Source organism: Paenibacillus barengoltzii NBRC 101215 (assembly GCF_004000745.1).
GTDB lineage: Bacteria > Bacillota > Bacilli > Paenibacillales > Paenibacillaceae > Fontibacillus > Fontibacillus barengoltzii.
Genome location: NZ_BILV01000026.1, coordinates 1 through 57,671, shown reverse-complemented (window position 1 = coordinate 57,671; position 57,671 = coordinate 1). Strand labels below are relative to the sequence as shown.

The window sequence follows — 57,671 nt, the reverse complement described above, 5'->3', positions numbered from 1 at the left end:
TATCGCGGATTCCATTTACTCGGTTCTGGACTTAGCTGGAATCCAACTTGATGAGGTTAAGGCGATTGGCCTTGGCTGCCCGGGAATCTTGGATCAGCAAAAGGGAGAAGTGATTTACTCCAACAATATTGCCTGGGAGCATGTCCCGCTAGTCAAAACGCTGCAGAGCTATGTACCCAAGGAAGTTTATATCGACAACGACGCCAATTGCGCTGCATTGGGCGAGTATCTCTGTGGAGCATCCCAAGGAACAAGCTCCTCGGTTACCGTGACGCTGGGCACTGGAGTTGGCGGGGGGATTATCCTTGGCGGGCAAATTCACAGCGGTTTTAATTCAGCGGCTAATGCGATTGGACACAAGGTCATTGTATCCGGGGGCGTACCATGCACCTGCGGGCGACGTGGTTGCTGGGAATCCTACGCTTCGATCACGGCGCTGATTCGGATGGCAGAGGAGATGGCGGCGCAATTTCCGGAGTCCCTACTGGCCGAAGTGAAGAGGCGTTCCGGGCAATTCAACGGGAAGAACATCTTTGATACAGCCAGACTCAACGACTCAGCAGCCTTAAAGCTGCTGGATCAATACTTCTATTATGTGTCAGAGGGGATTATCGACATCATTAATATTTTTCAGCCTGAGATGATTGTGATTGGCGGTGGAATTAGCAGTGAAGGCGACTATCTGTTACAGCCCATCCTTGCTTATGTCAAAAAAGGGGTGTACTGCAAACAAGTTCCGCTGCCGCAAATTACGATTGCCAAACTAAACAATGATGCCGGACTTATTGGCGCAGCTTACTTGCATGGGTATCAGGCAACAGTGGTGAAGCAAGGAATTCAACGCGTTTAGTCTACAAACCCGCTTGATGCACATCGTGCCGCGGGGTCATTGTATAGATCAAACCAAGGGGAGGATAAAACGATGTCTGGCAAAAAAATGATGTCCTTATTTCTTACCATGTTCCTTATGACGGGGATCCTTGCAGCATGTGGTGGCGGGAACGCCGCCGATAACACCTCTGGAAATCCTTCTGGAAACACTTCCGGAAATACCGGAGATACAACTGCTTCCGAGAATCCGCCTGCACAGACTGGCGGAAAAGTAGACTTTTGGCTGGATAAACTGGGCGATGCGGAAAAGGCAGCTCGGCTGGCTGAAGCTTGGAAGAACGATTCGGGGATCGAGATCGAGCTAACCAATTACCCTGATGTAGCAGCCTATCAAACGGCCATCCAACAAACGATTGATGACCCCGGGGCTCCTGGCCTGTTCACCTGGTGGAGCGGCCCGCAATTAGAAACACTGGCCAAAAACGGCAAGCTGGCAGACTTGACTGCGGAATGGGATAACTACATTGCCGATGGTGTTTCCGCAGATATCAAGGACGCTTTCACGGTGGATGGGAAGGTCTACGCAGCGCCTTATAGTCTCCGTTACATGTCTGTGCTCTATAATGTGGAAGTTTTTGAGGCTGCCGGCGTGGCTGTTCCAACGACATTCGAAGAGTTTCTCGAGGCTTGCGAGAAGATCAAAGCCAGCGGTGTCACCCCAATTGGCTTGAAGAACGACTCGTGGGCCAGCTTCATCTGGTTCCAGCAATTGATTGCCGCTTACGATCCGCAGCTCTATATCGATATTTGCAACGGCACCAAGCCTTATACGGATGAAGCTGTGAAGGAAGTGATGACGATCTGGAGAGACATGTTTAATAAAGGCTACTTCGGAGAGCCCATCGTCTACAGTGACCTCCATAAAGAATTTGCGACAGGCGTCGTCGCCATGATGTTGGATGATAGTCCTACCGTAACGGGCTTACAGAACGATTTCGGCATGGAGCCTGGAACGAATGTTGATGCCTTTATCCTGCCGAGCATAAATGGTGCAAAGGGGACGATCTTCTTTGAAGCTTCGCCAATTGTAGTAACTGAGGCTAGCTCCTCCAAAGAACAGGCCCTCGCTGCGCTGCGCGGCTTCTACAAACCGGGTACCCAAACGGTGATGGTGGGTGAACTCGGCATTGCCAACATTAGTTCGATCTCCGTGGAAAATGGGACCATTCAGCGCATTTTGGATATGACCGGAGATTCCTCCAAGTACCAGCTTCTGCTTCGCTTCTATGAGAATACCCCTGAGGATCTGCGCAATACAGCCATTGATGAGCTCTCTCGCTTTATGTACAGCGGCGCGGATATTGACGATGTACTGAATACGATTCAGGCCAAGGCGGATGAAGTATTCGGTTAAATTACGACGGAGTGAGGGGGTTCCTTTGAAGAAGAGCAACATTGCTTGGACGAATTACCTTTATCTGCTGCCGGCGGTTCTGCTGGTTGCCGTATTCTTTGCCACATCCATCGTGTATACCGTTCGTTTGAGTTTCTATGAATATGATGGATTTTCCGCCATGCGGTTCGTGGGCATAGAGAACTATCGCCATCTGTTTCAGGATGCGAACTTCAAAATCTCTCTCATGAACACCGTGATCTGGGTTGTGTTTTCTCTTGTATTTACGTTGGCGCTGCCGCTGCTATTGGCTGTTTTCATTAAGAACAGTTCCTGGGTTGGCGGATTCAAAAATATTTTCTACTATCCCACAGCACTGTCGAGCACCATTGGCGGCATTATCATGGTGGCCATTCTCTCGAAATACGGCATTCCTCAGTTGTTCGGCTTACTGGGATTCAAGAGCTGGGTTCGCGATTGGCTGGCCATCCCGTATGTCAATACGTTCATCATGATTTTGATGGGAACGTGGCAAGGCGTTGGCTTGAACACCATTCTATTCATCACCGGGCTGACCACCATTCCCAGCTCTCCGATTGAAGCCGCCAAGATCGAAGGCGCGCGGACGATTCAGCTATATACGAAGGTGATTTTCCCGCTTCTCCAGCCGACTACGGTGGTGGTGCTGCTCATGTCTCTGGTGAACAGCTTTAAGGTGTTTGATTCAATCTGGGTCATGACAAAAGGGGGGCCTTACCGGACTTCCGAAACGTTAGCGTTGACGATGTACCAGGAGTCCTTTATCCACGGGAAATTTGGTGTCGGTGCGGCAGTCGCTGTGGTGCTCACTGTCATGATCCTGATCGTCTCCTATTTTAATATCCGCAACACCTTCGGAGACACCGACCGGACGGTCTGAGGAAGCGAGAAAGGAGAACCCATCCTATGAAAAAAGTAAGCCGAGGAAGCATCGCCGTAAATACCGTACTGATCATTCTATCCGTTTTTTGGATATTTCCGGCGGTGTTCGCCTTCATCGGGATCTTTAAGAAGAAGCAGGAATATAATCTGGGGAACTTCTGGGATCTGCCGAAGGGAATAAACTTGGCCGAAAATCTAAAAGGGATTGCCAGCGCTTTTGGTATGGTGAAGGGGATGGTCAACAGCTTCCTGTATGCCTCTGTTTCGGCAGGGGCCGCCGTCCTCATCGCCATCCTGGCCGCCTATGCGATCTCCCATCTCAAGATCAAACGGCCGATGTTCTGGTTCCTCTTTATCTACAGCGGAACGATCTTCCCGTTCCAGATCTATTTGATTCCGGTTTACAAGGGACTGACCGCCACGAAGCTGTACGATACCCAACTGGGGATGATTTTGTTCTATACGGCTATCTGCGTCCCCTTCTGCATGTTTGTGCTTCGGAATTATTTTCTTGGCATATCGAAGGAAATTTGTGAATCGGCCAAAATGGATGGCTGTAACAGCCTGCAGATTTTAGGGCATATCTTTGTCCCGATGTCGACCGCCCCGCTGGCTGTGATCTTCCTGACCCAATTCAATTGGGTGTGGAACGAGCTCATGTTTGGACTGACCTTCACGAAATCCCGGGAGATACGTCCGGTGATGGCTGCCATATCCTTAATGGACAAAGCGAATGTACCGGTCATTCTCATGGCCTGCGTGGTCGCATCGATTCCTACGCTGCTGCTGTTTTTCTTGCTGAACAAACATTTTGAAGCTGGCTATGCCTATCAGAGCAAGTAATTCTTAAGGAACGGAGTGGCTTTATGAAACTGTCAAAGAACTGGAAGGTATTCCTCATTCATCATTCACACACCGATATTGGCTACACCGAGCGACAGGACAAAATCATCCATTATCATTGCGATTTTATCAAACAGGCCGTGGATATTCTGAGAGAGATTGACCGCACCGGTAATGAAGCTCGCAAAGGATTTGTGTGGCAGTGCGAAAATCATTGGCAGGTCAAAAACTTCTATGCCCATGCGCCTTCGGACTATATTGCAGATTTTGAAAAATACGTGCGAGAAGGGCGAATTGGCCTTTCTGGCAACTATTTGAATTTAACCGAGCTGGTTAGTCGAGATATTCTTTACGATTGTACGATACAAGCCAAGACGTACGGTGAGCAGATCGGTTATCCCATCCGCAGCGGAATGAGCGCCGATATCAATGGGTTTGCCTGGGGATATGCCGACGTGCTGCAGGAGTGCGGCGTGGAGCGTCTGTTTTCCTGTCTGCATCCCCATCACGGCATGTTCCCGCTCTACAAAAAGCAGACCCCTTTTTACTGGCAAGGGCCGTCTGGGAAGAAGGTACTCGTTTGGAACGGGGAGCATTACCACTTTGGCAATGAGCTTTGCTTCTCACCGCACGCAGCTTCGACCTATATGATTTTTGATGAAATAGGCAAAAAGATTCGTGGCAATCAGCTCTTTACCACCAGCCCCGAGGATACCGAGCAAGTCGAGTTGGCCATTCTCGATGAACGACTGGAGCGTTACCTGCAGAACCTGGAGGCTGAAGGGTATCCCGGTGATTTTGTGCCATTCATGGTTTCGGGAGCGATCACGGACAATGCGCCGCCCAACGTGAAGATCGCGGAACGGGTTGACTTGCTGAACCGGAAGTACGCCGGAACCTTGGAGTTCCAGATGGTAACGCTGGATCAATTTTTTGATCATCTGGAAACAGAATGGAAGGACATTCCGGTCTACCAAGGCGATTGGAACGATTGGTGGGCGGACGGCGTAGGCTCCACTCCGGCGGTTGTCAAGGTGTATCGGGAGGGGCAACGCAAGTACGATCTCTGCAAAAAGCTGGATCCCGATGCCACTTTGGGGGATGCAGAGTTGATGCAGAAAGCGGCGGAAAATCTGATCCTCTACAGCGAGCACACCTGGGGGTATTCCTCCTCCGTATCGGAACCTTGGGAGACTCTGGTGGGGGAACTGGAGCACAAGAAATCGGCTTACGCCATTAATGGCAACACCGAGGTGGCAGATAACCTGGATCGGATATTAGCGAAAAAAGGGGAGGTAGCCATCCGCCAAGATCGGCCGCAGCGCTATCGAATTATCAATCCCCACGACATTTCGCTGGAGACGACTGCCAAAATCTATATTGAGTTTTGGGAGTATGTTGATGGGTTGAACTACAGCCTGGATGTTCCTATCGAAGTGTTTGATTTGACGACTAACGAAGTGATCCCGCACCAGGTGAAAAGAATCGCCCGAGCTTTTGAGATTGAAATTCCGCTCAAGCTGGAACCGAAGGAGGAACGCAACGTTGGGGTGCGTGCAACCGGCCGCTATCAGAATGGAACCTCCCAAAGCCACGCTCATATTGGCGCGGAGGGGGTCGAGGATGTGCTGCAGCCTGGGGCGCTGCGCGAGGATGTGGCCTGCGTGGAGACGGCGTTCTACCGGGTGGAGTTCGATCAAAAGCGGGGAATTACTTCGATAATCGATCGGAAGAGCGGGAAGAATCTGGTTCGGCAGGACGCAGCCTATGCCCCGTTTAGCGGCATTTACGAAGTGACCGATATCCGCACCTCTCCGACAGAGGAGCGTCGGCGGATGGGGCGCAACCGTAAATCGCCGGCAACCCGGCGGTATGAATCTCGTCTGACTGATATCCAGATTGTAGAGAGCGGGCCGTTGTTCGTCTCGCTGCAGCTCGATTACAGCCTGGAGGGCACGCGGTTCTATAAGGTGTTCCTGAAGCTGTACCGGCACATCAACAAAATCGAAGCGATGGTGCGCGTCCACAAGGATAGTGTGTGGGACCCGGAAAACCTTTATGTGTCGTTGCCGTTCACGGCAGGGGATGAAGAGGTGAAGTACGTAGACAAAACCGGCTGCATCCTTCGCCCGGGCATCGATCAGCTGCCTGGCAGCAATATGGAATTTTATATGATCCAGAACGGATTGGTAATGGAAGCCGGCGAACGGCAGGTGCTGGTCGCAGTTAAAGACACGCCGTTGCTGACGTTTGGCCCTCTGGAAGCGAAGCCGATCCAATTATGCGACGGCAACAATTGGGAGCTGAACCGTGGGGAGACCTTCGCTTGGGTCATGAACAACTACTGGGAGACGAACTTCAAAGTCGATTTGGGCGGGTTTTATGAATTTGCGTTTACTCTGTCCAGCCAGGAAAAACAGACCACCGAAGCGGCAATGCGCCTTTGCGAGGCTTATAACGAGGGCTTGCTCGCATTCTACATCTAAATCGTTGAGGAGCATTGGGATATGAACAACACGAAGTACCGCAACTACGACTTGGAGCCGGTAGTGGACATCCCGGGCTGGGATGACCATGCTTTTTCGGGATGGGAAGCCATTCGGGAAGAGCTGAGGCAGCAAATGAAGCAACACCGTGTGTTTGTGTTTGATTGTTATCCGGGCACGGATAAAGAAGAAGTGGCCCGGGAGCTGGCGCTTTTGTCTCCAGCGCGGATGCTGGATTGCGAAACGTGCTTGTTGCCGCCGGAGCAGCTGGAACAGCTTCTTGCTCCCAGTCTTCCGCCGGACCCGGTGTTTGGGGTGATGTTTTACGGCAAGCTGGAGCATTGTTTTGATCCTGCCTCCCTGGATGCATTGCGGGAGGAAATTAAACGATCCGATGGCCCGGTATTTCTTTACGGAACCGGCGCCTCCCTTGTCACCCAAGGGGATTTGCTCGTATACCTCGATTTGCCCCGTTGGGAGATCCAGCTGCGCTATCGCCGGGGAATGACCAACTGGCTGGCTGACAATCCCGATGCGCCTATTCTAGAAAAATATAAACGCGGCTTCTTTGTCGAATGGCGCATCGCGGACCGGCATAAAGCCGAGTTGCTGGGAAGCTTGGATTATCTGATGGAAACCACCAAGCCGGAGCAGCCCAACATGGTTACCGGGAACGCTTTTTGCGCAGCTCTTCAATCGGCGGCTTCGCGGCCGTTCCGTCTGAAGCCCTATTTTGATCCCGGAGTATGGGGCGGGCAGTGGATGCGGGAGAACTTCGGCCTTCCCGATGGACCGCCAAACTATGCTTGGAGCTTCGACGGGGTGCCGGAAGAGAACAGCCTTCAGTTTCGGTTCGGAAACGTTACTATGGAAGTTCCGGCGATGGACCTGGTGCTGTTCTGCCCCCGTGCTTTGTTAGGGGAGCGGGTACACGCTCGCTTCGGAGCGGAATTCCCGATCCGCTTTGATTTGCTGGATACCATGGGGGGCGGGAATTTGTCGCTCCAGGTTCATCCGCTGACCGGATATATCCAGCAGACGTTTGGCATGCACTATACCCAAGATGAGAGTTATTATATTTTGGACGCAGCTGAAGACGGAGAGGCTTTCGTGTATTTGGGACTCAAAGAACAGGTGGACCACGAACGCATGGCGAGCGATCTGTACCGTGCTCAAAGTGGAGAGGCGCCCTTCCCGGCCGAGGAGTATGTGAACAAAATCCCGGTCAAAAAGCATGATCATCTGCTGATTCCTGCAGGGACGATCCACTGCTCAGGCAAGGACACGATGGTGCTGGAGATTAGCGCGACCCCGTATATTTTTACCTTTAAGCTATGGGACTGGGGACGTGTAGGCCTGGATGGTCTTCCTCGACCTACCCATCTGGAGCATGGGCTGAAGAATATCCAATGGGATTGGGACACCGCTTGGGTTAAGGGGAATCTTATTCATCAGGAGGAAGTGCTGGAGGAATCGGAACACCGTAAAGTGGAGCGAACCGGCCTGCATTCCCGGCAATTTATCGAGACCTTCCGGTACACCTTCTCGCAGTCGATCGACATGGAATGTAACGACAGCGTCCAGGTGCTGAATCTCGTAGAAGGCGGGCAAATTACGATCTATAGTAAGACCGACGCTTTTCCTCCATTTGAGGTCCATTACGCCGAGACGGTGATTGTCCCGGCAGCCGTTGGCACTTACTCGATCTGGCCTTCGGGAGTGTCAGAAGGGGAGAAGGTCATGATTATCGTTGCATCGGTTCGTTAGGTTCGCACGAATTAAAAATTGATTATAGTCCGTGAGGCGTAGGCTTCGCGGACTTTTTTTGTTTTTTATCCAAAAATCGGTATCAGATGCGCAGATGCTCTCATACAATGGAACAAATCAAATTATCGATAATCGATAAACGATAATCGAATGGAGACTGAGAAGGATGCCAAGCAATGAAATCGTCCCGTTGGTGAATTCCATCAGCGAACAAATTTATTTAAGTCTAAAGAGCAAAATTCTTACTGGGGAATTGGCTCCCGGAACCCGGCTGCTTGTGCTCGAGATCGCAAGACAATTTCAAGTGAGTCAGGCGCCGGTGCGGGAAGCGCTGGAACGGTTGAAGCAGGAAGGATTAATTACCGGGATTCGGAACAAGGGGTCGGTGGTGTCCAACATAACGTCCAAGGAGATTCGAGATCTGTTCATCCTCCGGGAAATCATCGAGGGCTACGCGGTTCGCACGACGATGCCAACCTTAACGGAGGCGGATTACGAGGAACTGGAAGCGATGATCCAGCGCCTGGAGAAGGCCGTCGAGCAGAATGACACGCTGCAAATTCTCGAGCTAGATATGGATTTTCATGGTTTCTTCTATAAACGTTGTGACAATCAAGCCATCCTGGAGCTATGGAACCATATGCGGACGAAGGTGATGCGCTTCATGGCCATCTCGAATCGGCATCATACGACGGAAATGTTGGCCGATTGGCATCGGCGGCTTATTGATGCCCTCCGGACCGGGGACAGCGAGGCGGCGGAGGCAGCCTTTATCGAGCACATGCACGCTTACAAGTTCATTCATTTGGATTAGGTGCATGCACACGTTCATTGTTTTTCAAAAGGGGGAAAAAGTATGCTGAATGAACGTCTAGTGTTGGACCAGCAGGCGATCACGACCTGGATGAGCGACCGTCTCCTGCGGTATTTGGTCTCCGGGAGCGCAGAAGCCAAGGTAGACTTGAAGGAATGCTTGACCCGGCTTCAGCTGAACCCGTATTACACGTTTCCAACGATTGCGCTGTTGGAGCCGAGTACTCCCGCTGATCATGATTACGATAAGCTGGCTTATTTGGAGACCATTCGGAAATCGCTTCAAGAACAGATGCCGCGAAGCAGTATCGCTTTCCTTGCAGGTGACGGACGTATTGGGCTGCTGTTCTCATGGGTGTCCAAGGAAGTGCTGGGGCGGCTGCAAGCAGTGCTTCGGGAACAATATGAACACCCGGTGTATATCGGGGTGGGGAAGCCATGCAGCCATTTGAGGGACATTCACCTCTCTTACCGGCAGGCGGCTTGGGCGTTACAGAGCAAGTTTTACAGCGGAAGCGGGCAATTGATGTACTATGGGGAGCTTCGCCGATTGGAGCCCGTCAACCGTTACCCGGCTAAGGAAGAGCAGCAATTGTATGATCGTTTCCGGGCGGCGAATTCGGAAGAAGAGATGACGGAGGCGGTGGAAGGATTCTATTCGGCTGTGCTGGAGAAAGGTCCAATTGATATTAAAAGTATGTATGAGCTGACGATCCGCATGTTGGTTGGCATGGAAAGAAGGGTTCAAGCTGACGAACAAAATGTAGGCGCTTACAGTCCGTTTGAGGCAACATCCTTGGTGAAGTTGAGCACACTGGAGGAGCTTAAGCGCTATGTCAGCCAGTTTTTGACCGGGTTGTGGAAGGTCGCCTCCCCTGGCTTAAAGGAGCGGGAGCATCATCGCAGCATTATTAAGAAGTCCATCCACTACATGGAGCAGGAATGCCAGCACGCATCCCTGCAAAGCGTGGCACAGAAGGTGTATATGACGCCAACCTATTTAAGCCTGCTGTTCAAAACGAATACCGGCAAGACGTTCATTGAGCATCTGACTGATATCCGGATCGACAAAGCCAAGGAAATGCTCCGGACGACTCACTACAAAAACTACGAGGTGGCGGAGAAGGTTGGATACCAGGATCCCCGTTATTTCAGTCAAATCTTCAAGAAGAAGGTTGGGGTCTCGCCAAGCGAATATCGGGAGTCGGTGAGCAAATAGAAGAAGGAAGCGGTACAGCGCCCGCTTCCTTCTTTTTGTTGGAGTCGTCTCTACAGTCGAACATCCGAACGGTGGCTGCCGTCTTGCTCGTTCCGGCGCGCCTCTTCAAGCTCCTTCTCCCACGTCAAATGACGGTATTCGGCGGCTGCCTCATCATTCTGAAACCACTGGATGAAGTCTTCCCATAATGCGGTAGGCCAAGCGGCGTCAATCTGCGCGGTCGTATAGACCCCTTCCTTCAACCGGATGAAACCAAAAACGTCGCGAACCTGGGATTTCTCCGCCTGTTCAACAGTCAGCTCGGCAAGATGGGGAGGGATGAAGATGACGCCTGCCGGTGTTCCAAGCACGACGTCGCCGGGAAGGCAAATCGCTTTGCCGATCCGGGCAGGTACGTTCATGCCCACCATCGTGACATCCCCAATCGCCGTCGGGTCGCTGCCGCGGTAATAGATGTTAATGTTCTTGATCTCGGCGACTTGCTGATTATCGCGAATACCGCCCCAGATCACAGCTCCGCCTCGTTTCGTGCGGGTAGAGATGGCTGTCGACAGATTGCCGCCGACATAGGTGCCGAGGTGGATTTTATCGAACATATCGACCACCACGACATCATCCTCGACCAGAGAATCGATCACCCATTGGTTAAAGAAGCCCCTTCGTCCCTCTTGCTCATGACCGTAATGGAGCAGCGTTTCGTGAAGATCGGGCCGCTTCGGCACCATCACAGCCGTCACCGCACGTCCTACCATCACCTGATCGGGGTGGATGATCTTGAAATCGCCTTCAAACTGAAACGTATAGCCACGGTGCCAGAGCGGCCCCCATGCTTCTTCCAGCGTAATTTTACGAATTCTTCGCAGGACGTCATCTGGTACCTTCGGACGTCCGTTCTCAAAGCGTTCGCCCTTCCAAAGCGGCGTCAGTTGAATGATGTCTTCCGGATTATCAAATTTCATTGAAGCGCCTCCTCCTAGCCGGGTAATTGTGAAGCCTTGCCGTTCGATATGACTCTATTGTTAGGGACGGCGGCTCTTTTGTCGATGCGACTTTCTTAAGGCTTTTTGCCTGTTGGATCATAATTTTTCCTACCGGCACTGCCGGAGGATGAGAGTGAATTCCATGAATTTTAAAAAATCAAACAATATCATAATTTCCTCACCTTTATGGATGAAAGCGCCTTCGAATACAGTAGAACTACATCCTGAATCTCAATCATGGATCGCAAGAGGGGAGGAGTCCATAGGATGGCTGCACAAATGAACGCTTCGAATGAAGCAGGAAACGCTCCACGCGCCGTCCGCAAGCGCGTGAAGAACGGCGCAAATCACTTGGCCGGTTATATTTTTATATCTCCGTGGCTGATTGGCTTTCTATTGCTGACATTATGGCCGATCGCCCAATCGTTTTATCTGTCGTTTACTGACTATTCCTTGCTGGAAGATCCGGTATGGACGGGAACGAGCAATTACGTCAACATTTTTACCAATGATTCCACCTTTACGAAATCGTTGAGCGTGACCTTTACGTTTGTACTCTTCTCCGTGCCGCTGAAGCTGTTGTTCTCGCTGCTTGTCGCGATGGCACTTAATCAGAAGTTAAGGGGGATGAACCTGTACCGGACAGCGATTTACTTCCCTTCACTGATCGGCGGCAGCATCGCGGTTGCGGCATTATGGCGCAACATGTTCGGCTTGGACGGCTACATCAATCAGGTACTAGCCTGGTTTGGCATCCAAGGCGTGGGCTGGATCACGAACCCGGATACCTCCCTGGGGACACTCATTTTGCTAAATACGTGGCAGTTCGGCTCTACGATGGTCATCTTCCTGGCTGGACTGAAGCAGATTCCGCAGGAACTTTACGAATCCGCGGCGGTGGACGGCGCGAACAAGTTCCGCCGATTTATCAGCATCACCATTCCGATGCTGTCTCCTGTCATGTTCTTTAACTTAATCCTCGGCGTCATCGGCTCCTTCCAAACCTTCACCTCCGCTTTCATCATTACCAAAGGCGGACCGGTCAATTCCACTTATGTGTACGCCTTATTCTTGTATGAGAAAGCGTTCAAGCACTATCAGATGGGATATGCGTCGGCGCTGGCCTGGATTTTGCTGGCGATCATAGGGATTTTAACCGCGATTAACTTTGCCGTCTCCCGCTACTGGGTGTTCTACGAATCGGAAGGAGGGGGCTCAAAATGAAGCTGGGCTCCAAGTTAACGAGTCATCTGCTCCTTACGTTATTTTCGCTCCTCATGCTGTATCCGGTGATTTGGTGGATTGGCGCTTCGCTGAAGAAGACGGAGGAGTTGAGTTTGCCGACGCTGTGGCCCAAGACGCCGATGTGGGAGAACTATATCCATGGCTGGCACTACTCCAACGATTACACGTTTGCGCATTTCTTTGGCAATACGCTGTTAATGGAGGTGGGGAACGTGTTTGGCGGTGTGCTGACCGCCGCCATCGTCGCTTACGGCTTCGGCAGATTGGATTTCAAGCTGCGGGGCTTCTGGTTCTCGGTGCTCCTGCTGACGATGATGCTGCCCGGCCAGGTTACGGTCGTTCCGCAGTACATTCTGTTTAACACCTTTGGCTTTGTGGACAGTTATGTGCCGCTGGTGCTGCCGCATTTCTTCGGGGGAGGCGCGTTCTTCATCTTCCTTCTGGTTCAGTTTATTCGCGGCATTCCCCGGGATTTGGACATGGCGGCGAAGATTGATGGTGCGTCCGTCTACGGCATTTTTAGTTGGATTATCTTTCCGCTGATTAAGCCAGCGCTTGTGACGGTTGCAATTTTCACCTTCATCTGGAGCTGGGATGATTTCTTCTCGCAGGTGCTGTACCTCAGCTCTGTGGATAAATTTACGGTGGGGCTGGCGCTCCGTGGATTCATTGACCAGTTCGAGATCCAGTGGGGGCAGCTGCTGGCGATGTCATTGTTGTCCGTCATCCCGTCTGTACTGATCTTCCTGTTTGCGCAGAAGCACTTCGTGGAGGGGATTGCTACGACTGGATTGAAAGGCTGATTTCGTTTTTCATTTCAAGGGTCTAACGCATAGAAATCGGGAGAAGAAGAAAGGGGATATCGATGATGAGAAAAGCAAAATGGATGAGCTTCGCCGCACTCTCGCTGGCGCTGCTGCTGGCCTTGACGGCTTGCGGCGGCGGTGGAGGCGGAAGCCGTGCCGGCGGGAATTCTGGCGGAAACGGCGGCGGGAGTGGTGGAACAGGAGGAAACAGCGGAGAGAAGACGCTTAGCATCATGTGGTGGGGAACGGACGCGCGACATGAAGCAACGCAAAAAGCGCTGGACTTGTATTCGCAGCAAAATCCCGGCGTGAAATTCAAACCAGAGTTTATGGCTTGGGACGCGTATTGGCAGAAGTTGCCGACGTTAGCCGCCTCCAAGACGATGACGGACGTCCTTCAGATGGATGCGGCATATATTCAGGAATACGTCAGCCGGGGACAGCTCGAGGATTTGTCCGACATTGACCTAACTGGCATTGTGGATCCTAATGTGATCGAGAATCTAAAAATCGACGGGAAGCTGTACGGCATTCCGCTGAGCCAGAACGCCCAGGGAACAGCCTTCAACAAGGTCGAGCTGGAGCAGTATGGCATTCCGCTGCCGCATAAGGACTGGACGTACGACGAGTTTTTCCAATGGGCAAGGGACGCCCGCGCCAAGCTGCCGGAGGGTAAATACCCGATCGGCGATACCACCACTTGGGACTTCTATAACTATTATCAGACGGCGATGGGGAAACCGCCGATTATGTCTGATGGAGGAAAGACGTTTACGCTCGACAAGGACCTGTTCATGAAGTTCTATCAAACCTATGAGCAGTTCCGTAAGGACAACATCGTTCCTCCAGCAGAGCAGTCCGCCGCCTTCCTTGAAAACGATCCGCAGGCAGACCCGATGGCCAGCGGAGTGGTCATGACGAGAGGGGCAACCACCGGTTCCGTCAGTGCGCTGGAACTGCTCATGCCGGGCAAGGTAGGCGTAGTGAACATGCCGGTTGGTCCTGCAGGCGGGGGCTGGGCGCAGTCCACGATTTTCCTGAGCGTCAGCACCAATTCAAAGAACAAGGAAGAAGCGAAAAAATTCGTGAAATGGTTTATCACCGATGAAGCGGCAGGAGATGTGCTTGGCTTGACCCGCGGCATTCCAATCAATCCGGATATTTACAAGAAGCTGGAACCGAATCTGGAAACCAAGGATAAGCTTGGGAAGGAAATTTACGATTTATCTGTAGATCAGGCGTTGCCTTTTTATTCTCCAGCTCCTGGTTTCTCGGAATGGGTGGATACCTATAAGAAGGAGATGGATGCGGTGACATTCGGCCAGCAATCGATTGAAGAGGCCTATAACAAGATCGACAAGCTTGGCAAAGAACTGGCGGCCAAGGCGGGGAAATAAGCGATAGAAAGCGGGGAATCATCAAATGCAGCTTGCGGAATTTCTTTCAACTCAGCCCGATCAACTGTGGCATTTGTCGAAGCAGATGAACGTCAATTATGCGGTCAGCGGGCTGCCGTGGGACGAGAAGACGGAGAAGCCATGGGATTTGATGCCGCTGATCCGGATGAAGCAGCGTTTTGCCGACTTTGGGCTGACGTTGTCCGTAATTGAATCGATGCCGCCCAGCAACAAGATCAAGCTCGGGACGCCCGGCCGTGACGAGGAGATCGAGATTTTTCAGCAACTTATTGTGAATATGGGGGCTGCGGGCATTCCCGTACTTTGCTATAACTTTATGGCGCAATTTAACTGGTTCCGCACATCCACGACGACCCGAACGCGAGGGGGTGCGCTTGTCTCCAGCTACGATCACAGCTTGATGGCGAATGCGCCATTAACGGAAGCTGGAATCGTGACGGAGAAGCAGCTGTGGGAGAACCTGCATTATTTTCTGGAAAAAATCGTTCCGGTCGCAGAATCCGCCCGGGTGAAGCTGGCGCTTCATCCGGACGATCCGCCGATTTCGCCAATTCGCGGCGTATCCCGGATTTTGACGAGCGCGGCGGCGTTGCAGCGGGCGATCGATCTGGTGCCCAGCGCGTACAGCGGCATCACGCTGTGCCAAGGGACGCTGGCAACGGCCGGCGAAGACATTCCAGCGGTGATTCGGCATTTTGCCAATCAGCAGAAGCTGTTCTTCGTTCACTTCCGCGACGTGAAGGGCACGCCCGAGAAGTTCGAGGAAACGTTCCATGACGATGGTCAGACGGATATGCTCGAAGCGATGAAGACGTATTACGAGGTAGGCTTTGACGGTCCGGCGAGACCGGATCACGTGCCAACGATGGAAGGTGAGAGCAACGAAAACCCGGGGTATGAGCTGCTTGGCCGTCTGTTTGGCGTCGGTTATATTACCGGCTTAATGGAGGCGGCGGCCAAGATGACCCCAGGTTCCGCTGCCCGATAAGGATATTCGAGAGAAGGATCGTCTTGACCGGCAGATGCCGTTAGGACGATCCTTTTTTTACAAACACATAAAAAAAGCAGCAGAGCGTTAACTCCACTGCCGATCGTTAGAATAATGATAATTCCATTGGTCTGTAGATTCCCAGAGACCGCCGATTTCCGGGTGAAGGTGAGCTGCCAGCACTTCGTCATTGAGATCATCGATCCCAAGTCCGGGGGCGTCCGTCAGCGTGATGAAGCCGTTCTGGACGATTCTTTCCGGAAGGTGGCTGCCGATCACGATGTCGTCCCACCAATCGACGTCACAGGAATGGTATTCAAGCGCAAGGAAGTTCTCGGTGGCGACGGCGACGTGAGCCGCTGCTAGGCAGGCGATGGGGCTTTCGGCCATATGGATCGCCATGGCCACGCCGTAATCCTGCGCCATGTCTCCGATTTTCTTCGTCTCGAGGATGCCTCCAGCTGTCAGTACGTCCGGGTGGATGACGGAGACGCCGCCGGCTTCAAGCAGCGGCTTGAAGTTTTCCTTCAAGTAAATGTCTTCGCCCGTACAGATCGGCGTCGTCACGGCGCGGGACAGGCGGGCGTATTGGTCCGTATACTGCCACGGAATCATATCCTCCATCCAGGCAAGGTTGAACTTGTCGATGCGCCGGCCCAGTTTGATGCAATCTTCCAGGCCGATATGACCAAAGTGATCGATGGCCAGCGGTACATGATTGCCAATCACAGACCGAACTTCAGCGACGTATTGCTCGAGTATGTCGAGTCCTTTTTCGGTAATATGAATGCCGGTGAAAGGATGAGGGATATTGAAAATGTCGTAATGGCGGTTTTTGATTTCACGAAGCTCTTGCTCGGTAAGATCACCTTTGTCTCGGGCGTACCGGCGCTTTGAGATTTCCCGCATGTCCTCCAGGAAGCCAAGCGGTGCGCTAAGGGTGCCCGGTTCGTTGATGAGCTGTCCGATGCCAAGGTCCATCTTCAGGAAGGTGAAGCCGGCCTCCATCCGTTTCTTCAGCGCCTCTCCCATTGCTTTGCCGGTGTCTTTGCCCACAACGTCCGTGTCGCAATACATGCGGACTCGGTCGCGGAACTTGCCGCCCAGCATTTGATAGATCGGCACTCCGTACGCTTTGCCGGCCAGATCCCAAAGTGCGATCTCAAGTCCGCTGACGCCGCCGCCTTGACGGGCGTGCCCCCCGAACTGCTTAATCCGGCGGAATAGCTTGTCGATGTTGCACGGGTTCTCCCCGAGAAGCCGGCTTTTCAACATGAGGGCATATACCTTATCCGCGCCGTCGCGGACTTCCCCGAAGCCGACCAGCCCTTGGTTCGTGTATACCTTGATCAGGCTGCTGTGGAACGGTCCGCCGACGATATCGGTAAAGCGGATATCGGTAATGCGAAGCTCCGAAGGGCTGGAGGAGGTACGGACATGGGCCAGCGTTTCTTCGTACGTTTCTTTATTTACCATGAAATCACTCCTTATGGAAGGATTGGCTGCAGCCAGCAGCTATGCGGGTTACAAGAGCATGCTCCCGCCATCGAGTCGAATAGCAGAACCCGTCATGAATTCACTTTCGTCTGACGCGATGAAGCAGGCGAGGTGAGCCACGTCAATGGGGAGACCAACGCGCCCCAACGGAAACTTCTCCTGTTGCTGCTTACGCCGTGCTTCCCGTTTCTTCTCTGCATCCGGATCGTCCGGTGAGATGCGGGTGTATTTGCCCACATCAACGGCTCCCGGCTCAATCGTGTTCACCGTAATGCCAAAGGGCGCCAGCTCAATGGCGCTTTCCCGCCCCAGCATACGGATCGCACCTTTGGTCATGGCATATACCGGGTCAAAATCGGTGGGGCGTTTGGCGTGCACCGATGAGATGAGGATAATTCGCCCGGTTCCCTTTCGTTTCATCCCGGGAATTACAGCCTGGATGCATTGCCAGTAGCCCTTCACATTCGTATCGAACAGGAGATCGAATGTCTCACCATTGTGCTTGAAAAGATCGTAATTCAACTGCACGGCAGCATTGTTGACCAGAACATCAACTGGGCCAGCCTGGCTTTCGATCTTGTGTATCATCGCGTTAATTTCCCTCTGCTTCGAAATATCCGCCTGGACAATCAAGCAATGGCCCCCCGATTCGTCTATTCTCCGCTTGGTCTCCAGTACGCCAGCTTCACTCCGATTATAGTGAAGGGCGGTGACAGCGCCTCTCTTGGCCATTTCCACGGCAATTCCCTGACCGATGCCAGTTCCGGATCCGGTGACGAGAACGACTTTGCCTGTTAAACTCATGGCGAATCACTGCTCCTTGGTTGTCTCATTTTGTGATCCATATAATGAAGCAGGAAACCTCCGTCCAACCGCAAATCCGCGCCGTTCAAGTAACTCGCATCGTCTGACGCCAGGAAGCAGGCAACATTTGCGATATCGTCCACTGTCCCCAGCCGGGCGCTCGGCACCTTGGTTTCGTAGCTGCGATAGAGCGTGGTCAGCGAACTGCGGAATCGCTCATTATCGCCTGGGATGGGGCCAGCTTCAATGGTATTCACACGGATGCTGTGTCGCCCAAGCTCAAGGGCTGCTTCTTTAGCAAGCAGCTTTATGGCGCTTTTGGAGACACTGTAGGCGAAGGAGGAGCCGTTAGGTTTCTCAGCATGGATGGAGGAAATAAAGATGATGCAGCCAGACTCCCGTGCAGCCATCACTTTCCCGGCAGCTTGCGTGCAAAGAAAGGCCGATTTTGCGTTGGTGTGGATCACCTCGCGGAACAATGCTTCAGAGCCGGCTTCAACGGAAAAAGGTACGAACAGGTCATGGTTATGGATCAGCACCTGCAGGGCACCAAGCTCCCGTTCTGCTTGCAGCACAAGCTCGTTTGCGTTGGTGCCGGAGCTTAAATCGACATTGCTTACGAGCACTTTGGAGCCGGAAGCCTTAGCCAAGTTGATTTCAGCTGCAATCTCTATGCCATTGGACGGACTACTTAGCAGGAGATGGGCGCCATCCTTAGCCCAGCGACGGATCAATGCTTTGCCCGTCGGCTGGTCGGCGTCTGTAATCCAAACGACTTGCGGTGATCGCTTCATACATCACCTCCGAATAGCACGCCCAAGTCAGGGCGGCTAGCTATGACACACTCTCATCATAAGTTTCGACCGTTCCGGGTTCGAGACGTGAAACTTATGATTTTGTTTGATTTTTTTAGGAAGCCTTTCGTAAGATGGGGATAGCTTAATTTCTTGGCAAGGGGGATAACTATGGAGCCAATTTCTCCGAAAATATCGGCGTTCCAAGGCGTACAGCAGATGAATATCCCTTTAGCGGCTGGCCCGCGGCATTCCGTTGGACTTCGGTCGGACGGTACAGTGATGGCTGTAGGAGATGTCCGAAATGGCCAGTGTGATGTCAGCGATTGGCGGGGGATCGTGGCGGTGGCGGCAGGTAATGTTCATATGGCAACGAACACAGGAAAGTCGCATACCGTGGGGCTTCGGTCGGACGGTACGGTGGTTGCCACGGGATGGAATGGGCATCAGCAATGCGAAGTGAGCGAATGGAGCGGAGTCGTAAGCATTGCGGCGGGGTGGCGCAGAACGCTTGGATTAAGAGGCGATGGTACAGTGGTGGCCGTAGGGCGGAATGCGGAAGGCCAATGCGAAGTCAGCAGTTGGCGGGATATCGTGGCGATCGCAGCAGGGGATTGGCATACCGCTGGTCTGAGCGCCGACGGAACCGTGATCATGGCCGGTAACAATCGCTACGGCCAATGTCATGTGAGCCAGTGGCATAATATCAAGTCCGTGGCGGCCGGTTATCTCCACACCGCAGGTCTTCGATCGGATGGCACGGTCGTAGCCACAGGGGCGAACAAGCATCACCAATGCGAGGTAGGGGATTGGCGAGGAATTATGGCAGTTGCTGCTGGCAGCTATCATACGGTTGGATTGAAATCGGACGGCACCGTAGTGGCAGCGGGCTCGAATCAATATGGTCAATGCGAGGTCAGCAACTGGCGTGAAATTGTTGCCATTGCCGCAGGATGTGCGCATACACTTGGTCTAAAGGCGGATGGCTCGGTTGTGGCGACTGGCCATAATGAGTACGGTCAATGTGAGGTTAGCAAGTGGAGAGGGATAAATTTGTTACTTTAACCCTATTTAACACTATCAGCATATCTCATTAATATTGGCCCTTATCATAGAGTACAGAAACTCAAAACACATAGGAGGTTCGAACTCTATGAAACTGGCAAAAAGCATGCGTTTAAAAGCAGCATTTGCGATAACAGCAGCGACAGCTGAAATCGCAATCTCAGGGTCCTTGAGGATGAACTTCCTCCCATAAGCCTTGCTTCCACTTTCACTAAAAAATGTGAGAGGGAGGCAGGGCTTTTTTGGGTTCGGGTGATGTTAGGAAAACTCTCAAAGTTCTGAAATTTGTCTAAAATTAATTTAAAAATAGGACTATACGCCTATCTTACATTTTAAACCTGAAAATTTTCGTTTTGTTCATTGTTTTTTTCAAGACCACTGCTATAATCTTACATAACAAATCGAAATATGTCGAAAATCACTGTCGAATTCGACATAATCTGATCTTTTTCGCATAAACCACCTTCATAATTTTCTGGGCAAAATTACTGAAAAGTAATGACGCAAAGCCATGGGTCTAAAGTTCTGAAATAGAGCTATGATTGCCAGGTTGCCAATGACTGAATTGCTTAATTCATGCATTGACGATGCCCTTCCAGACAACTAGAAGGGTTTTTCTTTTAACGGATAACATGAATTCGGCAACGAAGGTGTAATTCTCAAACGGGAGAGTCTTATGGCTCTCTCTTCGTATAGGGGAGGTGAAGTGATGATTGAAATTTCAGATAAGGAATTTATCAAATTAGCCGGTTATATCAAAACAAATTTTGGGATTCATTTGAGCGACGAGAAGAGAACGTTGGTAATGGGCCGATTGTGGAACGTCTTGAATTCGCTGAACATGGAAAATTTCTCGGACTACTTGAACTATATTGCTACCGATCAGAGCGGCGAAGCCGCAAGAACGTTTATCAATCAGATGACAACCAATCATACATACTTTATGAGAGAATCAGATCATTTTGATTTGTTTCGCGCCAAAGTTCTCCCCGAACAAGTCCCCAAAATCAAAGATCGAGATTTGAGGGTGTGGAGCGCCGGTTGTTCCACCGGGGAGGAAGCCTATACTTTAGCCATCCTAATCAATGAATTTTTTGGAAATGCTCGGCTCGGATGGGATACAAAGCTGTTGGCGACCGATATATCGGAAAAGGTGCTGATTGAAGCTAAGAAAGGGATTTACAGCCGTGAAGAGGTTGCGCTGTTGCCGGAGCGTTGGAAACATGATTATTTTCATCCGCATGGGATGAATCAATATGAAGTGAAGCCCAAAATCAAAAACGAAGTGGTCTTCCGGCGGTTTAATCTCATGGATCCGTTCCCCTTCAAAAAGAAGTTTCATGTGATCTTTTGCCGCAATGTGATGATCTATTTTGACGCAAGTACGCGCATGCAACTGATTCACAAATTTTACGACAGTCTAGTCCCCGGCGGGTATTTATTTATTGGTCATTCCGAAACGATCCAACGGGATCACACCAAATTTAAGTACGTGATGCCTGCGGTTTATCGCAAAGAGTAACGATTGGAGAGTTGCCTGGATGCAGGTCAGAAATAAGATTAAAGTTCTGGTCGTAGATGATTCCATGGTGTTTCGCGAAATGATCGCCCGCGGGATCACGACGGACCCTGACATTGAAGTTGTAGCTACAGCTGCGGATCCATTCGAAGCAAGGGACAAGATATTAAAATATCATCCGAATCTCATGGTCTGCGACGTGCAAATGCCGAAAATGAACGGGATTGAATTTCTTCGGCGCTTGCTGCCTCAGTATTCGATTCCTGTTATCGTGGTCAGCGCGATCAGTTCGTCCGTGTTTGACGCCTTAAACGCCGGTGCGATTGATTTTATCTCGAAGCCGGATAACAAGTTATCGCATGTGGAGAAGTTTATCGAAGAACTGATCGAGAAAATCAAGATTGGCTCGAAAGCAAAAATTGTCCATCAACCGAAGAAACTGGCCGCTTCTCCTGCCGATCCGCCAACGAAGCTGGTTACTGCGAAACCTGCTACAACCAAGAAAGTGATTGCCATCGGTGCTTCTACCGGCGGTACAGAGGCGATTTATACCGTGTTAAAGTCGTTGCCCAAGGATATGCCAGGTATCGTTATCGTTCAGCATATCCCTCCCATGTTCTCGAGAATGTTCGCCGAACGGCTGAATCAGAGCTTATCGATTCGTGTGAAGGAAGCCCAAACAGGCGATACGATTGAGCGGGGCAAAGTGCTGATTGCACCGGGAGATAAACATATGCGAGTGAAGCGTTCCGGAGATCATTTCGTGGTCGAATGTTTTGCAGGCGATAAAGTCAATCGCCATTGTCCCTCGATTGATGTGTTGTTTGAATCCGTGGCGAAAGAGGCGGGGAATCAATCGATCGGAATTATCTTGACCGGTATGGGTTATGACGGAGCCAAAGGATTGCTGGCTATGAAACGCAAAGGCGCCCGAACTATTGGACAAGATGAGCAATCCTCTGTTGTATATGGGATGCCGAAAGTGGCCTATGATCTGGGAGCAGTAGAGAAACAAACCTCGCTGTCTAACATTTCTCATGTTTTAAGTACGATGCTGTAAAACCGTCTTTATTGTAGGGCATTCATTGAATGCCGGTCACACTAATTAGGTTGGGTTAAACAACTGAAAACCAGTGACGCAAAAGCTTTTTCCTTTAATTTATTAAACCAGTAAAGGGTACGACATCCACAGGAAGAATAGGGAGGGAAATGATGGGATATCAGCAAGGCGACCCCATATTTGAGGCATACATTACCGAAACCTCTCAGCTGGTCGAACAGCTGGAAGAAATCATTCTGACATGTGAGAATGCGAATTTCTTCTCGGAAGAGATGATTAACGAGATTTTTCGCATCATGCATACGATTAAGGGCTCTTCCTCGATGATGCAATTTCATAACATAGCGACCTTATCGCATGCATTGGAAGATCTTTTTTCTTATTTACGTCAATACCATCTCAAATTGGAAGATTGGTCTGAGTTGTCTGATTTGATGCTGGAGGGTGTTGATTTTACGAAAATTGAGCTCCATAAAATCAAACATGGCGAGCACGCCGATGGAGATTTTACGGCGATCACGCAGAGAGTTAAAGGGCTCTTAGGCTCTCTTGAACAACAACGCTCCATTACCGAAGCAGTTGAAGGGGCTTCTCAGGTTGAGATAGTTCGATCATCGAACAATTTTAAAGCTCAGATCCTCTTCACGGAGGATTGCGAGATGGAGAACATCAGAGCGTATCAAATCGTTCATCAACTCAAGGATCAGCTCGAGGATTACTGGCATATTCCGGAGGACGTGCTGGAAGATCCGACATCGGCGGAAACGATACGAAATCAAGGATTTCAGTTGTTTATTCGGACGAGCAAAACGTATGACGAGATCTACTCGGTGCTCTCCCAAACCAGTTATCTGAAGTGTTTGGAACTAGAGCAGGTTGAACTAGACAGAGAACAAGCGGTTTCAGACAAGGAGAAAGCTCAAGAGGTCCAAGATGAGGTTCAAGGAGAGGGACAAGTCGTTCAAGAAATACAAGCTCTTCCTGATTTGCAGAACATTGTAGAGAAACCAAGCTTTTCTAAGCCCGCGATCGTGGACAATCCAACTGTTAAAGAGACGAAGAGTTCAACAAGCAGTTATCAAGGGAAATCCATCAACGTAAATGTGGGCAAGTTGGACGAGCTGATGGATTTGGTTGGGGAATTAGTCATCGCGGAAGCGATGGTCACTCAAAACCCGGATATTATCGGCTTGCAACTGGAGCAGTTTCAAAAGGCTGCAAGTCATTTACAGAAGATCACCAAGGAAATTCAAGACAAGGTGATGGAAATTCGCATGGTTCCGCTAGCCACAACGTTCCAACGAATGCATCGGGTTGTGCGGGATATGAGCAAAAAGCTTGGGAAGAACGTACAGTTACAACTGTTAGGTGAAGAAACGGAAGTAGATAAGAACATTATTGAACATATCTCAGATCCACTGATGCATTTGGTGAGAAATGCGGTTGATCATGGTTTAGAAACCACCCAAGAGCGAATGGAGGCAGGGAAGCCGGAAACCGGAACCTTGACGCTGGAAGCGCTCAATGTTGGCGGCGAAGTCATGATTATCGTGAGAGATGATGGTCGGGGATTAAACAAACAGAAAATTTTAGAGAAGGCAAGAGCGAATCATCTGCTGCATAAATCCGAAGGGGATATGACCGACAAGGAGATCTTCAACCTGATTTTCCTTCCTGGATTTTCGACCAAGGAGAACATCACGGAGTACAGCGGCCGAGGCGTTGGGATGGATGTCGTAATGCAGAACATCGCGGCAGTTGGCGGAACGATTTTTGTTAACAGTGAACCCGGTAAGGGCTCAACCTTTACAATTAAAATTCCGCTTACGCTCGCGATCATTGACGGGATGAATGTTCGGGTGGGAGATGCCCAGTATACGTTACCTACGACGTCGATTAAAGAGTCGTTTAAGCCTCTCGTTAAGGATCTCATTACTGATCCGCACGGGAACGAAATGATCATGGTTCGGGGAGAATGTTACCCGATTCTACGCATTCATGAACGGTATCATGTACCTACAAATACTACCCAGTTAACCGATGGCATTTTGATTATGGTGGAACAGGATGGCAGAGGGTTATGTATTTTTGTGGACGAGCTGGTCGGCCAACAACAGGTTGTTGTTAAAGCGCTGCCGCCTTATATAAGAGGATTTAACACCGTTGAAGGGATATCCGGCTGTACCTTACTGGGGGATGGGGATATCAGCTTGATCCTGGATGTTCAAGGCTTATTAAAAATGAAAGAAGAGGAGTGGTGAAGATGTCGGAGGCCGTTCGAGAGGATGTAGATCTTTTGGAGGAAGACTCGCAAAAGGATAAGTACTTGACCTTTATTGTGGACGAAGAATGCTATGGGATTGAAATCAGGTATGTGACGGAAATTATCGGGTTGCAGAAAATTACCAGCGTGCCGGAAATGCCCGATTTTGTGCGCGGAATCGTGAATTTGCGGGGCAAAATTATCCCGGTGATGGATGTACGGGTACGATTTAAGAAGCCGTTCCGGGAGTATATGGAGCGAACATGTATTGTCGTTATCGACATCAATGAATTATCGATTGGCTTGATTGTCGATAGTGTGGCAGAGGTAATTAGCATCCCGTCCAGTGAAGTCGTGGCACCGCCAGATCTGAATCAACGAAGCAATCGCTTTGTGATGGGCATTGGAAAAGTGGGGAATGAAGTCAAGCTGTTATTGGATTGCGAGAAGCTGCTGAACGATTACGAAGTAGATCAACTATTAAATAATTAAAAATGGGGGCAACAAGTATGAATTGGTTTAGAAATATGAAAATAGCTACAAAGCTGATTTCCGCCTTTATTATTGTATCTTTGATTGCCGGAGCCATGGGAGCGTTTGGGATCTTTAACATGCGCAGCGTGGAGAAAGACTACAAAAATTTATATGTAAACTTTGGTACATCATTCGGAGATTTGGGTTCAGCCGGTATTAACTTCAATGCAGTCCGGGTTAAGGTGGCAACGATCTTATTAAACTATGATCCAGATTATAGAGAACAAGCCAAAAACGAAATTGATCAATTAGATGCTGAAATGAAGGCATACCTCGATAAGTTCGAAGCTTCCATCCAAATGGATAATGCCCGGGAACTGTTTGCAACTTTTGAGAAATCTCTGGCGCAATATGAATCAACCCGTCAGGAAGTAGTAGAACTCGCGATCGCTGGCAAGGAGGATGAGGCCACTGCTCTCCTTAACTCAGACGGGGCTAAATATGCGAACGAAACGAATAAATTAATCGAAGAGATGTTTGAAATGAGAAAAAACAACGGATCTAATCTATCCGCAGAACTCTCGGCTCAAACCGATTCGACAACCGTTACAATGGTTGTCATCGTAGCCCTGATGATGGTCTTGTCCATTGGCTTTGGGATGTTCATTTCTAGAATGATTAGTAAGCCGGTTCAAAAACTGGTTGAGTCTGCAGATCAGATTGCCGATGGTGATTTGAACGTCGTCGTTGACATCTACAGCAAAGATGAAATTGGCGATCTGGCAGCTGCGTTCCGAAAAATGTCCGATAACTTAAACGAAACGATGAGCAACATCCAAACCGCTGCAGATCAAGTTGCTACGGGAGCTAAAGAAATTTCGATCTTAAGTACGACGCTTTCCCAAGGGTCAACGGAGCAAGCCAGCTCGGTAGAACAATTAACCGCTTCGATTGAAGAAATCGCCTCACAAACCCGCAAGAATGCGGATTCTTCGAATGAAGCCAATGAGTTGGCGGAAGCTGCAAGACAAAATGCAATTCTCGGCAATAATCAAATGAAAGAAATGCTCGGCGCGATGGATGAGATCAATGCGGCTTCTGAAAATATTTCTAAAATCATTAAAGTGATTGACGAAATTGCGTTCCAAACTAATATTTTGGCACTAAATGCAGCGGTGGAAGCGGCAAGAGCAGGACAACATGGTAAAGGTTTCGCGGTTGTCGCCGAAGAAGTCCGGAATCTGGCTGCACGTTCTGCCAATGCCGCTAAGGAGACAACGGAACTGATTGAGGGCTCCATCAAGAAAGCAGAAGGCGGGACCGTGATTGCGAAAGAAACGGCCAACGCGCTGCAACAGATTGTTGATGACATTGCCAAAGTTGCAACTATTATCGGCGATATTGCTTTGGCATCGAATGAACAGGCGATTGGAATCAATCAAATCAATCAGGGCATCATGCAAGTATCCCAGGTCGTACAGACCAGCTCGGCGTCTTTGGAAGAAGGAGCCGCCACTAGTGAAGAGCTGTCCAGCCAGGCAGATTTGTTAAAGGAGCAAGTGAACCGCTTCAACTTAAAGAAAGTGCATGCGGGTTCCTATCAATCCATGGATGATATCAGTCCTGATCTACTCCAACTATTTGAGAAAATGTCTGCCAAGAAATCAAGATCTCATTCCGGGAATCATTCGATCACCGAGGCTGAACAGATCACGAAAATCGATTTAAGCGATAATGAATTTGGCAAATATTAAGCGGTAATCTAACTTGGATATGTAGACCTAAGCTCGTACCTAACGGTACGGGCTTTTTTTTTTCGGGTCAGCCGAAAAACGAATACACCGAGACGAAATCTGGAGCATATCCCTACGACTCGATCCCAAGTACAATAGTTACAGATAGGTGAAAGTGCTTACATTACTAGACTTGAACAGCTTGGAGGTCAGAGGAGATGGATATGAAGCCGTCGACGCAACCCGCAGCCATGCAAGAGATAGAGACGCCGCCTTCATCAAGGCGAAAATGGCTGAAGAAACTTTACTCGCAAAGACATATTCAAATTATGGCTTTGCTTGGCATCGCTTGGATGATTATTTTCAACTATATTCCAATGTACGGTGTCATTATTGCTTTTAAGGATTACGACATTATCCGAACGATTGCAGAAGCACCATGGGTTGGTTTGGAACATTTCAAAGAGTTTCTGTCCGATGAAAATTTCGGCTATGTGATCAAAAATACGCTGGGGATCAGTTTCCTGAAGCTGCTCACTTTTCCGTTGCCCATTATCTTCGCCTTGTTCCTGAACGAGGTTCGCTCGCTCCGGTACAAGAAGGCGATCCAAACGATCTCCTACCTGCCCCACTTCCTGTCTTGGGTCGTACTTGGCGGGATCCTGGCAACTTGGTTGTCGGATGTAGGGATCATCAACGAGATCTTTATGGCTTTGCATATTATCGATAAGCCGATCTCCTTCTTGGCGGAGCCGAAGTACTTCTGGACGATCGTCATCACCTCGGATGTCTGGAAGGAGCTGGGATGGTCCGCAATCATCTATTTGGCGGCCATTACAAGCATTTCGCCCGAGATGTACGAAGCGGCAACGATTGACGGAGCTGGGCGTTTTCAGCAAATGTGGTATGTGACGCTTCCAGCCATCAAAGCGACGATCAGTATTTTGTTCATTCTGGCAGTCAGCGGTGTGCTGAACTCCAACTTTGATCAAATCCTGGTGTTACGTAACTCACTGAATGATAGTGCAAGTAATGTCATTGACTACTATGTCTACTACACGGGGATATCCTCGGGCCGTTATTCGTATTCAACAGCAATCAACTTGTTCAAATCTGTGATTGCACTAGCTCTGCTGCTGATTGCGAACCAAGTTACCAAAAAACTCAACGACACTTCGTTGTTTTAGGCCAAGGGGGACCTGCTTATGTTTTCATTACGCCGCAGAACAAAAGGCGATGTCGTATTCGATACAGTTAACAATTTAGTGATGCTCGTCGTTTGTTTTGTTACCTTGTATCCGATCTGGTATGTGTTGGTGAACGCTTTTAACGACGGGAAGGATGCGATGCTTGGCGGTATCTACTGGTGGCCGCGGAAGTTCAGCTTTGAGAATTTTGAAGCGGTCTTTGAAAATCCCGGCATCATGACAGCGATGGGGCTCACCGTAGCCAAGACCGTCATTGGGGTGGTCGCACACGTCTTCTTTACGGCGATGGTCGCGTACGCGTTCTCTCGCAGAGACCTCATCGCAGGAAAGTTCTATATTTTTATGGGAACGATCACGATGATCTTCTCAGGAGGGCTGATTCCAACCTTCCTCCTCATTCGCGATTTGCATATGCTCGATAAATTTATCGTTTATATTATTCCCGTGTTGTTCAGTTTCTTCGATCTGATTATCTTCATGACCTTCTTCCGGGACATTCCCGATGGTCTGGAGGAAGCAGCTCGAATCGATGGAGCAAGCGATTGGACCGTCTTCCTGCGGGTCGTGCTGCCGGTATCGCTGCCCGTTCTCGCCACCATCGCTTTGTTCCATGGGGTGTATCAGTGGAATGACTATTTTACGGGGATCATTTATGTCAACAACGAGAACCTGCAGCCAATTCAGACGTTCCTGTACCGGGTTGTGGCACAGTCCAGCTCCAATATCATGACGACAGCGGTACAGGGGAGTGCGATAACCAAAACGGTCACATCCCAATCGATCAAGCTGGCAACCATGGTCGTGACCACCTTGCCAATCGTATTTGCTTATCCGTTCCTGCAACGCTACTTCGTTAAAGGGATGATGATCGGCTCGATCAAAGGTTAAGTGTAAGTCTCTGGTAAACTCGCTCTATCACAGTTGGTAACTCCTCCGAGCCGCATTACGACGGCTCTGGAGTTGCACATAAATGGAATTACATCAAACGAGAAAAGGGGTAAAAAAGCATGGGCATGAAAAGCAAGTCCAAAAAAGTGATGATGCTGCTGATGGCGGCCATCATGGTCCTGTCCCTGGCTGCTTGCGGAGGCAATGGCAATAGCAGCAAAGAAAGCGCTAACAATGCTGCTGCGAACACCAACAGCAATACCGGCACGCAGGACAGCGCCGATCCGGCTGCAACACCATCGGCAGACGAGCCGGGATGGAAATCCGATACGTCCCCCATCACCTTCGATTGGTACCTGAACTTTGCTTGGTTCCCGAATAAATGGGGCGTTGATCCAACCTCCCAATATGTCACGAAGAAAACCGGCGTGAACATCAACTTCATCGTCCCTGCCGGGAATGAGAACGAGAAGCTGAATACGCTGATCGCTTCCGGCAAGCTGCCTGACTTCATTACGCTGGGCTGGTGGGAAGACGGTGTGAAGAAAATGATCGAAGGCGGACTGGTGGAGCCGCTGAACAAATTGGCGGAACAATACGATCCGTACTTCTTCAAGGTCGCTGATCCAGATAAATTGGGGTGGTATACGCAACAAGACGGGAACGTATACGGTTATCCGAACTCTTCCTCGTCTCCGAAAGACTATGAGAAATACGGCGACAAGTACGTATCCAACCAAACGTTCGTCGTACGTAAAGATATTTATGAAGCGATCGGCAGCCCAGACATGCGGACTCCGGAAGGCTTCGTTGCTGCTCTGAAAGCCGCTCAAGAGAAGTTCCCTGAAGTGAACGGGCAGCCGCTGATTCCGCTGGGATTGCATGAATTTACGGCTACCGGTAACGACTCCTTGGAAGGCTATCTGCAGAACTTCCTGGCAATTCCGAGAGAGAAAGACGGCAAGCTGTACAACCGTGAAACGGATCCGGAATATATTACTTGGTTGAAAACGCTGCGTAAAGCGAACGAAGAAGGCTTGTTGGCGAAGGACATCTTTATCGACAAACGCGCTCAAATGGAAGAAAAAATCGCGCAAGGCCGTTACTTCGCAATGCTGTACCAACGCACCGACTTTGCAGCTCAACAAGGTACCTTGTATCAACAAGATCCAAACAAGATTTACATCGCCGTGGACGGTCCGGCTAACTCGAAACTGGATCCGCCTACGTTAAACGGTCCTTCGATCTCCGGCTGGACAGTAACCCTGATCTCCAAGGACGTGAAGGATAAGGCTCGCGCGATCAAATTCCTGACGTACCTGATGAGTGAAGAAGGACAGAAAGACCTGTATCTGGGTGAAAAAGGCGTCAGCTACGATACGATTGACGGGAAAGATCAATTTAAACCAGAAGTATTTGATCTCATGAATAAGGATCGTTCCGCTTTCGATAAGCAATATGGTTCCTCCTTCACATTCTGGATGATGCAAGATACGAACATCATTCAGCAATGGCAGCCTGAATCGGTAGAACCGTACAAACAATTGGAAGACTGGACTCGTGGTAAAACGGTAAGCGTCTCCGAGTTCGACCTGCTTGACCCGCTGGCCAACTCGGAAGAAGGCATCATCCTCGGCAAGATCAAGGATCTGCGCGGCAAAACGTTGCCGAAGCTCTTGATGGCATCGTCCGAAGCTGAGTTTGATAAGATCTGGGCGGATTACATCAAGAAGCAAGAAGATCTGGGGCTTGCCAAAGTCCAGGCGTTCCAGCAAACTAAGTATGAAGAGAACAAGAAGAAACTTGGCAAAGAATAATCGTTAATGCCCAAAAAATGCCCGCATTCCGCGGGCTTTTGGGCTTTTATTCAAAGGAGTCGCTCGGCATATGGGAAGAAGCAAACCTTGGACAGCTTGGTGGGAGTCATTTAAATATTGGTTTGGGCGCCGCTCGCTTCAGAGCCGCCTGCTTGCTTCGTATATCTTTATCATCTTGGGCCCCAGTGCGCTGGTGTCCTATTATTCCTATGGTTTGATTAACAATATGTATATCCGTGATGCCGAGGACAAGAACAACTCGCTGCTGGAGATGGAAATCCAGCATATTGAGACACAGATTGAATCGATGGTACGGGCGGTGCAGGTCGCCTATGATGATATCGAAGTTCGAGATTATCTTGCGAATACGACCGAACCCGGCACCGAAGAACTGGTAAATTTCAGTAACCACAGCTTCAAAAGCCTAACACGCATTCAATATTACAACCCGAATGTGGAGCATTTGCGCCTGTTCTCTAGCAGCAACGTGACCGAAATTTGGCCGATTTTTTTCCGGGAGAGCCGGGTGGCGGAAGAGCCGTGGTATCAAGAAGCGAAGGAATTAAAAGGCATGGAGTCCTGGTCGTTCTTACACAATGATCCAGACATCATGCAACGCTATCAAGGGCAGACCCCCGCTCCAACGCCCAAAGTGTCTTTGCTGCGGGAAATGAGCATTCCAGCGAATCATCATGTTGGAATGGTTCAGGTTGATATGCTGCTCGAGAAGTTTAGTCCAAGGACTTATGCGGCGGTTCCGAACAGTGACTCGCAAATGGTGCTGATGGACAGCAAAGCCCAGATCTTTACCCGTGAACGAGATTCTTATCTCCAAGCGAATCCAGGACTGGAGCAGGCGATCCGGGAGCGTCTGATGCACTTCAAAGAAACAGGCGAATGGAATAATGACTATAAAGAGAACGGAAAATCATTTCTGCTGCTGCACAAGCCCATCGAACGAATCAATGCGGACTTGGTGAATGTCGTTTCGATGGACGGTGTGTTTAAAGAAATTTCACATATGCGGAATATATTGATCGGTGCCAATATCGGCTTTATTACGTTGGTTACGATCATTGCTTATATTCTTAATGCGTTTATCCTGAAGAATCTCCGTGTGCTGACGGAAGAGATGAAGAAAGTACGACGCGGTGAGGCATACAGCGGCATTACGATCCGTGGCGGCGGTGAGGTTGGCGAGTTGGCGCATCATTTCTCCAAACTAATGAACACCATTAATACGCTGGTGGCTCAAGCAGTTTACAAAGAAGCGCTTACGAAAGAAGCGGAGCTCCGAACGCTTCACAATCAGATTGATGCCCATTTTTTGTATAATACGTTAGAGAACATTAAAATGCTGGCGGAGATCGAAAATCAAAGACAAATTTCTGATGCGCTGACTTCTCTCGGAGGCATGATGCGATACAATTTCAAATGGTCCGGGGAGTACGTCAAGCTGCGTGATGAGCTTCGCCATATCGAAAATTATATCGATGTGATGAATATCCGGTTTGATGAACCCATCGACCTGCGGCTGGATATTCCGCAGGATCTCCTGGATATGGAGATGCTCAAAATGTCGCTTCAACCGATCGTCGAAAATGCGGTGAAGCACGCTTGGGAAGGGGATGAGACGGGGCCGCGGAACATCTCGATTCAGGTGCAGCAATTGCCGCAAAGTGACATTCGAATTGTCGTCAAGGATAACGGAAGAGGGGTCGACGAGAATTCGCTGGCCGAATTGAACCTGGAACTGGATAAGGTCGGCCTTACGGATAAAGCTCCGGGGAATTTTGCGCCGAAGCCGCCAAATCAATACGGAATTGGCCTTCGCAATGTTCAGGAGCGCATTCGCTTATATTATGGTAAACAATACGGCCTCAAGGTTTTCAGCGATCAAGGACAGTACACAGAGGTAGTGATGATAATGCCGAAGGTGCTGTTAACAGGGAGGGTTGGCACAGATGAGATTCAAACTATTGATCGTGGATGACGAGAAGAATATCCGTATTGGGCTAAAAACGATGATTGAACGGGAGTTCCCGGAACAATTCGAGATCTCGATGGCAGCTCAGGGGGCAGAAGCCCTCGAGCTGTATCAGGCCCAAGGCGCTGATGTGATCATTACAGATATCCGCATGCCCGTCATGGATGGCATTGCACTCATCGAACAAGTATCGGAAGGACCGCAGCCCGCCATTCAAAACGGTCGACCACAGATTCTGATTCTGAGTGGATACGAAGATTTTCGGTACGCCAAAGCTGCGATCCGGTATCAGGCGGTGGATTATTTGCTCAAGCCGATTCGCCGGGATGAGCTGTTTGCCGCGCTGCGCAAGTGCGAGGAGAACATCGCGAAGCGTTCGCAAATGGCTGAGCAGTTAGCCGTGACGGAAAGCTATCGACTGCAGGTTCAATCGGTACGCTTGCAGGAGCTCTTGCTGCAAACGGATTTGAGCGAAGAGGATATTGGCATTTGGAGTTCCGAAATCGGTTTCGACCAGTATGCTTTACCATTCTCGGTTGCGGCCCTGACTTACAAAAATTTAGATGGCAGTCGCATGAAGAAAGAAGATCTAAAGTCGCTTGCCGAGCATATGTTTGAAAGCGTGGATGGGATTCTCAGCGCTACCTTGCTGGATCGCGATGGGCGAATGATTCTGGTTGGCGGTCCTAGAAGCAAGTTTGAGGATTTGTCCCTATTGGCGGCAGAACGGGAACTTGACGGGATGCTGATTGGTGTCAGCCAGGAGGGGAGCAGTCTTACGGACCTGCCGCGATGTTACCGTCAGGCCTGTGAAGCGCTGAAATACACGTTCATCTATCCGAAAGCCCGGTTAATCTGGCACGAAGAAATGAATTCGAATCGCTTGGTTTTCCCCGTACCAAGGGAGGCCATTCGCAAGCTGGGAAATATCCTGGGGACGAATCGAGAGAAGGAAATTGGGCCGCTGTTGCATGAGATTTTCCGGGTAGATCAGCTGCCTGAATTAGATATTACGTATCTGGAATCAGTCAGCCGGCATATGAACGAGCAGGTGTTGGATGAAGTGTTCCGGGTGTATGGAGAAGCATCCGTAGATGTGCTGAAGCTCTATCGCAAAGTCGGGGATATGTCGAGTTTCTGTCATTTTCATGATTATTTCCGATCACTGGAACAGCTGCTATTCGATCTTGACGCCTATATCAAGGAAATTCGATCCGCCCACAGCGAGCATGGCGATATGAAAGAAGCCGTGGCGTATATCGAGAGTCATTACCACCGTCCATTAAATATGGCAATCGTCAGCAATCATGTCTCGTTGAACTACTCCTATTTTAGTGAGGCGTTTAAGGCGTATACCGGGGAAAATTTTGTCACCTATTTGAAAAAAGTCCGGATCCGCAAAGCGAAAGAGCTGCTCGAAGGCGGCTCCAGCAAGCTGTCGGAGATCAGCAATGCGGTGGGGTTCGAGAATACCCGTCATTTCTCCCGCGTCTTCAAAGAGCTGGAGGGAGTGTCACCGCAGGAATACCGCGATAAGTTGGTGGCCGGTAACGGGCGGCAGATGTAACCTTTCATAGATAAAGGGAGAGGAACGCGCGGATAAGCCCGTGCTTTCCTCTCCCTTTCGTTTCGCCGATGATGGGGTCAGACGCTTGCTTGGCAGTCCGGTCCGGACTACAGGCTCAACTGTTTCATTGCTTCCTCCGGGTAGCGAGGGCCGGAGGCAGCTCCCTTGGGAGCGACCTCATCGATCCGCGCCAAATCCGCCTTTGTCAGCTTGACGTCAAGCGCGCCGACATTTTCCTCGAGATAACGTCTGCGCTTCGTTCCCGGAATCGGCACGATATCCTCTCCCTGGGCTAACAGCCAAGCGAGCGCCAGTTGGGACGGCTCGCAGTTTTTCTCAGCAGCGATTTCCTTGATCTTCTCGACCAAATCGAGATTTCGCTTGAAGTTCTCGCCCTGGAAGCGCGGCGAATTGCGGCGGAAATCGTCCTCTGCGAGGTCCTCGTACTTCCGGATCTGACCGGTCAGAAATCCCCTCCCGAGCGGGCTGTAAGGGACAAAGCCGATGCCGAGCTCGCGGCAGACCGGCAGAATCTCATCCTCCACATCGCGGCTCCACAGCGAATATTCAGTTTGCAGTGCAGTTATCGGATGCACGGCGTGCGCGCGGCGGATGGTGGACGGTCCGGCCTCGGACAGGCCGATAAAGCGTACCTTGCCCTCCTTCACGAGCTCGGCCATGGCGCCGACGGTTTCTTCAATCGGTGTATTGGGATCGACCCGATGCTGGTAATAGAGGTCGATGTGATCGACGCCAAGCCGACGAAGGCTCGCTTCGCAGGCGGATCGAACATAATCGGGCTTGCCGCTGATGCCGAGAAACTGCCCCTCCGGACCGCGTACATTGCCGAATTTGGTGGCGATGACGACTTCATCGCGATGGCCTTTGAGCGCTTTGCCGAGCAATTCCTCGTTCTTCCCCACACCGTACATATCGGCTGTATCAAAGAAAGTGACGCCGAGCTCCATTGCGCGGTAGATGGTGCGGATCGATTCTTCTTCATCGCGTCCGCTGTAGAAGTCGGACATACCCATGCAGCCGATTCCGATCGCCGACACCTCAAGCCCCTTGCCCAATATTCTCTTCTTCATTTTCGCTACCGCCTTTCTCCCTTAAATTCGAATTAGCTGGCTTCGCTATACGTCTTCGAGTGTTCGTCGTGCCGGTGACAAGCTCGGATCCATTTGCCGCCGACCTGTTCCGTTACATCCATACTAGCACATATAGCTTACCTCCCTTTCGGTGAAACAATCATAGCACGGCCTATTACACATTTCAATATACAAAAATAATATTTTGTAACTCGAATCTGAGATTGGGGTGGGGAGAGTAACGTGAAATATCAAAAAAAGCCATGAAAGAGAGGGCGCGAAGATGGTTCGGCTATAGGGCCAGTAGACGTGGGAATAGCCCTAAGAGCACCGATGTTGTATAATTTATCCAAGTGTGCGATGAAAGCGCTTTATTTCCTTGGCCCAGAAGTCTGCTGCGGAAAAGACCATTTCGGAGGGGATGAAGGGGAAGATGAAACGGATTCCGATGATGCTTCAGTTGGGAATCATCCTGTTCTGCGTCATGGCGGTTCCTGCGATCATTCTGACGTTGTACAGCGGTACGCAGATTTTGCGGTACTCAGAAAAGGCGATTGCAGAATCTTCCCTGGCGGGGCTGGATGCGAACCGAAGGCTCAATGAAACGGCCTTAAATAATCTGGCGCAAGATACGGTCCGTCTGACTGCGAACCGGGTGTTTGACCGCATTCGTTCGTTCGAAACGTATGCTGAGTTACAGGGGAATTATCAACATGTCAGCCAAGCTCTGGTCGTGCTCCGGGAGCTGGTGAATTTGAATCATCGGGTGAACGGGGTATATTCCTCTTATTTCTACTTAAGCGATGCAGATTATGTGGTCTCAACTGACAAGGGTATCACTATGCTGGATCGCTATGAATCGTTGGACTGGCTGGATGAAGCGTTGGCCGGACGCCGGGGGATTAGCGGCGTATGGTACCCGCGCCGACTGGCCACCGGGGAGACCGTTATATCTTATGTCTTGCCGCTCAGCCGCTTGTCCACAACCACCCGTGGCACGATCGTAGTCAACTTGCGGGAAAATCAGATCGGCACGTATTTACAGTCGACGGAACCTGAGGAGCAAGGCTATGTGCTGTTAAATGCGGACGGGATGATCCTGTCGCATAACGACAAGTCGCTGCTGCTTACCGAGGGGCGCGATCAACCATATCTTCAGAGCATTCTAGAGAGCAAAGCGGAGAAAGGGTACGCCTTCCACGAACTGAATGGGGAGCGCCTGTTATATACGTGGTCTTATTCCAAGCTGTTTGACTGGTGGAATGTAAACGTCTATTCCATGGACGCGCTCATGACTAAGACGAATAAGCTGCAGCATAATATCGTTTGGTTGACGGCCGTCGTAATTTTTGCCGGCTCGGTGTTGACGGTGTTCCTTGCAACCTGGTTATCCAAACCGTTGCGGGAGTTGGTGAGGACCGTAAGATCCCGCGGCAGTCGAGGGGTGTCGGACAAAAATGAACTGGCCTTCCTCAACTCGGTCTTCCAGCGGATGCAAGAGGAAGAGGAGCAACTGTATAAACTGCTGCAGGAACGGGAGCAGGATGCCCGCAGTTTGACGGTTCATCGTTTGTTGCGCGGGGAAGAGGTGCAGTCCGTAGAAGAGATCTTCCCCGAAGCGAATTACCTCGTGGCGGTCCTCTCGATTGATCGGTATCGAAGCTATGTGGACGCGACAAACCCAGAAACCCGCAGCTATCACCGGTATTTGATCGTCACCCATAGCGAAAACGTGTTTCCGCCTGGGATATCGGCGAGGTGTGTTTATCAAGGTGAGGGATGCTTCGCCGTGGTGGTCAATTTCGGAGAAGGGGAAGCCGATTGCGGATACGAAGGCATTAAGGAAGCGCTGGGGACGCTTCGTCAGTATGCCGGAAAATTGCTGGGGCATACCGTGACCGTTGGCGTCAGCAGCCGGACAGAGAGCTGCTCCGAACTACAGGACCGCGCGGCGGAGGCGATGGAGGTTATCAAGCAGCGCATGGTGAACGGCGGCGGCGGGATCTCCTTCTGGAGCGAGGAGGATGAACGCGGGCGCGGCAAGCATTATCTGTATCCCGTGGACAGCGAGAGACGGATCCTTAATTACTTGACTGCGGGTGAGCTTGAGCGGCTGCTGGAGGAATTAACGGCGATTCGTCAGGAAATTCAAGGATCCCCGTCAATTTCCTACGACAACATCATGTTCATCTATCATCAGTTAGTTGGGGTTACGATTAAGCAGCTTCGGGAAAATCAAATCAACCCAACGCGGATTTTTGCCGGGCGGGGAAACATCTATTCCTCCATCGCGTCGATGGACACGTTGGAGGAGTTGGATGCGTATATGCGTGAGTTCTACCGCGATATTGTTCAATACCTGGCTCGCAAGCCAGAGAGTGACGCGGGGTATGGAGATCGCATTCTTCGTTACCTGGATGCGCATTATTGCGAAGAGATCGTCTTTGAGGAGATGGCCAAAGAGATTGGCATCAGTTATTCCTATATGCGAAAGATCGTTTACGAGACGACGGGGACCAGCCTGATCGATTACCTTAACCTGCGGCGCATCGAGAAAGCGAAGGAGCTGCTGCTGGAATCCGGGATGACGGTGAAGCAGATTGCGGCAGAGGTGGGGTATGGGAACGTCCAGAGTTTCAACCGATTTTTCCGAAAATATGAAGGGATGCCGCCGAGCAGTTACAAGGCCAGCAAGCTGCAGAGCTCGGGATAGATAAGTTGGAGCTATATTGCTTCGGGAGAGCCGGGGCATATAGCTCCATTTTTGCTACAACCTATCAAATTTGATTCTTTTGCTGCAGGAGACAAGCGATCCGCAGGTTGGAGAATCAAAAGTGAAGCGTAGTATCAAAACTCATGATTTACGTCAGGCCAGGCGGGACGGTATGATTTGACACAAACTTACCGTCGCCAAATCGCATGACGAAGACGGAATCAAGTTCAAACGAGTCAGGCCAGAACGAACGAGGAGGTGAAGGTTGTGAAAGTTGTAAGCGCTTCAAACGCGAAGTCCAAACCGAAGCTGGACCCTTCGTTAGGTCGGGGGGCGGCCTTTTATCTTCGACGGGATTGGGAGCTTTATGTGCTGCTGCTGATTCCATTGTCCTTTGTACTCTTGTTCAAATACGCACCGATGTCCGGGCTTGTGCTCGCCTTTAAAGACTACAAAATCGCCCGGGGGTTCTGGGGCAGCGAATGGGTAGGCTTTGAAGTGTTCACCGAGATCTTCGGAAAACACGACTTCGGCCGTGCGGTCCGTAATACGTTGTTGCTGAATACGCTCGATCTGGTTTTTAGCTTCACGATTCCTGTGCTTCTTGCCATTTTGCTTAATGAAATCAAGAACGTGAAGTTCAAACGGATGAATCAGACGTTGCTCTATCTGCCGCATTTCCTGTCCTGGATTATTATCGGGGCCATCGCTTATCAACTTCTGAGCGAAAGCAACGGCGTCATTAATAATCTCATAGCGATGATGGGCGGGACACGCATTCCCTTCCTGCAAGAAGATTACAACTGGCTGGTCAGTTATCTGGCGATCGGTGTCTGGCAAAGCATGGGCTGGGGAACGATCATCTACCTGGCCTCGATGAGCGGCATCAACCCCGAGCTGTATGAGGCAGCGACCGTGGACGGTGCCGGAAGGTGGCGGAAAGTATGGAATGTGACGCTGCCATCGATTCGCCCAACGATCGTCACGCTGCTCATCATGAATTTGGGCCGGGTCATGGAAGGATCTTTTGAACGAATCTTTGCCTTGCAAAATAAAGCGACAACAGAGTTCACGACGACGATCCCGGTATTGGTGTACCGCTGGGGGATTGAGAGCGGGAACTTCAGCCGCGCCACTGCACTGGGGCTGTTCCAGTCTGTCATTGGACTCGCGCTCGTGCTGATGGCCGATCGGGTCGCCAAGAAGCTTGGCGAAGACGGGTTGCTCTAAGAAAGGAGGCGAACCATGAAAGCATCCGCAAACACGCTCCCGCTGCGTCGCAGCAAACGCTATGATATCTGGGATGTCCTCATCCATATCACGATCGTTCTCGCCTCGCTCGTATGCCTGCTGCCGTTTCTCCACGTCGTCGCCAAATCATTAAGCGATGATGCGTATGTCATCGCGAACAAGGTGTTCTTATGGCCCGAAGGGTTTACCTTGGAGGCGTACAGTAAAATTTTTGCTGACGCCAGCATCCTGCGCTCCTTGTATGTGTCGGTGGTGGTGACGGTGCTGTTCACCTTGCTGGGCATGATCATTACGGTTTGCGCGGCGTATCCCTTATCTCGCAAGCAACTGAAGGGCCGTACGACGTTGACCTTTCTCTTCATGTTCACCTTGTACTTCAGCGGCGGGATCATTCCCGAATACATGCTGATTAGCAATCTCGGCATGCTGGATACGTGGTCGGCGCTGATTCTGCCGCAAGCGTTCAGTGCTTTTAATCTGCTGATCATGAAGACGGCGATCTCCAGCAGCATTCCGGTCAGCCTGGAGGAATCGGCGCGGATCGACGGTGCGGGGCATTTCCGCATCCTGTGGAGCATCGTGCTCCCGCTCTCCAAGCCCATCTTGGCTACGTTGTCGCTGTTTTACGCGGTGGGGCGCTGGAACGCTTATCAAGACGCTCTTTTTTACATTAAACAACGGGTGGATTTACGGCCATTGCAGCTCAAATTGTATTACCTGGTCATTCAGGCGAGCGAAAGCTTCCAACTGGAAGCGACGCAAGTATCGTTAAGCAATCCCGAGGTGCTCAAAGCCTCGTGTGTTGTATTCGCTACCCTGCCGATCTTGTTCGTGTATCCGTTCATCCAGAAGTATTTCGTCCAGGGGGTCATGCTCGGGGCGGTGAAGGAGTAGCCATCTATTCAAAATAGGGGGAATCGACATGGGTAAAAGGTTCACTTGGATCTTAAGTTTGGTGATGATCATTGGTTTATTGTCCGGCTGTATGGGAGGCAGCAGCAAGAGCGCCAATTCGAACGACAACACCACGGAGCCGTCTCCTTCCTCCAACACGAACACCGATGGCAAGTATCCCGATTATTCGACGGGTTTTCCGGAGAGGGTCACGCTTGAGCTTCCGGTTTATGAAAGGGCTTTCGAAGGCTGGAACGTAACTGACAACTATTACACGCGTTGGATTCAACAACAATTCGGCGACAAGTACAACGTTGACGTGAAATTTATTCCGATCACTCGCAGTAACGAGGTGACGGATTATGAGCAGCTGCTGGCTTCGCATAAAGCGCCGGATATTATTTTCCATTATGATATGCCTCAGGCTTTGGCCTACTACGGCGAAGGCGTCATGCAGGAGCTGGATTGGAACGAAATCGCACATTATGCACCGACGTATTGGAAAACGATGGGGGATACGATTCAGCAGTACGGGGTCGTTGATAAGAAGAACGTGTTCTTCTTTGGTGAACGCCCCAGCTTGGACAGCTTCACGACGCTGATCCGCAAGGACTGGGTTGAGAAGGTGGGCATGAAGGTCGAAGATCTGACTTCCCTTGAAAAATATAATGAACTGCTGGGCAAATGGCGAGATGCGGGCCTTGGCGTCGGCGGTGAAACGTTGAAAAAGAACAACTACACGTTCAACTACGCGTTCCGCGATTGGCCGATTGACAAGAAGTACCGCGCCCTTTACTCCGACTTGGGCGTTGCGGATCTGACCACTGCGGATACGGAGCGATACCTGCGCAACCTGAACTACCAGTACAATAACGGCTTAATTGATAAAGAATTTTATCTGCGCGATGATGAGAACAAAGCCAAAGCTGAATTTGTGGCAGGAAAAACCGGTACCTTCAGCTTCTATCTTTCCAGCAACACCGACGTGATCACTTCAACCTTGAAAAATAATCCGGATGCCGAGTTCGCGGTACTGGACCCGCAAGCCGGGGTGCCGGAGGGACGCAAGCCGCAGGGACGCGCATACTGGCCGTTTGGGATGATCATGGGCATTAATTATGAATCTTCGGATATGGAACGCGCAGCGGTATGGATGTATCTGGAATGGATGAGCCAGCCGGAGAACCTGTTCTTCCTGCAAAACGGCGTGGAGGGTCAAAACTACACGCTGGATGCCGATGGCATCGCGGTGAAAAATCCGGATTTTAAAGGAGATTCTGTCCTCTCGCAAAATAACAACAAAGACTATTGGTGCCTTGTGGTTGAAACGGTGAAATACGACGATCCGGTAAAAATGCGCGAAGCATATCTCCGCAGCATGTCGCCTCCAGGGCATGAAGATTTGGCGAAGGATTCGTTAGCTTATTACGACAAATATGCGGAGTACCGTACACCGGACGCTTTGTTTAGCGTGGTGCTTGAGAAAGTAAATGAATATAAAGCGGATCTGAATTCGTTGTTCCAGGAGCTGTATGTCAAGATCGCGATCGCGCCGGAGAGTGAGTTCAATGCCACCTATGAGGCGGCGAAGAAAACGTACCTTGATGCCGGATACCAGGAGATTTTGGACGAGAAGCAAGCGGCGATTGATGCCGGGAATTACAAGTAAGAGTTAGCCGTTCACACGAAGGGAGATGGAAAGATTGAAACTGAAGGCAGCCCCTTCCGAGTTGAAGCAAATTGCCGGGAGCATCGTAGAGTACACCTTCGGGATGGACCTGACCTGGGATTGGCCGTGCGGCGTGGCTTATTACGGGATCAGCCGGGCCTTTGAAGCAACAGGGGAGCAGGCTTATGTGGAGCGGATGGCGGAGTGGTGCGACGAGTACATCGACGCCGGGCTTCCGGTGTGGACCGTAAACTCCTGTGCGATGGGACATATGCTGCTGACATTATATGAACAGACGAAGGAGCAGAAATATCTTGATCTCATCCTGAGCAAAATCGACTATCTGCAGAACCAAGCTCCCCGTTTTGGGGATCGGGTGCTTCAGCATACGGTATCTGCGGGCAATGATTTTCCGGAGCAGTGCTGGGCGGATACGTTGTTTATGGCGGCCTACTTTATGCTGCGCACCGGTATCATGCTAGACGAGAAGCTGCTCATCGAAGATGCGCTGCACCAGTTCTACTGGCACATTAATTACTTGCAGGACGAAGACACCGGCCTCTGGTATCATGGGTACAATCACATCGGCCAAAATCATATGTCCGGGATTTTCTGGGGGCGCGCCAACGCTTGGGCAGCGTACACGATGTCCCGCGCGGCGAAGATTTTGCCGGAAGCTTACCTGTATCCGCCGATGATGCATATCTGGAGCTCCTTGCGCGATCAGCTGGCGGCGTTGAAAACATTACAGCACGAGGACGGATTGTGGGGCACGGTGCTGGATTACCCGGCTGCTTATGGTGAAGTGTCCGCGACAGCGGGGATCGCGGCGGCGATGGTCATTCAGGGCAATCCACTTCATGCCAAATATGTGCAGAAAGCGTTAGATGGCGTGCTCCAGAACGTCACCGATCGGGGGCGGGTGCTCAACGTATCCGGCGGTACCGCCGTGATGAAGGACATCGAAGGATATCTGGGCATCGACAAGAAGTGGGCCCAGGGCTGGGGGCAAGGGCTGACGCTGGCGTTGCTGGCGGCTGTTCTCGAAGACGACGGCTTGCAGGCGGACCTCTAATCTCGAACTTGAGTCAGTGATCACACGAAGAGCGGTGAGATCACTGGCTCTTTTTTTTCACACGATTGTCAGATTCTCCATCTTGTGAAAGCGCTAAAATTTGAAATATCATAAAATTAAATATTCAAAGTCGCGCCTAGGCGAGGGAGCAACAACAACTGTCGCATACTTGATGGCATTACGTACATACTATTCGCGGCGTGATCTTGGATAGGTCCAACAATTCTATGAATGAGGTGCATGACGAATGAAGCTGGATGGAAAAGTTGCGGTCGTCACAGGTGCAGCATCAGGGATGGGCAAAGCGATCGCGGAGCTATTTGCCGCCGAGGGAGCTAAGGTTGTGGTTTCGGACTTGAACCTGGACAAAGCTCAGGAAGTTGTGGACGGGATTAAAGCGAAAGGCGGCGAAGCGATTGCCCTTGTGGCGAATGTCGCGAAGGAAGAAGACGTCCAAGGATTGATCGACGGGACGGTCAGCCAATATGGTACGGTGGATATCCTGATTAATAATGCGGGAATCATGGATAACTTTGTGCCAGCCGGTGACCTGACGGATGAGCTTTGGGACAAAGTCTTTGCCGTGAACACGACAGGGCCGATGCGGACGATCCGCAAGGTGCTGCCGATTTTTACAGAGAAAAAATCGGGGGTTATCGTAAATGTAGCCTCGGTCGGCGGGCTGTTTGGTTCCCGCGCCGGTGCAGCATATACGGCATCTAAGCATGCGGTTATCGGTCTAACGAAGAACGTCGGATTCCAATACGCTACGCAGGGAATCCGTTGTAATGCAATCGCGCCGGGCGCGGTAGAAACGAACATTGCTTCAACCCTTACAGCGATCAATCCGTTTGGTATGGAGCGGGCACAAGTCGGTATGGGCGTAAATCCAGGCACGGGCCAACCTGAGGAAATTGCTAAAGTCGCTCTGTTTCTCGCTTCGGATGATTCGAGCTTCCTTAATGGTACGACGGTTACGGCGGATGCTGGATGGACAGCGTACTAAGCCATTCGATTACATAGGAATAAAAAAGGGCATTCGGCCGCACCCTATCGCACATAAGGCATTACATGAAAGGCAGAAGGAGTGTGCATAGGTGATGGCGAATCCATCGAAAGATACGTCCAAAGCAGCGAGGGAGCAAACCCCGGACAAGAAGCGGGCAACCCCCGCAAAACGCGCCGAGGATACGGAATTTGCCGATGAGTTGACCCAAAGTGATATTCAATCGGCGTTTAAAAATCCGGTCACCGGTGAGGAACGTTTGTACTAGGAATGTCAAAGGTTCAGAACCCAAGGCAGCCCTGATTTGATCGGGGCTGTCTTTTGTTTTGGAGACGAGGAGGGGACGCGCTTGACTTTTGCTCTGGATACGTATAAAAACAAGAGGGAGAGTTAGAGGTCATTTATTCCATTTGTTCGCTACTTAAGGAGGTACATCCCCAATGTCTACGATCGATTTGATCAAAAGCAGGAGAAATATAAAAGCATTCAAACCCGACCCGATTGACGAGTCAGCGCTCATGAGTTGGCTGGAAGCGGCAAGCTACGCGCCAAACCATCGCTTTAATGAACCGTGGGAGCTGCTGCGCGTTGGACCTGAGACGCGAGCAAAGCTGAAGCACAAGAGCGATTTCTGGGGAGCTCCCGTTGTGATCGCATTGTTGTCCAAGCCTGGAGCTACTCCACTCGAACGGGATGAAAATGTGATGGCTGCCGCTTGTTTCGCTCAAAACTTGATGTTGGCTGCCCATGAAGCAGGCGTCGGTACATTCTGGTCGTCCGTCGGAAGCTCGGCGCAAAATCGGGAAGTGCTGGGTGTCGCCGAAGGGTACGAGGTGATTGGCGTATTTGGAATCGGGTATCCGGCCGAAATTCCAGAGGCCAAGCCAAGAACACCGATTGCGGAAAAAATCAAAACGCTGCCGTAATTCAGATTCGATGTGAAAATGCCCAAAGTTGCCTTTGCTCCAATTGGAGAGAGGCGGCTTTGGGCATTTTACCATATTGAAAAACGCAAAAAAGCGTGCTATATTGGTATAGCATGCGCACAGATTTTGTGTAAAATTTTATATCTTCCCTAATTTTATTGTACAGAAAAAAAGGCGCTGCGTCAACCCCTATTTTTGCAAAAAGGAGTGCTGGTTATGGAGAAGGAGCTTCACCAGGAGCTGGAGCGAGAGCAGGAACGGTTGGACCGTGTTATGGAAGTCCTCGCAGAGAGCATCGGCGAACTGGAGGAGGATACCTCACGCCGCAGACAGGAGGTCGTCGAGTTCCGCAAGCATTTCTGGGAAGATGTCACGGTGAACGTGGATAATTTCGACGATTTTCTGGAAACGGTAATCAGCTTGCGCCAGCAGGCCGAAGTATTGTCATTAAGCCAAAGCAGTCATCGTCAAGCCTCGAAACGCCGGGCGGCACTGCTTCGAATGCAGGAGAATCCGTATTTTGGACGGATCGATTTCTTGGAGGAAGGGGAGCCGGAGGCCGAACGGGTCTATATTGGCGTCTCCTCCTTGATGGATCCGAGCGGCGAGAAGTTTCTCATCTACGATTGGCGGGCCCCAATCTCGAGCGTGTATTACGATTACGGGCCGGGTCCAGCTCAGTACGATACACCCGGCGGGACGATTCACGGGGAACTGAAGCGGAAGTGGCAGTACCTCATTCGCCGTGGACGGATCGAATCGATGTTTGATACCTCGCTGACGATTGGGGACGAAGTGCTGCAGCAGGTGCTCGGACATACAGCCAATACGCAGATGCGCAGCATCGTGGCTACGATCCAACAGGAGCAGAACCGGATCATCCGGCATGATCAAGGCCGGTTGCTGATCGTGCAAGGCGCTGCGGGCAGCGGGAAAACGTCCGCGGCGTTGCAGCGGATCGCCTATTTGCTGTACAAATACCGCGATCGGATGACAGCTGATCAGATCGTGTTATTTTCGCCGAATGCCATGTTTCAGACTTATGTATCTGGCGTCCTTCCTGAGCTTGGGGAGGAAAATATGCAGCAGGTGACGTTCCAGGAATACCTGGATCACCGACTCAGCGGGATGTTCGAGGTGGAGGATGCTTATGGACAGCTGGAATATGTGCTAACGGCGAAGAAGGATCCAGACTACCAAGCGCGTCTGGCTGCAATTCGGTTGAAGGCGTCAGCGTCTTTCTTCGAGGCGATTCAGGCTTATCGGTCGTCCTTGGAACAAGGCGGCATGCGGTTCCAACCGATCCAATTCCGCGGGGAGACATTGGTGTCGGCGGAAATGATGGCAGAGCAGTTTTACGGGGGAGAAGAGTCTCTGCGTATGTCCGGGCGGATTGAACGGCTGACGACATGGCTGAATGAACGAATCAACGAGATTGAGAAGCAGGAGCGCCGCAAGCCCTGGGTGCGGGACGCGATTGAGATGCTCAGCAACGAGCAATACGAACGAGCCTACGAGCGGATTCGGAAAAAATACGGCTTAACTGAGGATTCCGACGAGGAGATCGAAGGCGAACGGTTGGAGAGGGAGCTTGCCCGCATCGTCGTGCGCCGAAAGCTGAAGCCCATCCGGGAACAGATCCGAGAATTGCGTTTTATCGATCTGACCGGGGTGTATAAGCAGCTGTTTGAAAATCCAACGCATTCCGGTGCTTGGTTGGAGACGGAGGCGCCGGAGGTTCGAAACGATTGGCCAGAGATTTGCCGGATTACGATTCAGAGCCTTGATAAGGGCAAGTTGTTTTATGAGGATGCGACGCCGTTTCTGCTGCTGCATGAACTGATTCTTGGATTCCAGGCGAACATATCCATCCGTCATGTCTTGATTGATGAGGCGCAGGATTACTCCCCGCTTCAATTTGAGTTTATTAAAAGGCTGTTTCCGGCCGCAAAGCTTACGGTACTCGGCGATTTTCATCAGGCGATATTTGCGCACGCAGCCGAAACGGCGGATTTCCAAGGGTTGCTGCGTTTGTATGGACCCGAGCAAACGGAGACGATCCAGTTGCTGCGAAGCTATCGGTCGACCCGGCCAATCGTTGAGTTTACGCGGAGTCTGATCCCCGGCGGTGAACAGATCGAACCGTTTGAGCGGAACGGTGAACTGCCAGTGCTGACGCAGACGGTTGATTATGAGGAGTTACATCGGCGGATTGAAGCCAGAGTCGCTGAATGGAAAGAACAGGGGGCGGCGACGATCGCCATCATCTGCCGGTCGGCAGCGGAGAGTGCAGCCGCCTATGAGGCTTTAAGAGGAGAACGAATCACTGATCTCAAGCTGGTTACCCGTGATTCGGCCGAATACAAGCAAGGGGTGGTGGTCATCCCCGCCTATTTGGCCAAAGGCATCGAGTTTGATGCGGTGATCCTTTACGATGCTTCGGCAAGCGCTTATGGAGAGGAAAACGTGCGGCGGTTGTTTTATACGGCATGCACCCGGGCGATGCATCATTTGCAGCTGTTTAGCGTAGGTGCTCCAAGTCCGTTCATGGAGCCGGCGATTAATCAGGGGCTTGTAGTGGTTGAGCAGTAAAGCGGGAGAAGCCAGGAGAAATAGGCTCGATGCCCATCCCGGAGATCAAGGCGAAGCTGATGACGGAGTCTTAGATGCATATGAAAAGTATGACCCTGCGAATGGCGGGGTTTTCTTTTTCATCGTCAGATAAGTGTGAATTCGGTTATAATGTAACTATTATCATCACGATCATAGTTAGAGGTGCTTGTCCATTGGCTGATGAAGTGTTGTCCAAAGAATTGGTTCTCGATACAACGGAGACCGTGCTGCGCAAGTATGGTCCGGCGAAGACGAATATGTCTGACATCGCCCGGGCGCTTGATGTCACGCACGCCGCATTATACCGTCTATACAGCAATAAAGCTGCCCTGAAGGAGGCTGTGGTTGAACGTTGGCTAGAGCGCTCACTTCCTCCGCTGCAGGCAGTTGCCAGTGAGGCATCACCTGCCAGTGAGAGGCTGTACCGCTGGCTGGATACATTGCGCAAATTTAAAAGAAACCGCGCTAGCCAGGATCCTGAATTGTTTGAAATGTACTCGATGCTCGTCGAGGAAGCACCTGAAGCCATTCGGGTGCATCGCGATCATTTGTTAGACCAATTGACCGCAATTATTGAAGATGGCATACAGGAAGGGACGATTGCCAAGCAGGATGCGCGAGCTGCTGCAAACGCTGTGTTTACTGCTACGGCGGCTTTCCATCATGTTGCCCACGCTGCAGAATGGGAACTTTCCGATTGGGACAGCCGTTTTGAAGCTGTTTGGCGTTTGATTTCCGTCGGCTTGTTTACTGATCCATCAGCTGTCAAGTAGATCTAAGATGAAACTATAATCTAAACATTGCAACCTCCTTTCGTGCGCAGAAAGGAGGTCTTTTTTTGCGGATCAAGTTACAAAAATAATATTTTGTATATTGTAACTTGTAAATCTATGTGCTAGAATAACCACATTCGTCATAAGGAGGAGATACATGTGTACGTCATCATGGGAGCGACAGGTCAAGTAGGCGGAGCTACCGCAAAGGCTTTGCTGGCAGAAGGTAAGAAAGTGAGGGTTGTGGTTCGGAATGAAGAGAAAGCAAAGGTTTGGCGAGAATACGGAGCTGAACCGGTGTTTGCCGATTATGGCTCGGCCGAGGCATTGCAAGCGGCCTTTACAGGAGCTGAGGCTGTATTTGTGATGAACCCGGCGGTATTTTATCCATCAGAGGGCTTTTCGGAAACGAGAGAGACCGTAGCAGCGGTCGCCAAAGCGCTTGTTGGGGCAAATGTGCCGAAGTTTATAGCATTGTCTTCCATCGGGGCACATCTCCCGAACGGGCTTGGGATTATTGAATCTCTGAATATTCTGGAACGTGGTTTGGCTGATCTGCCGATTCCATCAGCCTTCCTGCGCGCTGCTTGGTTCCAGGACAATTCCAAATGGGATATCGAATCTGCTAGAAACGATGGGAAGGTAGTAAGTTTTATTCAGCCGCTTGATCGAAAAATTCCAATGATCGCCACTGCGGATATTGGAGAGATTGCGGCGAAGACGTTGCAACAAAGTTGGGAAGGTGTCCGCTACCTTGAACTGCAAGGGCCAGAGCCTTATTCCCCGGACGATATTGCCTCTGCATTTTCGAAACTGCTGAAGCGTGAGGTTAACGCAGTGGCTCTTCCGCACAATGAATGGGCTGAAGCATTTATAGCTCAAGGAGCGCCCGAGGACCGCATCCATGGCAGGATTGCTATGCTGGAAGGTTTCAATTCGGGATGGATTGATTTTAAGTATGAAGGTACAGAGCTTATTTCTGGGAAAATCACCTTGGAAGAAACGTTAAGTCAATGGGTGTAAAGCCACCTGAGGAACTCGTTCATTCTTGCGACTCCGGGTACCAGTATGGCAACGAAAATCGATATTTGATTAGGATTAATTCCATTGGGCAAACGAGCAGATAGCAGATCTCAACTGAGATCTGCTTTATCTTTTTGGAGGATAATGAGATAGAAGGCTGCTAATTATCGGATTTGTTGCTATTACCGTCTTCTGAATGTTGTATAATTATGGAAGTCTAAACTTTCAGGATAGCCGAAGAACCTTATCATGTGAGAGGAAGGGGCTGCGGAATGAAGCGTGATCTTCAGTCGTACAAAGGCTGGTTATGGATGACGGGATACTTTGTAGTATTGATTTTAGCAAGCAATCACAGTCAAGGATATTCCTTGTTGGATCGTTTTCTGGACGACCTTGGAATTGGCAGCTGGACGAAAGAAGTGGAAATTGGAGGGCGATTGCACACTACTTCCTTGATTTCGCTCCCTTTGTTGCTGCTTTGTTTGTACCAAACGGTTCGTGGGTTAAAGGAAAGGGTTCCCCAAATCTTGTTCATCTTGCTCATCGTCACGGGGATATGGACTGTGGTGTACCCGAAGATAACGGAAGGGATATTTTAGAATTCGTGGTCGACAGCCATGAAAGATTCGATCCAGGCGGATCCTTCTCATCGTTTGCATCGAAGAATGAAGGTAAAATATAACTTGGATGATTGATAAATATGGGGGGATATGCGTGCGGATAAATGTAAATGGAAAGCTGCGCATTGAACGATTTGAGCTTAGCCATACCGATGATTTGTTTAGGCTTATTCAAGAGAATCGGGTTCATTTTGGCAAGTGGCTTGAATTCCCTCATCGCACCCATACCGTTAACGATGCCAGTGCGAGCGGGAGGATGAGTCCAAGCTAGTCGACCGCATCCGAAACTCCCCTCAAAATATATCCCCTCCTTGTCGTTAGTTGCGGAACATGAGGGGCAGATCGTTGGACATGCTCTTTTTAGCAAAGCAGAGGCAGTTGGTAAGGAGCAAGTAAGCCATGAGGTAGTTGTTCTCGCTCCTCTGGCGGTGAGTCCTTCCTTTCAGAAGCAAGGGATTGGAACACAGTTAATTCAGGAGGGTTTACAACGAACCCAAGAACTTGGTTACGGAGTGGTCTTCTTAATCGGACATTCTGAATATTATCCTCGGTTCGGGTTCAAGCCTGCAAGGTCATTGGGCTTCGAACTCAAGCAGTTTGAAGTGCCGGATGAAGTGTTTATGGCCATGGAACTGAAGGAGGGAGCAACTTTATCTATTCAGGGGGAACTCCTATATCCGGAAGCCTTTTTTGAAAAATGAGCAACAAGAAGGAAGTGTCATTCGCAGAAATGAACGATTTTGAACGTGTATTTGAGATCATGTCCGCATCCTTTCCGGAGATTGAATATCGAACCAAATCTGGACAAATGGAGTTGTTGCGGCATCCAGAATATCGGCTGATCACCGAATCGGATGAGAAGGGACGGGTTGTCGCTTTTTTGGCGGTTTGGGATTTTCCGGCCTTTCAATTTATTGAGCATCTCGCGGTAGATCCTGCTGTGAGAGGAGGGGGGATTGGGAAAAGGTTGGTCGAAAAATGTCTGAAGACCTCTGCCAAACTGACCGTATTAGAAGTGGAACTTCCGGAAAATCACGTGGCCTGCCGACGGATTCGGTTTTACGAACGGCTGGGATTCCATCTCAACGATTTCAACTATGTCCAACCACCGCTGCGGCCCGGTAGAGCCGAACTTCCCCTGAAAATGATGAGTTACCCGAAGCCGCTGACGGAGGAAGAGTTCCTGGTGTGCAGAGCGTTGATCTACAGCAAAGTCTATCGCGTGCCTGAAGCTTAACATGTGTAATCGGTCCATTCTAGTTTGCATAAGAGAGGATGTTGTCCATGAACCGGGGAGGGCATGAAAATGAAACGAATTTACCTGATCAGGCATTGCAAAGCGCATGGGCAGGAGCCTTCGGCGGAACTCACCGCAGAGGGACGCAAGCAAGCGGAGTTGTTGGCCGATGTTTTGCTTGACCGACCGATCAATTGCATTGTCTCCAGCCCTTATCTTCGAGCCATCTCCACAATTCAACCGTTAGCAGAACGATTGGGGTTGCCCATCCATCAGGATGATCGGCTTTGCGAGCGAATTTTGGCGGTTCACGATTTGCCGGATTGGATGGATCACTTGAAAAGATCGTTTGATGAACTTGATATGAAGCTGCCTGGCGGAGAATCTTCAAGAGAAGCCATGAACCGGGGAATCGCAGCGATTGAAGACCTGCTTCAACGGCCGGAGGAGCATGCAATTGTCGTCACCCATGGGAATTTGATGTCCTTAATTTTGAAACACTATGATGATTCATTTGGGTTCGAGGCATGGAGCCGGCTGACGAATCCGGATGTGTATGAGCTGGGGTTCATCGGGGATAAGGCAATTGAGGTAACGCGTCTTTGGAAGTAGTTTTGGATTTCTAATTAGACTTGTAAGAGGGTGTACACGAAAAATCGAGTACATTTTTGAATTTTCGGTGGTTTTGTCGCAATGTATATGAAATTTCATATATATTTGCACGTTTTCAAGTGTTTTGGTCCAAATCTATATGAAAAATCGAATACATTTCGGATTTTTCGACGCTAGCGCCAATTTATACATGAAATTTCGAATACATTTCCGAAGTAGAACTATCGATGGGAGGTTGACATCTTGTCCGAACACGAAGAAATGTTGAACGGTGGGAATATCAATCAGGTTGTAAAAGTAGGGGGAACCGTACGCAGGAATGCGAAACCGAATCCATATGTGTATGACTTGCTCAAACACTTGGAAGTCCAAGGGTTTGCCCACTCCCCACGATATTTAGGACAAGATGATCAGGGGAGAGAGGTGCTTACTTATCTTGAAGGCGATGTACCGGGGGACAACTACCCCGAGTTGGACCTCTACATGTGGTCGGACCGTGTGCTTACCGAGTTAGCGAAACTCTTGCGAAGCTATCATGAAGCTACATCTGGGTTTGTGACCCCCCATGAATCGGTCAACCGTTATCCCGATGAAGCGAGGCATGAGGTCGTTTGTCATAACGACGCTGCCCTGTACAATATTGTGTTTTACAACCGTCAGCCTGTAGGCCTCATCGATTTTGATATGGCTGGGCCGGGTCCAAGGCTGTGGGACATAGCCTACACTTTGTACACGTCGGTTCCTCTCGCTGGTTTTTCGCCAGGAGACACGGATCGGCAAGTTGTTTCTTACCTGCGGGAACGTCATGCGGCTCTGCGGAAACGAAGGATTACTTTATTCTTCCAAGCCTATGGCATGGAGGCTCCAGATCACCTTAAGGATTGGGTGATTTCGCGAATCCAAACTATGTGCAAGACCTTGTCTGAGCGCACTGCTGCCGGTGATCCGGCCTTTCAGAAATTAGTTGAAGAAGGACATCTAGCTCACTACGAGCAAGAAGTTAAATTTCTAGAGGAACATTTTGAGGACTGGTGGTGATCGTACTCCCGCCAGTTTTTTTTTGTGATTTTTTCCCGGTGAAAAGTCCACGTTTACCTCAGCCTGGATCCTCCCCAATAGACTCCTCAACCACCTTTCAACCCTCTGCAAATCGTAACTGTTACGTATAAGATGATAAAATATGTCAAAATTCCCCACTAAAATATGGATTGACAATAAAAAGAAGGTCTGATTATACTGTCTACATCGTAATAATTACGATTAAGGAAAGGAGAGAAACTTAAAAATATGAATCAAACGCAAGCTACAGGATCTAAAAGCATAACGGTCAAGCTGCTAGCAGGTGGACTGTTGGGGAGTATGCTACTGGCTTTGACTTCGGGGTGCGGGTCACCTGCGGGCAGTCAGGCAAGGGAGACGACGATCACCAGCTCGCCGGTGACAACGGTGCAAGCCACAGAGGCTGCAACGGTTATGGATCAAGGAAAGAGCGAGACGTTTCTGTCCTTTACAGATGATGTTGGACACGAGGTCACACTTTCGTCCCGTCCTCAGAGGATCATCGTTCTTTCTCCACAGCTGCTGGATTTATTGTATGCCGTGGATGGTAATGCTATCGCCCGCGCGACTTCAACCGGGGGAGCTGTGCCGGAGGAAGCAAAGTCGATTGAAGATGTGGGGAACATGACCTCGGTAAATACTGAAAAACTACTGTCCCTAAAACCGGATCTGGTCATGGGCTCAACGGCATTTCATCGTGATCTGGCGAGCGTACTCGAAGCCAGCGGTGTTCCGCTAGCGTTATTTAATCTCAGCACGTATGAGGATTTAAGGGAGAAGGCGCTGCTGTTCGGTAAATTAGCCGGTACGGAGACGAAAGCATCTGAGGCGCTGGCGAAGTTACAAGGTCAAATCGAAGAGCTGACCGCGAAGGTGCCGACGGGTTCATCGCCTAGCTTTATCATGCTGAACGTGACGCCCAGCAGTATTTCAGTTCAGCGGGAGAATACCGTAGGACTGGAAGTTGCTAACCTGCTACATATGAACAACGTGGCGGCAACACTAACGCCATCTCAGAAGAGCCCAACTACAGCTCCTTTTAGTATGGAGAAAATTGTGGAGCTGGATCCGGACTATGTGTTCCTGCTTATTCATGGGGCTCGCGAGGAAGGGGAGAAGATCATCGAAACCGACCTGGCGAGTCAACCGGCTTGGGCCTCGTTGCGTGCGGTCAAGGAACAACATATGGCGATTCTGCCTTCCGACCTGTTGCTCTCCAATCCGGGATTTCGGTTCAACGAGTCGGTAGAGTATTTAGCAAAACTGGTGTATCCGGAAATTTTTGGACATGGAAATGGCAACTAAGACCAAGTCATTATCGGCAGCAAGAGGAGGGCTTGTACTAGCGATCATCGCGTTGGCAGCGGTGGTTGGGATCGTATGGAGCATTGGGACGGGAGCCGTCTTCATCCCAGCGAGAGAAGTTTGGCTGTATCTGTTTCATGGGTACGACGGCCCCCTGAAAGAAGTGATTTGGAATATCCGATTGCCCCGTACGTTGGTTGCGGCGCTGGTTGGCGTAAATCTGGCTTTATCGGGAGTTATTTTACAGGGAGTTATGCGGAATCCGCTCGCTGACCCGCATATCATCGGCGTCTCCTCTGGGGCCGGGCTGCTTGGCATTATGATTCTGATCTTATATCCGGAGGCCTGGCCATGGTTGACGCCGGTTGCCTTCCTCGGAGCTTCAGCCGCAGCTGCAATCATCTATGTGTTAGCTTGGAAACAGGGGGTTCAGCCGGTTCGTCTGATCCTGGCAGGTGTGGCAGTATCCGCGTTTCTTGGTTCAGGCATCTCGGCACTGCTCACCTTCTACAGCGACCGTGTCAATGGCGCGCTTGTCTTCCTCGTTGGCGGCTTGTCAGCCAAAAGCTGGCCGGAGCTGCATATGATGCTTCCTTATTCGCTGGCAGGCACGGCGTTGGCGCTGTTGGGGGCGGTGCACCTCAATCTGCTGGCATTAGGTGATGCCAATGCACGGGGACTTGGGGTGAGAGTAGAAGCCACGCGGCTTATCCTCACGGCAGTCGCCACGCTGCTAGCCGCTAGTGCGGTAAGCGTGGTGGGGTTGCTTGGTTTTGTAGGACTGATCGTCCCCCATTGTGCGAGATTGCTTATCGGCAGTGACCATCGTCTGTTACTGCCTGCCTCTGCCTTGCTGGGCGTCGCCGTGGTGACCGTATGTGATACGCTGGCCCGCTTGTTGTTTGCACCGATCGAGCTTCCAGTTGGCATCATTCTGGGAGTGCTGGGGGCACCGTTTTTTCTGTATTTGTTAAGGAGGGAAGGCGAATGACCGCGTTAGTGCTGGATCATTTGGCTGTTAGGTACAACGATCGTACGGTCATCGAGCAGATCAGCTGGAGGGCAGAGAAAGGCAAGATCTACAGCATTATCGGGCCGAACGGATGCGGTAAAAGTACCTTATTGAAGGCAATCTCCGGACAACTCAAGCCGGCTCGCGGCACGATTTTGTTGGACGGCAAGCCCCTCTCAAGCTATTCCAGACGAGGCCTTGCTCAATATTTGTCCATGCTGCAGCAGAGCCAGGAGAAGCAGCCGGACCTGACGGTACGCACCTTGGTTGGCTTTGGTCGCTTCCCTCATAAACCAGCTTGGGCCGGGTTTCGCCGGGAGGATGAGGAGGTCATTGACTGGGCCTTGGCTCAAACAGGGACTTTATCGTTTGCAGAACGGAAGCTGTCTGCTTTGTCGGGAGGAGAACGCCAGCGAGCCTGGATCGCTTTGGCTTTGGCGCAACAGCCCAAGCTGCTGCTGCTTGACGAGCCAACAACGTATTTGGATGTCAGCCATCAGTGGGAAATTTTGGAGCTGGTCTCCGAGTTGAACCGAAAGTATGGCATTACCATCCTCATGGTGCTGCACGATATGCATCATGCCGCTGCTTTTTCCGACGAACTGTTGGTGCTGCGTCAAGGGGAGGTCTATGCCAGCGGATCACCGGCAGATACGCTAACCGAGCAAACATTAGGTGAAGTGTTTGGCGTGAAAGGACAAATTGTACAGGATCCCGCAACCGCTCGCTTAAGCTGTTTGGTGACGGGACTGCTATAAAGACAGGAACATCGAAAATAAGGAGTAACGGGAGAGGATGAAGATGAACGGGAAACCGGAAGTGTATCCGTTTGCCGCAATTGTTGGACAGCAAGCCATGAAAAAAGGGTTGCTCTTAAACCTCGTTGAGCCGCGGTTAGGCGGAATGTTGATTCGTGGCGAGAAAGGCACCGCCAAATCAACGGCAGTCCGTGCCCTTGCCGATCTGATGCCGGGGCTTCGGGTCGTCAACCTTCCGGTGAGCGCCACGGAGGATCGGGTGGTCGGCACGCTGGATATCGAACACGCGATCCGTGAAGGGGAGAAGCGTTTCGAACCCGGCTTGCTGGCTGCAGCGGACGGTCATATTTTGTACGTGGATGAGATTAATTTGTTGGATGACGCGATTGTAGATGCGTTGCTGGATGCCGCTGCGATGGGGGTAAACACCGTGGAGCGGGAAGGAGTGTCGTATTCGCACTCCGCTCGTTTTATTCTGATCGGAACGATGAATCCGGAAGAAGGAGAACTGCGGCCCCAGCTGTTGGATCGTTTTGCGCTGTCCGTAGAAGTGGCCGGAGAACGCGAGATAGCGGATCGGATGGAAGTCGTCAAGCGCCGCCTGGCCTTCGAGGCGGATCCAGCCGCTTTTCGCCGCGAGTATGAACAGGAACAACAACAGCTGAATGAACGCATCGAGAGCGCGCGCGAGAGACTTGCAACTATCGAGCCCACCGACCAACTGCTGGAATGGACCGCCAAAGTGGGGATTCGCCTGGGGGTGGACGGTCATCGCGCAGACATTACCTTGATGAAAACAGCCATGGCGCTTGCCGCTTGGGAAGGCCGTACCCGAGTCCAACCGGAGGATATGGTGGAGGCAGCGATGTTAGTCATGCCGCATCGGATGCGGAAACGGCCGTTTGAGGACGGAGAAATCCATGCGGAGAAAATGGTGCAACTGCTTGATGAGCTGATGGCGGAGGTTTCGAATGCAGTCTGAAGCTTATGCTTACCCCTTCTGCGCGGTGGTGGGGCAAGAACAAGCCAAATTAGCCTTGCTGCTTCATGCCGTCAACCCAACGCTGAGGGGAGTTCTGTTGGTCGGGGAACCCGGTACGGCCAAGAGCACGATGATTCGTGGTTTAGCTGAGCTGTTGCGGGATCAAAGAGGGATGACGATTCCGCTTCACGTTGATGAGGAACGATTGTTTGGCGGAATCGATACGGCGGCGGCTATCCGCTTCGGTGAGCGACGGGTTGTCCCGGGCCTGCTTCGGGAAGCGGATGGGAATTGGCTCACGATTCATGAAGTGAATCTGATGCGCGAAAGCATCTTGCGAGCGATTCTTTCTGCTGCTGAGCAAGATGGATATGATCAGGCGGAGGGAGAGCAGCTGAGTTGGGTGCCGTCCTCATTCCGGCTGTACGGAACGATGAACCCGGAAGAAGGATCGCTGCCCAATGCGTTGCTGGATCGTTGGGGGCTGTACGTGCCGGTTTCGACGTTAACCGATCCGGCCGAACGGGCCGAAATCGTCCGCCGCAGGCTTGCATTTGAGCGCGATCCGAGCGGGTTCGTTCACGCCTTCGCCGCGGAATCGCAGGCGCTTCGGGAGCGGCTCGCGCAGGCGCGGGCACACCTGCCTGCGGTGCGGATCGGCGAGCC

At 50.8% G+C, this 57,671-nt stretch carries 49 protein-coding genes and 1 riboswitch (1 of these 50 running past the window's edge); of the genes, 44 read left to right on the top strand and 5 right to left on the bottom strand.

Features of this window, described 5'->3' with window-relative positions; genetic code table 11:
- The 8 genes from PBA01S_RS09520 to PBA01S_RS09485 all read left to right on the top strand — a co-directional run.
- Positions 1 to 850 carry the 3' portion of an ROK family protein gene (locus PBA01S_RS09520; RefSeq protein WP_127575860.1) on the top strand. Its footprint begins 140 nt before the window's first position, so 850 of the gene's 990 nt are visible here — the last part of the coding sequence; its start codon lies off the left edge, out of view; the stop codon is at positions 848 to 850.
- A 72-nt stretch (positions 851 to 922) separates the two neighbouring features.
- On the top strand, positions 923 to 2,245 hold the full coding sequence (locus PBA01S_RS09515) for an ABC transporter substrate-binding protein (protein ID WP_028537976.1): 1,323 nt from the start codon (positions 923 to 925) through the stop codon (positions 2,243 to 2,245).
- 25 nt (positions 2,246 to 2,270) lie between these two features.
- Positions 2,271 to 3,143, top strand: coding sequence for a carbohydrate ABC transporter permease (locus tag PBA01S_RS09510; RefSeq protein ID WP_028537975.1), 873 nt, complete (start codon positions 2,271 to 2,273; stop codon positions 3,141 to 3,143).
- A 26-nt stretch (positions 3,144 to 3,169) separates the two neighbouring features.
- Positions 3,170 to 3,988 (top strand): carbohydrate ABC transporter permease, encoded by an 819-nt coding sequence (locus tag PBA01S_RS09505; protein ID WP_028537974.1) that lies wholly within the window; start codon positions 3,170 to 3,172, stop codon positions 3,986 to 3,988.
- Between the two features lie 23 nt (positions 3,989 to 4,011).
- On the top strand, positions 4,012 to 6,474 hold the full coding sequence (locus tag PBA01S_RS09500) for a glycoside hydrolase family 38 N-terminal domain-containing protein (protein WP_127575859.1): 2,463 nt from the start codon (positions 4,012 to 4,014) through the stop codon (positions 6,472 to 6,474).
- Between the two features lie 21 nt (positions 6,475 to 6,495).
- Positions 6,496 to 8,241 carry a class I mannose-6-phosphate isomerase gene (locus PBA01S_RS09495; RefSeq protein ID WP_127575858.1) on the top strand — a complete coding sequence of 582 codons (1,746 nt, stop codon included), beginning with the start codon at positions 6,496 to 6,498 and terminating at the stop codon, positions 8,239 to 8,241.
- A 166-nt stretch (positions 8,242 to 8,407) separates the two neighbouring features.
- Entirely contained in the window at positions 8,408 to 9,055 is a 648-nt protein-coding gene (locus PBA01S_RS09490) for a GntR family transcriptional regulator (protein WP_028537971.1), read from the top strand.
- Between the two features lie 42 nt (positions 9,056 to 9,097).
- Complete coding sequence (locus PBA01S_RS09485; protein WP_127575857.1) at positions 9,098 to 10,273, top strand: helix-turn-helix domain-containing protein; 1,176 nt, start codon at positions 9,098 to 9,100, stop codon at positions 10,271 to 10,273.
- Between the two features lie 50 nt (positions 10,274 to 10,323).
- Here the strand turns inward: PBA01S_RS09485 and PBA01S_RS09480 are convergent, their stop codons facing one another.
- A complete protein-coding gene (locus PBA01S_RS09480) occupies positions 10,324 to 11,232 on the bottom strand; it encodes an RraA family protein (RefSeq protein ID WP_127575856.1) in 909 nt (302 codons plus the stop codon).
- Between the two features lie 288 nt (positions 11,233 to 11,520).
- Between PBA01S_RS09480 and PBA01S_RS09475 the strand changes: the two genes are divergently transcribed.
- The 4 genes from PBA01S_RS09475 (at position 11,521) to PBA01S_RS09460 (ending at position 15,710) form a co-directional block, all read left to right on the top strand.
- Positions 11,521 to 12,477 (top strand): carbohydrate ABC transporter permease, encoded by a 957-nt coding sequence (locus PBA01S_RS09475; RefSeq protein WP_028537968.1) that lies wholly within the window; start codon positions 11,521 to 11,523, stop codon positions 12,475 to 12,477.
- The gene (locus tag PBA01S_RS09470; protein WP_036699374.1) at positions 12,474 to 13,301 is read left to right on the top strand and encodes a carbohydrate ABC transporter permease; all 828 of its coding nucleotides are present in this window, start codon (positions 12,474 to 12,476) and stop codon (positions 13,299 to 13,301) included. The genes PBA01S_RS09475 and PBA01S_RS09470 overlap by 4 nt, the downstream gene beginning before the upstream one ends.
- A 65-nt stretch (positions 13,302 to 13,366) precedes the next feature.
- Positions 13,367 to 14,701, top strand: a complete 1,335-nt coding sequence (locus tag PBA01S_RS09465; RefSeq protein ID WP_036699372.1) for an ABC transporter substrate-binding protein — start codon at positions 13,367 to 13,369, stop codon at positions 14,699 to 14,701.
- 25 nt (positions 14,702 to 14,726) lie between these two features.
- Positions 14,727 to 15,710, top strand: coding sequence for a mannonate dehydratase (locus PBA01S_RS09460; RefSeq protein WP_085169795.1), 984 nt, complete (start codon positions 14,727 to 14,729; stop codon positions 15,708 to 15,710).
- Between the two features lie 87 nt (positions 15,711 to 15,797).
- Here the strand turns inward: PBA01S_RS09460 and PBA01S_RS09455 are convergent, their stop codons facing one another.
- From PBA01S_RS09455 to PBA01S_RS09445, 3 genes are read right to left on the bottom strand one after another with little or no spacing between them, the layout of a single operon-like run.
- Positions 15,798 to 17,186 (bottom strand): mandelate racemase/muconate lactonizing enzyme family protein, encoded by a 1,389-nt coding sequence (locus tag PBA01S_RS09455; RefSeq protein ID WP_085169796.1) that lies wholly within the window; start codon positions 17,184 to 17,186, stop codon positions 15,798 to 15,800.
- Positions 17,187 to 17,234: 48 nt separating this feature from the next.
- The gene (locus tag PBA01S_RS09450; protein ID WP_028537963.1) at positions 17,235 to 18,011 is read right to left on the bottom strand and encodes an SDR family NAD(P)-dependent oxidoreductase; all 777 of its coding nucleotides are present in this window, start codon (positions 18,009 to 18,011) and stop codon (positions 17,235 to 17,237) included.
- On the bottom strand, positions 18,008 to 18,805 hold the full coding sequence (locus tag PBA01S_RS09445; RefSeq protein ID WP_085169797.1) for an SDR family NAD(P)-dependent oxidoreductase: 798 nt from the start codon (positions 18,803 to 18,805) through the stop codon (positions 18,008 to 18,010). Before PBA01S_RS09445 ends, PBA01S_RS09450 begins: the two co-directional genes overlap by 4 nt.
- Positions 18,806 to 18,976: 171 nt before the next feature.
- Between PBA01S_RS09445 and PBA01S_RS09440 the strand changes: the two genes are divergently transcribed.
- From PBA01S_RS09440 to PBA01S_RS09390, 11 genes are all read left to right on the top strand, one after another.
- On the top strand, positions 18,977 to 19,870 hold the full coding sequence (locus PBA01S_RS09440) for an RCC1 domain-containing protein (RefSeq protein WP_028537961.1): 894 nt from the start codon (positions 18,977 to 18,979) through the stop codon (positions 19,868 to 19,870).
- 468 nt (positions 19,871 to 20,338) lie between these two features.
- A riboswitch (cyclic di-GMP riboswitch) is annotated at positions 20,339 to 20,428 on the top strand.
- A 151-nt stretch (positions 20,429 to 20,579) separates the two neighbouring features.
- Entirely contained in the window at positions 20,580 to 21,392 is an 813-nt protein-coding gene (locus tag PBA01S_RS09435) for a CheR family methyltransferase (RefSeq protein ID WP_127575855.1), read from the top strand.
- A gap of 19 nt (positions 21,393 to 21,411) precedes the next feature.
- Positions 21,412 to 22,449, top strand: coding sequence for a protein-glutamate methylesterase/protein-glutamine glutaminase (locus PBA01S_RS09430; RefSeq protein WP_016312625.1), 1,038 nt, complete (start codon positions 21,412 to 21,414; stop codon positions 22,447 to 22,449).
- Positions 22,450 to 22,601: 152 nt separating this feature from the next.
- Positions 22,602 to 24,710, top strand: coding sequence for a chemotaxis protein CheA (locus tag PBA01S_RS09425; RefSeq protein WP_255315322.1), 2,109 nt, complete (start codon positions 22,602 to 22,604; stop codon positions 24,708 to 24,710).
- A 2-nt stretch (positions 24,711 to 24,712) separates the two neighbouring features.
- Positions 24,713 to 25,204, top strand: a complete 492-nt coding sequence (locus tag PBA01S_RS09420) for a chemotaxis protein CheW (protein WP_016312623.1) — start codon at positions 24,713 to 24,715, stop codon at positions 25,202 to 25,204.
- 17 nt (positions 25,205 to 25,221) lie between these two features.
- Positions 25,222 to 26,940: a methyl-accepting chemotaxis protein gene (locus tag PBA01S_RS09415; RefSeq protein ID WP_127575853.1), complete on the top strand. Its 1,719-nt coding sequence runs from the start codon at positions 25,222 to 25,224 to the stop codon at positions 26,938 to 26,940.
- A 203-nt stretch (positions 26,941 to 27,143) separates the two neighbouring features.
- Entirely contained in the window at positions 27,144 to 28,106 is a 963-nt protein-coding gene (locus tag PBA01S_RS09410; RefSeq protein ID WP_232228376.1) for an ABC transporter permease, read from the top strand.
- Positions 28,107 to 28,124: 18 nt separating this feature from the next.
- Positions 28,125 to 29,015 (top strand): carbohydrate ABC transporter permease, encoded by an 891-nt coding sequence (locus PBA01S_RS09405; protein WP_016312620.1) that lies wholly within the window; start codon positions 28,125 to 28,127, stop codon positions 29,013 to 29,015.
- Between the two features lie 119 nt (positions 29,016 to 29,134).
- Positions 29,135 to 30,832: a type 2 periplasmic-binding domain-containing protein gene (locus tag PBA01S_RS09400; protein WP_016312619.1), complete on the top strand. Its 1,698-nt coding sequence runs from the start codon at positions 29,135 to 29,137 to the stop codon at positions 30,830 to 30,832.
- A 70-nt stretch (positions 30,833 to 30,902) separates the two neighbouring features.
- Positions 30,903 to 32,825 carry a cache domain-containing sensor histidine kinase gene (locus tag PBA01S_RS09395; protein ID WP_127575852.1) on the top strand — a complete coding sequence of 641 codons (1,923 nt, stop codon included), beginning with the start codon at positions 30,903 to 30,905 and terminating at the stop codon, positions 32,823 to 32,825.
- A complete protein-coding gene (locus tag PBA01S_RS09390) occupies positions 32,797 to 34,386 on the top strand; it encodes a response regulator (RefSeq protein WP_127575851.1) in 1,590 nt (529 codons plus the stop codon). Before PBA01S_RS09395 ends, PBA01S_RS09390 begins: the two co-directional genes overlap by 29 nt.
- Positions 34,387 to 34,493: 107 nt before the next feature.
- Here the strand turns inward: PBA01S_RS09390 and PBA01S_RS09385 are convergent, their stop codons facing one another.
- Positions 34,494 to 35,477: an aldo/keto reductase gene (locus tag PBA01S_RS09385; protein ID WP_127575850.1), complete on the bottom strand. Its 984-nt coding sequence runs from the start codon at positions 35,475 to 35,477 to the stop codon at positions 34,494 to 34,496.
- A 433-nt stretch (positions 35,478 to 35,910) separates the two neighbouring features.
- Between PBA01S_RS09385 and PBA01S_RS09380 the strand changes: the two genes are divergently transcribed.
- From PBA01S_RS09380 to PBA01S_RS09285, 21 genes are all read left to right on the top strand, one after another.
- Entirely contained in the window at positions 35,911 to 38,190 is a 2,280-nt protein-coding gene (locus tag PBA01S_RS09380) for an AraC family transcriptional regulator (RefSeq protein ID WP_127575849.1), read from the top strand.
- Positions 38,191 to 38,457: 267 nt separating this feature from the next.
- Complete coding sequence (locus PBA01S_RS09375; RefSeq protein WP_164744134.1) at positions 38,458 to 39,420, top strand: ABC transporter permease; 963 nt, start codon at positions 38,458 to 38,460, stop codon at positions 39,418 to 39,420.
- A 15-nt stretch (positions 39,421 to 39,435) separates the two neighbouring features.
- Positions 39,436 to 40,335, top strand: a complete 900-nt coding sequence (locus tag PBA01S_RS09370; RefSeq protein ID WP_016312613.1) for a carbohydrate ABC transporter permease — start codon at positions 39,436 to 39,438, stop codon at positions 40,333 to 40,335.
- 28 nt (positions 40,336 to 40,363) lie between these two features.
- Positions 40,364 to 42,004 (top strand): type 2 periplasmic-binding domain-containing protein, encoded by a 1,641-nt coding sequence (locus PBA01S_RS09365; RefSeq protein WP_127575848.1) that lies wholly within the window; start codon positions 40,364 to 40,366, stop codon positions 42,002 to 42,004.
- A gap of 25 nt (positions 42,005 to 42,029) precedes the next feature.
- Positions 42,030 to 43,079 carry a glycoside hydrolase family 88/105 protein gene (locus tag PBA01S_RS09360; RefSeq protein ID WP_127575847.1) on the top strand — a complete coding sequence of 350 codons (1,050 nt, stop codon included), beginning with the start codon at positions 42,030 to 42,032 and terminating at the stop codon, positions 43,077 to 43,079.
- 247 nt (positions 43,080 to 43,326) lie between these two features.
- Positions 43,327 to 44,085 (top strand): SDR family oxidoreductase, encoded by a 759-nt coding sequence (locus PBA01S_RS09355; protein ID WP_028539894.1) that lies wholly within the window; start codon positions 43,327 to 43,329, stop codon positions 44,083 to 44,085.
- 94 nt (positions 44,086 to 44,179) lie between these two features.
- Positions 44,180 to 44,353: a hypothetical protein gene (locus tag PBA01S_RS22755; RefSeq protein WP_016312609.1), complete on the top strand. Its 174-nt coding sequence runs from the start codon at positions 44,180 to 44,182 to the stop codon at positions 44,351 to 44,353.
- A 172-nt stretch (positions 44,354 to 44,525) separates the two neighbouring features.
- A complete protein-coding gene (locus PBA01S_RS09350; RefSeq protein WP_028539895.1) occupies positions 44,526 to 45,011 on the top strand; it encodes a nitroreductase family protein in 486 nt (161 codons plus the stop codon).
- Between the two features lie 216 nt (positions 45,012 to 45,227).
- A complete protein-coding gene (gene helD, locus PBA01S_RS09345; protein WP_127575846.1) occupies positions 45,228 to 47,603 on the top strand; it encodes an RNA polymerase recycling motor HelD in 2,376 nt (791 codons plus the stop codon).
- 194 nt (positions 47,604 to 47,797) lie between these two features.
- A complete protein-coding gene (locus PBA01S_RS09340; protein WP_028539897.1) occupies positions 47,798 to 48,397 on the top strand; it encodes a TetR/AcrR family transcriptional regulator in 600 nt (199 codons plus the stop codon).
- Between the two features lie 159 nt (positions 48,398 to 48,556).
- Complete coding sequence (locus PBA01S_RS09335) at positions 48,557 to 49,420, top strand: NmrA family NAD(P)-binding protein (protein ID WP_127575845.1); 864 nt, start codon at positions 48,557 to 48,559, stop codon at positions 49,418 to 49,420.
- Between the two features lie 272 nt (positions 49,421 to 49,692).
- Positions 49,693 to 50,019: a hypothetical protein gene (locus PBA01S_RS09330; protein WP_016312604.1), complete on the top strand. Its 327-nt coding sequence runs from the start codon at positions 49,693 to 49,695 to the stop codon at positions 50,017 to 50,019.
- 332 nt (positions 50,020 to 50,351) lie between these two features.
- On the top strand, positions 50,352 to 50,741 hold the full coding sequence (locus tag PBA01S_RS09325) for a GNAT family N-acetyltransferase (protein ID WP_255315321.1): 390 nt from the start codon (positions 50,352 to 50,354) through the stop codon (positions 50,739 to 50,741).
- Positions 50,738 to 51,277: a GNAT family N-acetyltransferase gene (locus PBA01S_RS09320; RefSeq protein WP_255315320.1), complete on the top strand. Its 540-nt coding sequence runs from the start codon at positions 50,738 to 50,740 to the stop codon at positions 51,275 to 51,277. Before PBA01S_RS09325 ends, PBA01S_RS09320 begins: the two co-directional genes overlap by 4 nt.
- Positions 51,278 to 51,346: 69 nt before the next feature.
- The gene (locus tag PBA01S_RS09315; RefSeq protein WP_127575844.1) at positions 51,347 to 51,889 is read left to right on the top strand and encodes a histidine phosphatase family protein; all 543 of its coding nucleotides are present in this window, start codon (positions 51,347 to 51,349) and stop codon (positions 51,887 to 51,889) included.
- Positions 51,890 to 52,132: 243 nt separating this feature from the next.
- Positions 52,133 to 52,927 carry an aminoglycoside phosphotransferase family protein gene (locus PBA01S_RS09310; RefSeq protein ID WP_127575843.1) on the top strand — a complete coding sequence of 265 codons (795 nt, stop codon included), beginning with the start codon at positions 52,133 to 52,135 and terminating at the stop codon, positions 52,925 to 52,927.
- A gap of 249 nt (positions 52,928 to 53,176) precedes the next feature.
- The gene (locus tag PBA01S_RS09305) at positions 53,177 to 54,253 is read left to right on the top strand and encodes an ABC transporter substrate-binding protein (RefSeq protein ID WP_255315319.1); all 1,077 of its coding nucleotides are present in this window, start codon (positions 53,177 to 53,179) and stop codon (positions 54,251 to 54,253) included.
- The gene (locus PBA01S_RS09300) at positions 54,237 to 55,244 is read left to right on the top strand and encodes a FecCD family ABC transporter permease (protein WP_127575842.1); all 1,008 of its coding nucleotides are present in this window, start codon (positions 54,237 to 54,239) and stop codon (positions 55,242 to 55,244) included. Before PBA01S_RS09305 ends, PBA01S_RS09300 begins: the two co-directional genes overlap by 17 nt.
- Positions 55,241 to 56,023, top strand: coding sequence for an ABC transporter ATP-binding protein (locus PBA01S_RS09295; RefSeq protein WP_028540220.1), 783 nt, complete (start codon positions 55,241 to 55,243; stop codon positions 56,021 to 56,023). The genes PBA01S_RS09300 and PBA01S_RS09295 overlap by 4 nt, the downstream gene beginning before the upstream one ends.
- Positions 56,024 to 56,066: 43 nt before the next feature.
- Positions 56,067 to 57,005 (top strand): magnesium chelatase ATPase subunit I, encoded by a 939-nt coding sequence (locus tag PBA01S_RS09290; RefSeq protein WP_028540219.1) that lies wholly within the window; start codon positions 56,067 to 56,069, stop codon positions 57,003 to 57,005.
- Positions 56,995 to 57,671: AAA family ATPase (locus tag PBA01S_RS09285; RefSeq protein ID WP_164744133.1), on the top strand; the 677-nt coding region annotated here is incomplete at its 3' end. The genes PBA01S_RS09290 and PBA01S_RS09285, both read left to right, overlap by 11 nt.

What these genes read in the sequence shown, in the direction of transcription:
- PBA01S_RS09515 (WP_028537976.1), top strand. Translation starts at nt 923, where the DNA reads ATGTCTGGCAAAAAAATGATGTCCTTATTTCTTACCATGTTCCTTATG.
- PBA01S_RS09505 (WP_028537974.1), top strand. Translation starts at nt 3,170, where the DNA reads ATGAAAAAAGTAAGCCGAGGAAGCATCGCCGTAAATACCGTACTGATC.
- PBA01S_RS09500 (WP_127575859.1), top strand. Translation starts at nt 4,012, where the DNA reads ATGAAACTGTCAAAGAACTGGAAGGTATTCCTCATTCATCATTCACAC.
- PBA01S_RS09495 (WP_127575858.1), top strand. Translation starts at nt 6,496, where the DNA reads ATGAACAACACGAAGTACCGCAACTACGACTTGGAGCCGGTAGTGGAC.
- PBA01S_RS09490 (WP_028537971.1), top strand. Translation starts at nt 8,408, where the DNA reads ATGCCAAGCAATGAAATCGTCCCGTTGGTGAATTCCATCAGCGAACAA.
- PBA01S_RS09485 (WP_127575857.1), top strand. Translation starts at nt 9,098, where the DNA reads ATGCTGAATGAACGTCTAGTGTTGGACCAGCAGGCGATCACGACCTGG.
- PBA01S_RS09480 (WP_127575856.1), bottom strand. Translation starts at nt 11,232, where the DNA reads ATGAAATTTGATAATCCGGAAGACATCATTCAACTGACGCCGCTTTGG.
- PBA01S_RS09475 (WP_028537968.1), top strand. Translation starts at nt 11,521, where the DNA reads ATGGCTGCACAAATGAACGCTTCGAATGAAGCAGGAAACGCTCCACGC.
- PBA01S_RS09470 (WP_036699374.1), top strand. Translation starts at nt 12,474, where the DNA reads ATGAAGCTGGGCTCCAAGTTAACGAGTCATCTGCTCCTTACGTTATTT.
- PBA01S_RS09465 (WP_036699372.1), top strand. Translation starts at nt 13,367, where the DNA reads ATGAGAAAAGCAAAATGGATGAGCTTCGCCGCACTCTCGCTGGCGCTG.
- PBA01S_RS09460 (WP_085169795.1), top strand. Translation starts at nt 14,727, where the DNA reads ATGCAGCTTGCGGAATTTCTTTCAACTCAGCCCGATCAACTGTGGCAT.
- PBA01S_RS09455 (WP_085169796.1), bottom strand. Translation starts at nt 17,186, where the DNA reads ATGGTAAATAAAGAAACGTACGAAGAAACGCTGGCCCATGTCCGTACC.
- PBA01S_RS09450 (WP_028537963.1), bottom strand. Translation starts at nt 18,011, where the DNA reads ATGAGTTTAACAGGCAAAGTCGTTCTCGTCACCGGATCCGGAACTGGC.
- PBA01S_RS09445 (WP_085169797.1), bottom strand. Translation starts at nt 18,805, where the DNA reads ATGAAGCGATCACCGCAAGTCGTTTGGATTACAGACGCCGACCAGCCG.
- PBA01S_RS09440 (WP_028537961.1), top strand. Translation starts at nt 18,977, where the DNA reads ATGGAGCCAATTTCTCCGAAAATATCGGCGTTCCAAGGCGTACAGCAG.
- PBA01S_RS09435 (WP_127575855.1), top strand. Translation starts at nt 20,580, where the DNA reads ATGATTGAAATTTCAGATAAGGAATTTATCAAATTAGCCGGTTATATC.
- PBA01S_RS09430 (WP_016312625.1), top strand. Translation starts at nt 21,412, where the DNA reads ATGCAGGTCAGAAATAAGATTAAAGTTCTGGTCGTAGATGATTCCATG.
- PBA01S_RS09425 (WP_255315322.1), top strand. Translation starts at nt 22,602, where the DNA reads ATGGGATATCAGCAAGGCGACCCCATATTTGAGGCATACATTACCGAA.
- PBA01S_RS09420 (WP_016312623.1), top strand. Translation starts at nt 24,713, where the DNA reads ATGTCGGAGGCCGTTCGAGAGGATGTAGATCTTTTGGAGGAAGACTCG.
- PBA01S_RS09415 (WP_127575853.1), top strand. Translation starts at nt 25,222, where the DNA reads ATGAATTGGTTTAGAAATATGAAAATAGCTACAAAGCTGATTTCCGCC.
- PBA01S_RS09410 (WP_232228376.1), top strand. Translation starts at nt 27,144, where the DNA reads ATGAAGCCGTCGACGCAACCCGCAGCCATGCAAGAGATAGAGACGCCG.
- PBA01S_RS09405 (WP_016312620.1), top strand. Translation starts at nt 28,125, where the DNA reads ATGTTTTCATTACGCCGCAGAACAAAAGGCGATGTCGTATTCGATACA.
- PBA01S_RS09400 (WP_016312619.1), top strand. Translation starts at nt 29,135, where the DNA reads ATGGGCATGAAAAGCAAGTCCAAAAAAGTGATGATGCTGCTGATGGCG.
- PBA01S_RS09395 (WP_127575852.1), top strand. Translation starts at nt 30,903, where the DNA reads ATGGGAAGAAGCAAACCTTGGACAGCTTGGTGGGAGTCATTTAAATAT.
- PBA01S_RS09390 (WP_127575851.1), top strand. Translation starts at nt 32,797, where the DNA reads ATGAGATTCAAACTATTGATCGTGGATGACGAGAAGAATATCCGTATT.
- PBA01S_RS09385 (WP_127575850.1), bottom strand. Translation starts at nt 35,477, where the DNA reads ATGAAGAAGAGAATATTGGGCAAGGGGCTTGAGGTGTCGGCGATCGGA.
- PBA01S_RS09380 (WP_127575849.1), top strand. Translation starts at nt 35,911, where the DNA reads ATGAAACGGATTCCGATGATGCTTCAGTTGGGAATCATCCTGTTCTGC.
- PBA01S_RS09370 (WP_016312613.1), top strand. Translation starts at nt 39,436, where the DNA reads ATGAAAGCATCCGCAAACACGCTCCCGCTGCGTCGCAGCAAACGCTAT.
- PBA01S_RS09365 (WP_127575848.1), top strand. Translation starts at nt 40,364, where the DNA reads ATGGGTAAAAGGTTCACTTGGATCTTAAGTTTGGTGATGATCATTGGT.
- PBA01S_RS09360 (WP_127575847.1), top strand. Translation starts at nt 42,030, where the DNA reads ATGGAAAGATTGAAACTGAAGGCAGCCCCTTCCGAGTTGAAGCAAATT.
- PBA01S_RS09355 (WP_028539894.1), top strand. Translation starts at nt 43,327, where the DNA reads ATGAAGCTGGATGGAAAAGTTGCGGTCGTCACAGGTGCAGCATCAGGG.
- PBA01S_RS22755 (WP_016312609.1), top strand. Translation starts at nt 44,180, where the DNA reads ATGGCGAATCCATCGAAAGATACGTCCAAAGCAGCGAGGGAGCAAACC.
- PBA01S_RS09350 (WP_028539895.1), top strand. Translation starts at nt 44,526, where the DNA reads ATGTCTACGATCGATTTGATCAAAAGCAGGAGAAATATAAAAGCATTC.
- helD (WP_127575846.1), top strand. Translation starts at nt 45,228, where the DNA reads ATGGAGAAGGAGCTTCACCAGGAGCTGGAGCGAGAGCAGGAACGGTTG.
- PBA01S_RS09330 (WP_016312604.1), top strand. Translation starts at nt 49,693, where the DNA reads ATGAAGCGTGATCTTCAGTCGTACAAAGGCTGGTTATGGATGACGGGA.
- PBA01S_RS09320 (WP_255315320.1), top strand. Translation starts at nt 50,738, where the DNA reads ATGAGCAACAAGAAGGAAGTGTCATTCGCAGAAATGAACGATTTTGAA.
- PBA01S_RS09315 (WP_127575844.1), top strand. Translation starts at nt 51,347, where the DNA reads ATGAAACGAATTTACCTGATCAGGCATTGCAAAGCGCATGGGCAGGAG.
- PBA01S_RS09305 (WP_255315319.1), top strand. Translation starts at nt 53,177, where the DNA reads ATGAATCAAACGCAAGCTACAGGATCTAAAAGCATAACGGTCAAGCTG.
- PBA01S_RS09300 (WP_127575842.1), top strand. Translation starts at nt 54,237, where the DNA reads ATGGAAATGGCAACTAAGACCAAGTCATTATCGGCAGCAAGAGGAGGG.
- PBA01S_RS09295 (WP_028540220.1), top strand. Translation starts at nt 55,241, where the DNA reads ATGACCGCGTTAGTGCTGGATCATTTGGCTGTTAGGTACAACGATCGT.
- PBA01S_RS09290 (WP_028540219.1), top strand. Translation starts at nt 56,067, where the DNA reads ATGAACGGGAAACCGGAAGTGTATCCGTTTGCCGCAATTGTTGGACAG.